The sequence below is a fragment of the Dongia sp. genome, assembly GCF_041910485.1.
Classification (GTDB): domain Bacteria; phylum Pseudomonadota; class Alphaproteobacteria; order Dongiales; family Dongiaceae; genus Dongia.
In genome coordinates this window covers 1-56,720 of sequence record NZ_JAYRQR010000030.1, presented here as the reverse complement: position 1 = coordinate 56,720, position 56,720 = coordinate 1, and the positions used below count along the sequence as shown (strand labels likewise).

53 protein-coding genes and 1 tRNA gene (1 of these 54 running past the window's edge) are annotated in these 56,720 nt (G+C 62.9%); 24 read left to right on the top strand and 30 right to left on the bottom strand.

Features of this window, described 5'->3' with window-relative positions; all coding sequences use genetic code 11:
* Positions 1-229, top strand: the 3' end of a protein-coding gene (locus ACE3PP_RS08940) for a substrate-binding periplasmic protein (RefSeq protein WP_374380755.1). It extends 572 nt beyond the left edge of the window; 229 of the gene's 801 nt are visible here — the last part of the coding sequence; the start codon falls outside the window, past its left edge; the stop codon is at positions 227-229.
* Here ACE3PP_RS08940 and ACE3PP_RS08935 read toward each other — a convergent pair.
* The 10 genes from ACE3PP_RS08935 to ACE3PP_RS08890 all read right to left on the bottom strand — a co-directional run bounded on the left by ACE3PP_RS08935 (position 208) and on the right by ACE3PP_RS08890 (position 9,190).
* Positions 208-582: a hypothetical protein gene (locus ACE3PP_RS08935; RefSeq protein ID WP_374380752.1), complete on the bottom strand. Its 375-nt coding sequence runs from the start codon at positions 580-582 to the stop codon at positions 208-210. The two genes, ACE3PP_RS08940 and ACE3PP_RS08935, sit on opposite strands and share 22 nt — an antisense overlap.
* A gap of 3 nt (positions 583-585) precedes the next feature.
* Entirely contained in the window at positions 586-1,179 is a 594-nt protein-coding gene (locus ACE3PP_RS08930; protein WP_374380749.1) for a GNAT family N-acetyltransferase, read from the bottom strand.
* 392 nt (positions 1,180-1,571) lie between these two features.
* Positions 1,572-2,015 (bottom strand): hypothetical protein, encoded by a 444-nt coding sequence (locus tag ACE3PP_RS08925; RefSeq protein ID WP_374380746.1) that lies wholly within the window; start codon positions 2,013-2,015, stop codon positions 1,572-1,574.
* A gap of 168 nt (positions 2,016-2,183) precedes the next feature.
* Positions 2,184-3,041 (bottom strand): TauD/TfdA dioxygenase family protein, encoded by an 858-nt coding sequence (locus tag ACE3PP_RS08920; RefSeq protein ID WP_374380744.1) that lies wholly within the window; start codon positions 3,039-3,041, stop codon positions 2,184-2,186.
* A gap of 13 nt (positions 3,042-3,054) precedes the next feature.
* Positions 3,055-3,708, bottom strand: a complete 654-nt coding sequence (locus tag ACE3PP_RS08915; protein WP_374380741.1) for an isochorismatase family cysteine hydrolase — start codon at positions 3,706-3,708, stop codon at positions 3,055-3,057.
* A 5-nt stretch (positions 3,709-3,713) separates the two neighbouring features.
* A complete protein-coding gene (locus ACE3PP_RS08910) occupies positions 3,714-4,514 on the bottom strand; it encodes an N-formylglutamate amidohydrolase (protein ID WP_374380738.1) in 801 nt (266 codons plus the stop codon).
* Positions 4,515-4,529: 15 nt separating this feature from the next.
* Positions 4,530-5,417, bottom strand: a complete 888-nt coding sequence (locus tag ACE3PP_RS08905; protein ID WP_374380735.1) for a branched-chain amino acid ABC transporter permease — start codon at positions 5,415-5,417, stop codon at positions 4,530-4,532.
* Between the two features lies 1 nt (position 5,418).
* Positions 5,419-6,132 (bottom strand): ABC transporter ATP-binding protein, encoded by a 714-nt coding sequence (locus tag ACE3PP_RS08900; protein ID WP_374380732.1) that lies wholly within the window; start codon positions 6,130-6,132, stop codon positions 5,419-5,421.
* 32 nt (positions 6,133-6,164) lie between these two features.
* A complete protein-coding gene (locus ACE3PP_RS08895; RefSeq protein ID WP_374380731.1) occupies positions 6,165-7,331 on the bottom strand; it encodes an ABC transporter substrate-binding protein in 1,167 nt (388 codons plus the stop codon).
* Complete coding sequence (locus ACE3PP_RS08890; RefSeq protein WP_374380728.1) at positions 7,328-9,190, bottom strand: ATP-binding cassette domain-containing protein; 1,863 nt, start codon at positions 9,188-9,190, stop codon at positions 7,328-7,330. Before ACE3PP_RS08890 ends, ACE3PP_RS08895 begins: the two co-directional genes overlap by 4 nt.
* A 143-nt stretch (positions 9,191-9,333) precedes the next feature.
* On the opposite strand from ACE3PP_RS08890, the gene ACE3PP_RS08885 reads away from it, so the two are divergent.
* The 4 genes from ACE3PP_RS08885 to ACE3PP_RS08870 are packed head-to-tail and all read left to right on the top strand — an operon-like array spanning position 9,334 to position 15,986.
* Positions 9,334-10,260, top strand: a complete 927-nt coding sequence (locus ACE3PP_RS08885; protein WP_374380725.1) for a MurR/RpiR family transcriptional regulator — start codon at positions 9,334-9,336, stop codon at positions 10,258-10,260.
* Positions 10,257-11,576, top strand: coding sequence for a glutamine synthetase family protein (locus ACE3PP_RS08880; RefSeq protein WP_374380722.1), 1,320 nt, complete (start codon positions 10,257-10,259; stop codon positions 11,574-11,576). Before ACE3PP_RS08885 ends, ACE3PP_RS08880 begins: the two co-directional genes overlap by 4 nt.
* Entirely contained in the window at positions 11,560-12,897 is a 1,338-nt protein-coding gene (locus ACE3PP_RS08875) for an aspartate aminotransferase family protein (protein ID WP_374380719.1), read from the top strand. The genes ACE3PP_RS08880 and ACE3PP_RS08875 overlap by 17 nt, the downstream gene beginning before the upstream one ends.
* Before the next feature lie 44 nt (positions 12,898-12,941).
* Positions 12,942-15,986 carry an aminotransferase class III-fold pyridoxal phosphate-dependent enzyme gene (locus ACE3PP_RS08870; protein ID WP_374380718.1) on the top strand — a complete coding sequence of 1,015 codons (3,045 nt, stop codon included), beginning with the start codon at positions 12,942-12,944 and terminating at the stop codon, positions 15,984-15,986.
* A 14-nt stretch (positions 15,987-16,000) separates the two neighbouring features.
* On the opposite strand, the gene ACE3PP_RS08865 is transcribed toward ACE3PP_RS08870, so the two are convergent.
* Positions 16,001-16,759, bottom strand: a complete 759-nt coding sequence (locus ACE3PP_RS08865; protein ID WP_374380716.1) for a cupin domain-containing protein — start codon at positions 16,757-16,759, stop codon at positions 16,001-16,003.
* A 259-nt stretch (positions 16,760-17,018) separates the two neighbouring features.
* Between ACE3PP_RS08865 and ACE3PP_RS08860 the strand changes: the two genes are divergently transcribed.
* The gene (locus tag ACE3PP_RS08860; RefSeq protein WP_374380714.1) at positions 17,019-18,374 is read left to right on the top strand and encodes a sensor histidine kinase; all 1,356 of its coding nucleotides are present in this window, start codon (positions 17,019-17,021) and stop codon (positions 18,372-18,374) included.
* Positions 18,375-18,380: 6 nt separating this feature from the next.
* On the opposite strand, the gene ACE3PP_RS08855 is transcribed toward ACE3PP_RS08860, so the two are convergent.
* A complete protein-coding gene (locus tag ACE3PP_RS08855; protein ID WP_374380712.1) occupies positions 18,381-19,190 on the bottom strand; it encodes a DUF72 domain-containing protein in 810 nt (269 codons plus the stop codon).
* A gap of 172 nt (positions 19,191-19,362) precedes the next feature.
* Here ACE3PP_RS08855 and ACE3PP_RS08850 point away from each other — a divergent pair, with 172 nt between their 5' ends.
* The 12 genes from ACE3PP_RS08850 to ACE3PP_RS08795 all read left to right on the top strand — a co-directional run bounded on the left by ACE3PP_RS08850 (position 19,363) and on the right by ACE3PP_RS08795 (position 32,483).
* On the top strand, positions 19,363-20,514 hold the full coding sequence (locus ACE3PP_RS08850) for an MHYT domain-containing protein (protein ID WP_374380709.1): 1,152 nt from the start codon (positions 19,363-19,365) through the stop codon (positions 20,512-20,514).
* A 177-nt stretch (positions 20,515-20,691) separates the two neighbouring features.
* Positions 20,692-21,561: a xanthine dehydrogenase family protein subunit M gene (locus tag ACE3PP_RS08845; protein WP_374380706.1), complete on the top strand. Its 870-nt coding sequence runs from the start codon at positions 20,692-20,694 to the stop codon at positions 21,559-21,561.
* 2 nt (positions 21,562-21,563) lie between these two features.
* Positions 21,564-22,076 (top strand): (2Fe-2S)-binding protein, encoded by a 513-nt coding sequence (locus ACE3PP_RS08840; RefSeq protein ID WP_374380703.1) that lies wholly within the window; start codon positions 21,564-21,566, stop codon positions 22,074-22,076.
* Positions 22,073-24,487, top strand: a complete 2,415-nt coding sequence (locus tag ACE3PP_RS08835) for an aerobic carbon-monoxide dehydrogenase large subunit (protein WP_374380701.1) — start codon at positions 22,073-22,075, stop codon at positions 24,485-24,487. Before ACE3PP_RS08840 ends, ACE3PP_RS08835 begins: the two co-directional genes overlap by 4 nt.
* Positions 24,488-24,496: 9 nt before the next feature.
* Complete coding sequence (locus ACE3PP_RS08830) at positions 24,497-25,369, top strand: AAA family ATPase (RefSeq protein WP_374380698.1); 873 nt, start codon at positions 24,497-24,499, stop codon at positions 25,367-25,369.
* Between the two features lies 1 nt (position 25,370).
* A complete protein-coding gene (locus tag ACE3PP_RS08825; protein WP_374380695.1) occupies positions 25,371-26,567 on the top strand; it encodes a VWA domain-containing protein in 1,197 nt (398 codons plus the stop codon).
* Positions 26,567-27,388, top strand: a complete 822-nt coding sequence (locus ACE3PP_RS08820; protein ID WP_374380692.1) for an XdhC family protein — start codon at positions 26,567-26,569, stop codon at positions 27,386-27,388. Before ACE3PP_RS08825 ends, ACE3PP_RS08820 begins: the two co-directional genes overlap by 1 nt.
* 2 nt (positions 27,389-27,390) lie before the next feature.
* Positions 27,391-28,032 (top strand): carbon monoxide dehydrogenase subunit G, encoded by a 642-nt coding sequence (locus tag ACE3PP_RS08815; protein WP_374380690.1) that lies wholly within the window; start codon positions 27,391-27,393, stop codon positions 28,030-28,032.
* Positions 28,033-28,155: 123 nt separating this feature from the next.
* A complete protein-coding gene (locus tag ACE3PP_RS08810) occupies positions 28,156-29,220 on the top strand; it encodes an ABC transporter ATP-binding protein (protein WP_374380687.1) in 1,065 nt (354 codons plus the stop codon).
* A gap of 58 nt (positions 29,221-29,278) precedes the next feature.
* Complete coding sequence (locus tag ACE3PP_RS08805) at positions 29,279-30,592, top strand: ABC transporter substrate-binding protein (RefSeq protein ID WP_374380684.1); 1,314 nt, start codon at positions 29,279-29,281, stop codon at positions 30,590-30,592.
* Between the two features lie 56 nt (positions 30,593-30,648).
* On the top strand, positions 30,649-31,578 hold the full coding sequence (locus tag ACE3PP_RS08800; protein WP_374380681.1) for a carbohydrate ABC transporter permease: 930 nt from the start codon (positions 30,649-30,651) through the stop codon (positions 31,576-31,578).
* Entirely contained in the window at positions 31,578-32,483 is a 906-nt protein-coding gene (locus ACE3PP_RS08795) for a carbohydrate ABC transporter permease (protein ID WP_374380678.1), read from the top strand. The genes ACE3PP_RS08800 and ACE3PP_RS08795 overlap by 1 nt, the downstream gene beginning before the upstream one ends.
* A 12-nt stretch (positions 32,484-32,495) precedes the next feature.
* Here the strand turns inward: ACE3PP_RS08795 and ACE3PP_RS08790 are convergent, their stop codons facing one another.
* Complete coding sequence (locus ACE3PP_RS08790) at positions 32,496-32,909, bottom strand: cytochrome c family protein (RefSeq protein ID WP_374380675.1); 414 nt, start codon at positions 32,907-32,909, stop codon at positions 32,496-32,498.
* A 206-nt stretch (positions 32,910-33,115) separates the two neighbouring features.
* Here ACE3PP_RS08790 and ACE3PP_RS08785 point away from each other — a divergent pair, with 206 nt between their 5' ends.
* Positions 33,116-34,096: a zinc-dependent alcohol dehydrogenase family protein gene (locus ACE3PP_RS08785; protein WP_374380770.1), complete on the top strand. Its 981-nt coding sequence runs from the start codon at positions 33,116-33,118 to the stop codon at positions 34,094-34,096.
* 12 nt (positions 34,097-34,108) lie between these two features.
* Here the strand turns inward: ACE3PP_RS08785 and ACE3PP_RS08780 are convergent, their stop codons facing one another.
* The 12 genes from ACE3PP_RS08780 to ACE3PP_RS08725 form a co-directional block, all read right to left on the bottom strand.
* Positions 34,109-35,710: a 5-guanidino-2-oxopentanoate decarboxylase gene (locus ACE3PP_RS08780; protein WP_374380672.1), complete on the bottom strand. Its 1,602-nt coding sequence runs from the start codon at positions 35,708-35,710 to the stop codon at positions 34,109-34,111.
* 9 nt (positions 35,711-35,719) lie between these two features.
* A complete protein-coding gene (locus ACE3PP_RS08775) occupies positions 35,720-37,852 on the bottom strand; it encodes an acetate--CoA ligase family protein (RefSeq protein ID WP_374380670.1) in 2,133 nt (710 codons plus the stop codon).
* Between the two features lie 11 nt (positions 37,853-37,863).
* The gene (locus ACE3PP_RS08770) at positions 37,864-38,706 is read right to left on the bottom strand and encodes an SDR family oxidoreductase (protein WP_374380667.1); all 843 of its coding nucleotides are present in this window, start codon (positions 38,704-38,706) and stop codon (positions 37,864-37,866) included.
* A complete protein-coding gene (locus ACE3PP_RS08765) occupies positions 38,703-39,350 on the bottom strand; it encodes a TetR family transcriptional regulator C-terminal domain-containing protein (RefSeq protein ID WP_374380664.1) in 648 nt (215 codons plus the stop codon). The genes ACE3PP_RS08770 and ACE3PP_RS08765 overlap by 4 nt, the downstream gene beginning before the upstream one ends.
* Positions 39,351-40,511, bottom strand: a complete 1,161-nt coding sequence (locus tag ACE3PP_RS08760) for an acyl-CoA dehydrogenase family protein (RefSeq protein WP_374380661.1) — start codon at positions 40,509-40,511, stop codon at positions 39,351-39,353.
* A gap of 21 nt (positions 40,512-40,532) precedes the next feature.
* On the bottom strand, positions 40,533-41,321 hold the full coding sequence (locus ACE3PP_RS08755) for an enoyl-CoA hydratase/isomerase family protein (RefSeq protein WP_374380658.1): 789 nt from the start codon (positions 41,319-41,321) through the stop codon (positions 40,533-40,535).
* 165 nt (positions 41,322-41,486) lie between these two features.
* Positions 41,487-41,807: a hypothetical protein gene (locus ACE3PP_RS08750; protein WP_374380655.1), complete on the bottom strand. Its 321-nt coding sequence runs from the start codon at positions 41,805-41,807 to the stop codon at positions 41,487-41,489.
* A 132-nt stretch (positions 41,808-41,939) separates the two neighbouring features.
* Positions 41,940-44,426, bottom strand: coding sequence for a bacteriohemerythrin (locus ACE3PP_RS08745; protein WP_374380652.1), 2,487 nt, complete (start codon positions 44,424-44,426; stop codon positions 41,940-41,942).
* A gap of 492 nt (positions 44,427-44,918) precedes the next feature.
* Entirely contained in the window at positions 44,919-46,175 is a 1,257-nt protein-coding gene (locus ACE3PP_RS08740) for a flavin-containing monooxygenase (protein ID WP_374380649.1), read from the bottom strand.
* Between the two features lie 212 nt (positions 46,176-46,387).
* Positions 46,388-46,479 (bottom strand) — tRNA-Ser (locus ACE3PP_RS08735).
* Positions 46,480-46,610: 131 nt separating this feature from the next.
* Complete coding sequence (locus ACE3PP_RS08730; RefSeq protein WP_374380646.1) at positions 46,611-47,318, bottom strand: glutathione binding-like protein; 708 nt, start codon at positions 47,316-47,318, stop codon at positions 46,611-46,613.
* 13 nt (positions 47,319-47,331) lie between these two features.
* Complete coding sequence (locus ACE3PP_RS08725; protein WP_374380643.1) at positions 47,332-47,961, bottom strand: glutathione binding-like protein; 630 nt, start codon at positions 47,959-47,961, stop codon at positions 47,332-47,334.
* A 285-nt stretch (positions 47,962-48,246) separates the two neighbouring features.
* On the opposite strand from ACE3PP_RS08725, the gene ACE3PP_RS08720 reads away from it, so the two are divergent.
* Positions 48,247-48,642 carry a PaaI family thioesterase gene (locus tag ACE3PP_RS08720; protein WP_374380640.1) on the top strand — a complete coding sequence of 132 codons (396 nt, stop codon included), beginning with the start codon at positions 48,247-48,249 and terminating at the stop codon, positions 48,640-48,642.
* Between the two features lie 9 nt (positions 48,643-48,651).
* On the opposite strand, the gene ACE3PP_RS08715 is transcribed toward ACE3PP_RS08720, so the two are convergent.
* Both ACE3PP_RS08715 and ACE3PP_RS08710 read right to left on the bottom strand, forming a co-directional pair.
* Entirely contained in the window at positions 48,652-49,074 is a 423-nt protein-coding gene (locus tag ACE3PP_RS08715) for an Mpo1-like protein (protein WP_374380637.1), read from the bottom strand.
* 151 nt (positions 49,075-49,225) lie between these two features.
* The gene (locus ACE3PP_RS08710) at positions 49,226-50,005 is read right to left on the bottom strand and encodes an enoyl-CoA hydratase/isomerase family protein (protein ID WP_374380634.1); all 780 of its coding nucleotides are present in this window, start codon (positions 50,003-50,005) and stop codon (positions 49,226-49,228) included.
* A 237-nt stretch (positions 50,006-50,242) separates the two neighbouring features.
* Between ACE3PP_RS08710 and ACE3PP_RS08705 the strand changes: the two genes are divergently transcribed.
* The 3 genes from ACE3PP_RS08705 (at position 50,243) to ACE3PP_RS08695 (ending at position 53,308) form a co-directional block, all read left to right on the top strand.
* Positions 50,243-51,565, top strand: coding sequence for a 2OG-Fe(II) oxygenase (locus ACE3PP_RS08705; protein ID WP_374380631.1), 1,323 nt, complete (start codon positions 50,243-50,245; stop codon positions 51,563-51,565).
* A gap of 87 nt (positions 51,566-51,652) precedes the next feature.
* On the top strand, positions 51,653-52,336 hold the full coding sequence (locus tag ACE3PP_RS08700) for an orotate phosphoribosyltransferase (protein WP_374380628.1): 684 nt from the start codon (positions 51,653-51,655) through the stop codon (positions 52,334-52,336).
* Positions 52,337-52,396: 60 nt separating this feature from the next.
* On the top strand, positions 52,397-53,308 hold the full coding sequence (locus tag ACE3PP_RS08695; protein ID WP_374380625.1) for a LysR substrate-binding domain-containing protein: 912 nt from the start codon (positions 52,397-52,399) through the stop codon (positions 53,306-53,308).
* Here the strand turns inward: ACE3PP_RS08695 and ACE3PP_RS08690 are convergent.
* From ACE3PP_RS08690 to ACE3PP_RS08680, 3 genes are all read right to left on the bottom strand, one after another.
* Positions 53,305-53,775, bottom strand: a complete 471-nt coding sequence (locus ACE3PP_RS08690) for a PAS domain-containing protein (RefSeq protein WP_374380623.1) — start codon at positions 53,773-53,775, stop codon at positions 53,305-53,307. The genes ACE3PP_RS08695 and ACE3PP_RS08690 overlap by 4 nt on opposite strands.
* A 38-nt stretch (positions 53,776-53,813) precedes the next feature.
* The gene (locus ACE3PP_RS08685; protein WP_374380620.1) at positions 53,814-54,275 is read right to left on the bottom strand and encodes a PAS domain-containing protein; all 462 of its coding nucleotides are present in this window, start codon (positions 54,273-54,275) and stop codon (positions 53,814-53,816) included.
* Between the two features lie 94 nt (positions 54,276-54,369).
* Positions 54,370-55,317, bottom strand: coding sequence for an aldo/keto reductase (locus ACE3PP_RS08680; RefSeq protein ID WP_374380618.1), 948 nt, complete (start codon positions 55,315-55,317; stop codon positions 54,370-54,372).
* A 201-nt stretch (positions 55,318-55,518) separates the two neighbouring features.
* Between ACE3PP_RS08680 and ACE3PP_RS08675 the strand changes: the two genes are divergently transcribed.
* A partial coding sequence (locus ACE3PP_RS08675; RefSeq protein ID WP_374380616.1) for a hypothetical protein occupies positions 55,519-56,720 on the top strand: 1,202 nt, incomplete at its 3' end.

The window sequence follows — 56,720 nt, the reverse complement described above, 5'->3', positions numbered from 1 at the left end:
CGCCACCCACGTCACCATCGGCGATGCCTATGTCGCCCAGAACGGGCTGACCGGTCAGATCAAGCGCCTGGAACCGCCGATTTCGACCAAGCCCTATTACCTGGTCTTGAGCCACGCTTGGCGCGACGCGCATGGCGCAGCCGCGGATTGCCTGTGGGCCTCAATCGCGAAGCAGCGCCGACAAGACATGCCGGCGCTGCTTCAACGTTACCGCGACACGACGAACTGAGGGGTCACATCGATCGCGGGCAATAAAGCGTGCCGCAATGAATCAGCCGTTACTTCCGCTTCGAAATCGGGCGCTTGGAATTGTAGACCATCCGCAAGGGCGCGTGAGACGTCGGCCGCCTCCAAGAGAAGATCGCCCAGCGGGAAGCCGTCGATAACAAGTGTGCCGTCCGCCCGATAGCGCGCGACACCGCTTGCAATATAGGAGCACGACAGGCAACGCTGGCCGCGGTTCCAATCTTCGCGCCCCAAGGCAAACTCACGGCACCGGATTGCCAGCTCCGCCTCACTGACGATACCTGTTGTCGTCTCACTCGCCGCATTCTCAACCAAGTGCATGATCGCCTCCGTCATTCTTCATCGCCGCCCAGCCGGCACCGGCTGATGCCGCCAGGCGAGAACTGTCGCGGACACGGGCTGAACTCGTTCGATTTCACCGCCGCAAGTCAGTTGGCCCTGACGAAGGGGGAGAAGCTGCAATCGCTCCGGCCGGGTCTCGCCAGGCATGCTGAAGCCCCAAGGCGAGGCCGGCAGAAATCCGAACCGCCGGTAGAAGCCCGGATCTCCGACCAGCAGGATCATCGAGTGGCCAAGGCGCGCGGCAAGATTAAGGGTCTTGATCATCAGCAGAGACCCAAGCCCCCTGCCGGCACGGTGCGACGCCACCGCAAGCGGACCCAGCAAAAGAGCCGGTCTTTTGCTGGGTCCGACTGCAATCGGCCAGTACCGGATGGCACCGGCCAACTCCCCCTCCTCATACGCCACCCAGCTCAAATCCCTGCTCTGGGCGATGCTGTCGCGAAATGTGTAAGACGCCTTGTGACGCCGCCCCACGCCGAAAACATCGTCATAGAGTCGCTCGACGCGCGTCGAAATGACAGGCGTTTCCAATTCCAGATGCCGCTTCGTGGCTTCGACAGAAAGCGGATTTCGTGTTTGGTTCGTCAGCAAGATACCACCTCGGTGAAACGATCGACGCTGCAACAGTTGGCCGGAACAGCGTAAGTTTTCGAGATGGAAATTGGTCCAGCCGTATAAAGATCCGCCTATACGTGCCACGCCTCAGCGACGACTTTTTTTGCGCTTTTTATGTCTACGACTGCAAACTCAGCTCGATTTTTTATGCGGCGTCGCGGGAAGCTGTCGCCAGCGCAATAGCAAGCTGGCTCCATCAGTGGTTGACATACTCTATACGGCAATAGCGAGCGGCCTCTTCATCGCTGCTTGCTGTTATGCGTGGGCGTGCACGCGAATCTGAAGGTGGGATCGCCGATGGCGTCCGACCGCGCAGCGGCGCCGGCAAGTCCTGTCGGCGCCGCTCAAGGTCTATTTGGCGACGACGCTTACCTGGATGCGATCAGTTGAAGGCCGCGGCGGCCGCCCTTGAGCGGCAGCAGGGCGCGAAAATCAGCGGCAGTGACATCGACTTCGAGCCCGGCGGCGCGATATTCCCAGCCCACGCGCAGGCATTGCTGGAACTCGGCGGCCGAGAGGACCAGTTCGCCATCCGGAAAATCAACGAGATGCAGGCCGCCCTCGGCGTCGAAACGGGCGCCAGAGGCCAGATCATAGCTGCGGAAGAGGACGCGGAAGCCCCGGTCCCAATCCTCGCGGCCGACCATGTAGCGGCGGCAGCTGAGCGAGATTTCGCCGGGACTGAGCTGGGGGGCAGACTTCGGAGCGGGGCGGCGACGGTATCGGGCTAACTGAACCACCCGACCCTCGCCGCCCTTGGCAAGGGGTTCGATGTCGTTTGCGACAGATGAGTCTGCAGTCTCCACGGCCACGGCGTACCTACCTCAATGTCAGAAAGAAGAGAGCACTACTTATCCGCAACCTGGGGAGTCCCGATCAGGATTGCGAGTGCTATTTATCACAGCGGTGTAAACGTGCAGTAAATTTCGTGTGAGCGGTCGGCGGCCGACCGTCTCCGCCAGTGTCAGGCGCGGGCGGTGTCAGGCGCGGGCGGGAACCGCACCGGCGACGGTGGTGCGGTAAAGCAGCCGGCGGTGGCCGTCATAATCGTTGATGGCAAGGTGCAGGGTCGACCTGTTGTCCCACATGACCATCATGCCGTCCTGCCAGCGCAGGCGGCACTGGAACTCGGGTCGCGTGCAGTGGGCGTGCAGGAAATCGAGCAATGGCTTTGATTCCGCGACGCTCATGTCGGCAAAGCGTTGCGTATAGACCGGGTTGACGAAGAGTGCCTTGCGCCCGGTCACGGGATGGCGGCGGACCACCGGGTGCAGCACCTCCCGGTCGGCCGAGGGGTCGTTCCGCACCATCTTGATCGAGCGGCTGACGGCGGCATCGGGTCCCGGCCCCATCGTGCCGTGCGGCCAGCCGGTATGGACGGCGAGGAGGGGATCAAGCAGGCGCTGCAGCCCGGCCGAAAGCGATTCGTAGGCCAGATACTGGTCGGCCCAGATCGTGTCGCCGCCCACCGGCGGCAGCTCCGCCGCCTGCAGCAGGGTGGCGTCCGGCGGTTCCGGCAGGAACGAGAAGTCGCTGTGCCAGGTGCCGCCAAAGGTCGAGATGCGCCGCTCATCGGCCTCCTTGAGGACGGCGATGACGTCGGGATGGCTTTCCATCCCCTTGACGTAGGGGACGCGCAGGACGTCGCCGAAACGGCGTGTCACTGCGACGAGCTTGTCCGGCGACAGGCGCTGCTCCGGGAAGAACAGCACGCCATGCGCGGCGAAGGCGGTCTTGACCGCCGCGATTTCGGCGTCGCTGGCATCGGCAAGGCGGATCCCCGTCACCTCGGCGCCGAGATGCGGTGTCACCGGGCGGATTTCCAGATCGTTGCGCATGGCCTTGCCTCAGTTAGAGGCTGGCGAGCTCCGCCAGCAATTCCTCGGTCGAACGCTGCCGACAATAGCCCTTGATCGCCGCCTCCGAGAAGGTCTGCCGCTCGGGCGTGTAGGTGGCGCAGGCGTCCGGCACCAGGGTCACCAGATAGCCCAGATCCCCGCCGCCCCGCACGGTGTTTTCGACACACTGGTCGGAAAGCACGCCGAAGACGATCAGATACTCGAAGCCCATATTGCGCAGGATGTAATCGAGATTGGTGGTCCCCCAGGGACCCGAAGCGGTCTTGCGCACGATGATATCGTCATCCGCCGGCGCCACCTCGTCGATCACCTGCGCCTCCCAGCTCCCGCGCGGGTTGTTGATGAACGAGGCCTTGTGGTCGATGCCACGGTCGCGGCCATCCTTGGTAAGGCTCTCGATCGTCACATAGATGTTCTCGATCCCGAGCTTCCGGGTGGCGGCATGGAGGCGCTGCTGGTTGGGAATGGCGAGATTGTCCAGCCGATCGTAGAAATAGCGGTACTTGGCGCTTTCCGGCGTATTGGCATGGCGCTTCGAAGCCGCGCAATCGGCATTCTGCATGTCGACGCTGATGAGGGCCGTCTTCGCGGGCACTATGGCGCGCTGGCGGTAGGCGGGGCCGAGGATCTCGGGGCGGTCGGTCATCTGCTTCAATCCTTCACATTCTGGGCCAAGGCACGGATGGCCGGCGCGAGACGGTCAAAAAGGGAGGTCAAATGGGTGCTCCAGCGGGCGATTCCGGCGTCGTCCCGGAGCGTATCCTGGCGGATTTCGACCAGCACATGGGGCAGCCCCCGCTTCTCTCCATGAATCGGGATCGCATAATCGCTCTCATCCTCGACCGCATAGGGCAGATTGTCGCCGACCAGGATGCCGGGAACCAGGAACTGGTCGATGAGCAGCCCGGCCAGCCGCCGGTCGCGGTGATAGGCGAAATCGACATGCCAGGGTCGCACTTCGCCGGGATAATCCGGGGTGAAGCTGTGGATGGCAAAGAGCGCCGTCGGCACGCCCCTTGCCTGCCGCCGGTCGAGATGGGCGGCGATCGCCTGCTGATAGGGATGGAAGAGCACGTCCTGGCGCTGGCGCATCTCCGCCGCGCTGAGGTTCCGGTTGGCGTCGATCGAGATCCCGGCACTGATCGACGGAATCGATCCATCGCTTGCCAAAGGCCGGTTGCAATCGATCACCAGCCGCGAATAGCCGGTGAGGAACAAAGGCGCCTGAAAGGCCGCCGCCAACTGGCGGGCCAGTGCCGCCGCGCCGATATCCCAGCCGATATGAGTTTGGATGACGTCATCCGGCAGTCCCAATTGCCCGAGGCGGCGTGGGATCAAATGGCTGGCATGGTCGCAGACGAAGACGAAGAGCGCGTCGCTGTCGCCGTTGACGACCTCGAAGGCCGGCGGTTCGTCCGCGCTCAACAGGGGTGGCAGAGAAACTGGGTTCATGATGATCGGTGGCTGTTAGGGCCGCACGCTATGCGCGGCACCGAAGAGGCCCTGGGGCCGGTAGAGCAGTACCAGCACAACGAGACTGAGGGCAATGGCGTCGCGGAAGGGCTGCACCGATTCCGGGAGCACGGCCTGGAGGCCGATTTCGATGGCGCCGAGGAAGAAGCCACCGATGACGGCACCCGTGAGATTGCCGATGCCCCCCAGGATCGCGGCAATGAACGCCTTGAGCACGGGCAGAAAGCCCATGAGCGGATCGACCGAACCGCGTTGGGCGACCCAGAGCAGGCCGGAGACGCCGGCCAGCAGACCTGAAATGGCGAAGGCCGCGAGAATGACACGGTTGGCGCGGATGCCCATGAGGCGGGTGGTCGGAAAGTCGACGGCCGCCGCACGAATGGCGATCCCCAGCATGGTGCGCTTCAGGAACAGGATGAGGAGCCCTACCATCGCGAAGGTCGCGAAAATGGACAGGCTCTGGATCACGCCGATATGAAAGGGGCCGATGTTGAACGCGCCCGTGAGCGAAGCCGGGATCGGCACCGGGCGCGGCCGCGTCGAAATGAGGTTCTGGAACAGCATCTGCAGGATGCCGGAAACGGCGAAGCTGGTGATGAGCAGCGTCGTGCCGTTGGCACCGCGCAAGGGGCGGAAGGCGATGCGTTCCATCAACGCGGCCGCCGCCATCGCGACGATGAGCGCCAATGGAATGATGAGGATGGGCGGCACATTGCCGACGATGGCGAAGAAAACGGTGTAGCCGGCAATCGTCAGGATTTCGCCATGTGCGAAATTGATCATGCCGAGCACGCTGAAAACGACGGCAAGACCCAAGGCCAGCAGCGCATAGGTGCCGCCGAGACTCAACGCGTTCACGCATTGCTGAATGAAGATTTCCATCTCAGCCGTGCCCCATATAGGCTTTCTGCACGTCGGACGAGGTCTTGAGCTCCGCCGCCGACCCCGAAAGGACGACCGAGCCACCGCTGACCACATAGCCACGATCGGCAATATCGAGCGCCTGGTGGACGTTCTGCTCCACCAGCAGGATTGTGATGCCAAGCCCACGCAGACGTTTGATAAGATCGAAGATCAGTTCGACGACGATGGGCGCCAGACCCAGCGACGGTTCGTCGAGAAGCAGCAGCTTCGGCTTCGACATCAAGGAGCGGGCGATGGCCAACTGTTGCTGTTCGCCGCCGGAGAGGGTTCCCGCCAATTGTTTGCGGCGGGCGGCAAGGATCGGGAACAGTTCCATCATCTGGTCCCAGAGGGCGGCAACGTCGCCCCCCTTCCCCTTCGTCGCCGCACCGATCCGCAAGTTCTCCTCGACCGTCAGCGGCGCGAAGATGCGGCGCCCCTCCGGTGTCAGCGTCAGCCCCCGGCGCACGATCCGCTCGGTGCTTTCGCCCGTGATATCGGCGCCGTCAAAGCGCACGCGCCCCTGCTGGAGCGGCAGCAGGCCGACAATGGCCTGGAGGCTCGTCGACTTGCCGGCGCCATTGGCACCGAGCACGGTGACGATCTCGCCGCTTTCGACGGTCAGGCCGACATTGCGAACCGCCTTGATCGGTCCGTAGTTGACGGCGAGGCTTTCGACTTCCAGCAGGGGCATGAGCTTTGCGCCGATCCGCTTAGAGCTACGGCTTAAAGCTTCGGCGCAGGGACGAGCGCGGGATCCGGCGCTTCCTGCAGCACCAGTTCGCGGTTGCCCTTCACGACCTTCACCAACGCCACCTGACGCAGCGGCACACCGTCGGTGCCTTTGTAGGTAATGGTCGACGTGGCGCCCTGAACGTTCTCCAGCTCGCGCACGGCTGCCCAGACCTTCTCGCGATCGACCGAATCCGCCTTCAGCACGGCCGCTTCCAGCACTTTGATGAGATCGTAGCCGATGGCGATGTAGATGGTGTCGGGATCGGAGCCCGTCGCCGCCTTGTACTTGTTGTTGAAGGCTTCGAGCGAGCTGCCCGGGGCCGCAAAACCGGCCGTCGAGAAGACGACGCCCTCGGCCACGTCACCGAGTGCAAAGGTGGTCGGCGAATCGATGCCGTCGGAGCCGATGACGGGCGCCGTGATGCCCGCTGCCCGCAGCTGCTTGATGAAGGCCGGGAAGTCCGGTTCATAGGCGCCGGTCATGATCACGTCCGCAGCCGGCGACAAGGATTTGATCTTGGTCACCTGGGCGCTGAAATCCTGCTGGCCCATCGAGTAATTGTCTTCGCCGACAACCTTGCCGCCGAGCTTCTCGAACACGGTCTTGAAATAATTCGGCAGCGTCGTGTAGGCGGTGTCCGGCGACAACAGGATGTACGCGTTCTTGTAGCCGCTATCGATCGCGTATTTTGCCGAGACCGTGGTCTGCACATTGTCACCGGGGAAGTTGGTGAACATGTGATCGCCCACCGCCAGCGGCAGACTGGGCGAAGAGGCGCAGGTCGAGAAGGCGGCGACACCGGCGGCTTGCGCCATCTGTCCCGCGCCGATCGAAGGGTCTGCGTCGCAAGGGGTGACGAGAACGGACGCACCGTCGTCGATCAATTCCTGGGCGGCAACCGAGGTTTGGGCCGGGTCGGAGCGCGAATCCTTCAGCTTCAGCTCGATCTTGTATTTGCCGCCGATACCGCCGGCAGCGTTGATTTCGTCGATCGCCAGCTGCATGCCCTTCTGCGCCGGCACGTCGGCATAGGCGAGACCGCCCGTAAGGCTGATGGCGGCACCGACAACAAGATCGTCAGCAAGGGCCGGAACGGAAGACAGACCGACAAGACCGGCAAGGCCTGCAGCCAGAATATGGACGGGTACTCGCTTCATGACACGCTCCTCTCTGATTCAGATGGGTGGGCGGAATGGGCGCGGCCGATATAGGCCTCGATGACGATCGGATCGTTCTGCACCTCGGCCGGGGTTCCGGCCGCGATCATCTGACCCTTGTTGAGCACGAAGACCCGGTCGCAAAGGTTCATCACGAGTTCGAGGTGATGTTCGACCAGCAACAGGCCGAGACCGTATTTGTCGCGGATCTCGCGCAGCAGATTCATGAGAGCGCGCGTTTCGGCGGAGTTCATGCCGGCGGCAGGCTCATCGAGCATCAGATAGCGCGGCTTCAAGGCGAGGGCCCGGGCGATTTCGACGCGGCGCTGCTCGCCATAGGCAAGCGCGCCCGCCCGACGTTCGGCAAGATGCGCCACGCTCAACTCTTCGAGCGCCGCCATCGCTTCGGCACGGATATCGCCGCCGCGACCGCTCGCCGAGACGGCAACTTCAATATTTTCAAGAACCGTCATCTCCTTGAAGAGGCGGATATTCTGAAACGACCGGCCAAGGCCCAGGCGGGCGATGCGGAAGGCCGGCTGGCCGGCAACGGCAACGCCATCCAACGAGACGGCGCCGCTGCTGGGTGGAACCGCACCGGAGATGGCGTTGAGCATCGTCGTCTTGCCGGAGCCGTTGGGACCGATGAGACCGACGATCTCACCCGGGCGCAACTGCAACGACACATTGTCGAGGGCCTTCAGGCCCGAGAAGTTCTTCGAAACCCTCTCGACCACGAGTGCGCCATCGCGCTTTTCGCTGACGAAGCTCGCGATCCTCGCGGCCGCTGTGGCGAAGCGATGCTTGAACCAATCATCGACCTCGGCAAAGCCCAGCATGCCGCCCGGCCGCTTGTACATGACGAAGAGAATGCCGAGACCCAGGGCAAGCTGCGTGAGGCCGAACACCTGCGGCAGGCCGAGCGACGGCAGGATGGGGCTTTCCTCAAGCCGGCGCGCCAGTTCCATGACCACGGTCACGACCGCCGTCCCGACCACGGCGCCCGTCACTGAACCGATGCCGCCGATGATCAGCATAGCGAGGATCGCGAACGTATCGACGAAGAAGAACTTCTTCGGGCTGAAGGCGCCGAGGAAATGGCCGATCATCGCCCCCGCAACGCCCATCATCATGGCGGAGATGACCCAAGCGATGAGCCTGCGGCGGGGAATGTTGACGCCCATCGCCTGTGCCGCCAGTTCATCTTCGCGGGCGGCGCGAATTTCAAGCCCGGCCGGCATGTCGCGGAAGACACGGGCCACCAGAATGGCAGCGGCCACCCAGAAAACCAGCGAGGGCAACGTCACCAGTCGGTCGACGCCGAAGAAGGTCTGGCTGCCGCGGGTATAATCCGTGGCGCCGTTCAGGATGCTGTGGACGATGACGAGAAAGGCCAGCGTCGCGATCGAGGCGGCCGACCCGGTGAGGCGTGAGATGGGCGTGCCGACGACCAAGGCAAAGAGCCCGACGACGATGACGGTGACGAGGCACGCCCCGTTCAACCCCATATGCGCCTGTGCCAGAAAATCCGGCAGGTTGGGGAGGGTCATCGCCTTTTTTTCCGGCGTCATGGTGAGGATCGCCGACAGATAGGCACCGACCCCCATGAACCCCAGATGGCCGAAGCTCATGATGCCGGAATTCCCGGAATAGAGCCCGTTGGCGATCACGGCGATGAGATTGATGAGGAAGATGATGGCGATGCGCTGTTCAGCCGAGCCGAGCAGATTGCCGGCAATTAGGGCCACCAGCACCACCGGCGCAATGAGCACCAGCGCGCCGGCAAAGGCCGGCCGCGTGCGGTTGAGCGCCGCAAGGTCGAGGATGCGTGTGATCGCCCGTCTCCCGATCCAAACCAAATGAAAAGCTTCCCATGCAGCCAGTGACCGGCCGCTTGGTGATCATAGTAGGTTTTTCATTCTTGCTGTCAATCGCCGTTTCTGTAGTATTCACTACGTCGCATTCCGGGAGGCGGAAGCTGAAGAAAACAACCATTCATCCGGTGACGATCGAACAGCGCATTCGCGCGCTGCTGCCCCAGCTGACGCCGGGGGAGAAGCGCGCGGCGCGCGCCCTGCTGGCCGCCTATCCGATCGCGGCTTTGGGCACGATCGCGGAATTGACCGCCCGCGCCGATGCCTCGGCACCCACCATCCTGCGCCTGACAGGCAAGCTGGGCTTCGACGGCTATTCGCATTTCCAACGCGCCGTGCGCGAGGAAGTGCAGGAGAAGATGCAATCGCCACTGTCGCTGATGGACAGCGCCCCGCGCGTCCCCACGGCGAAGAGCGGTTTCTTCGGTGCCTTCATCGCCGACATCACGGCAGCGCTTCAGCGCACGTCGCGCCTCCTCGACAATGACGTGCTGGAAGGCGCCATCGCCACCCTGGCCGATCCCGGCAAGCGCATCTACACGCTGGGCGGCCGCTCGAGCCACGTGCTGGCCAAGCACCTTGTCTTTCATCTTCATCAGTTGCGACCGAACGTGCAGGAGATCACCGCCGGATCGGTGCCGGTCTATCATCAGGCCGCCGACATGGGCCGATCCAGCGTGGTGGTCGCCTTCGACTTCCGCCGCTACGAGCGCCAGACGATCGATTTCTGCCAGCAGGCCGCACGCGAGGGTGCCCGCATCATTCTGGTGACGGATCCCTGGCTGTCGCCCATCGCCGAACTGGCGCAATGGGTGCTGCCGGTCGAAGTCGACGTCCCCTCGCCCTTCGATTCCTCGCTGGCGGCGATGGCGGTGGTCGAAGCCATGCTCGCCGGGACCCTGGCGCGGCTCGGGCCGGCGGCACGCGAGCGGATGGAACGTCTGGAACAGGGCGCCGGTATTGATAAGGTCATCGGCGGCGCCGAAAATGCCGAAGCGGAAATGGGGACATTTGCCGCTCCAAGAAAACCCAAGCAGCGGAGACAGTCGCGGTGAGCCAGCCATCGGAACTTGCCATTTTCCTCACCAACGATCTCACGGGCATCAGTCGCGGCCGCGCTTTTCCCGAAACCGACCTCAAGGACCGCATGCGCGCCGGTTGCGGCTGGGTGCCGGCCAATCTGGCCCTGACACCGTTCGGCGTCATCGGCGCCAACCCGTTCGGGCCGCTCGGCGATTTGCGCCTGCAGCCGGATGCCGACGCGGAAGGCTTCTTTCTGACCGGGCTCAATGACGGGCCGGACCTCAAAGCCTTCATGTGCGACATCGTCGAAACGGACGGCACGCCCTGGGGCGGTTGCGGGCGCTTCTTTGCCAAGAAGGCGCTGGCCGACCTCGCGCGCGAATTCGGGCTGACGATCAAGGGCTCGTTCGAGCATGAGTTCTTCCTGCTCGGCGACAATGACATCGGCGACGCAGCGTTCACCTTGCAGGACTTCCGCAGCCAGCAGCCGTTCCTCGGCGCACTCATCGCCGCATTGAAGCGAGCCGGTGTCGATCCTGAGATGATCCTGCGCGAATACGGACCCAAGCAGTTCGAGGTGACGATGAAGCCATCGGTCGGCCTTGCCGTTGCCGACCGCGCCGTCATCTTGCGCGAAGTGACCCGCGACATCGCCCGCCAGTTCAACCAGCGCGCCTGCTTCGCCCCCATCATCGATCCAGCTTCCGTCGGCAGCGGCGTCCATGTGCATTTCAGCCTGGAGACGATCGACGGCAAGGCCGTGACGCACGATGCGCACGGGCCCGGCGGCATCAGCACAATGGCCGGCAGCTTTATTGCCGGTGTCCTGAAGCATATGCCGGCCCTCTGTGCATTGACCGCCCCCAGCGTCATCTCCTATCTGCGGCTGACGCCCCACCGCTGGAGCGCAGGGTTCAATTGTTTCGGCTATCGCAACCGAGAGGCGGGCATCCGTATCTGCCCGGTCGACGACACGCCGGGCCGCGACGTCTCCAAGCAGGTGCATCTCGAGTTCCGCGCGAGCGATGCGACCGCGAGCCCCTACATGGTGCTGGGCGCCCTCGTGCGGGCCGGTCTTGAAGGGCTGCGCGCGCAAATGAAAACGCCGCCCCTCATCGAGGGCGATCCGGCCGACCTCACCGCCGCAGAATTGCAAAAGCTCAATGTCCGGCGTCTACCGGAGAGCCTGCCGGCGGCCCTCGCGGAACTCGACGCCGACAGCGTGGTGTCCGGTTGGCTGCCCGCCCCGCTGCGCCAGGGCTACCATGCCCTGAAGACTGCCGAGATGGCGCGGACGGCCGCCCTCGATCCCCAAGCCCAATGTGCGCTCTATGCCGACTATTACTGACCGCAACTTCAACCTCATCGCCCGCGATGCGGCGTCGGTTGCCGGCATCGAGAAACTGCGCTTCGGTCCGTTCGCGATCCAATCAGGTGACGGTAATGGCCTTATCACTGAGGATGGCAGGCGCCTGATCGACTTCTCGGCTTCCTGGGGAGCGGCGAGCCTCGGCCACGGCCATCCGGCGATCGTCGACGCGGTGACGCGCACGCTCCGCAACATGCCGAGCGCCAGCATTCTCTCGACCACGCACGAGCCCGGCGTGGCGCTCGCTGAAAAGCTCCTCGCCATCACGCCGGGTGGCGAGGATCGCCGCGTCTGGTTCGGGCATTCCGGGTCGGATGCCAATGAGACGATCATCCGCGCGGTCGAAGCGGCGACGGGCAAGAAGCGCGTCATCGCCTTCATCGGCGCCTATCACGGTGGGACAGCGCTTTCCATGTCGGTGTCCGGCCACACGGCGCAATCGCATGCAGCGCCCCGACCGGGCCTCTTTCTGCTGCCCTATCCCAATGTCTACCGGCCGCATTTTCCGGGGAATGTCGGCGAAGCCGCCTTGGCGCAGCTCGACTATCTGCTTGCCACCGTCTGCCCGCCGCATGACACGGCGGCGATCATCCTTGAAGCGATCCAGGCCGACGGCGGCTTGCTGGTCCCGCCGCCGGGCTTCCTTGCCGCCATTGCCGAACGGGCAAAGCGGCACGGTATCCTGCTGGTCTGCGACGAGGTGAAGGTGGGTCTGGCGCGCACCGGCATGATGCACGCCTTCGAGGCCGATGGCATTCAGCCGGACCTCATCAGCTTTGGGAAAGGTCTTGGTGGCGGCTTGCCGCTCTCGGCCGTCGTTGGCCCGGCCGCCATTCTCGACCGCACCACGGCCTTCGCCATGCAGACATTGTGCGGCAATCCCGTGAGCTGCAGCGCGGGACTGGCCGTCCTCGAAACGATCGACCGCGAGAACCTCACCGCCAACACCTCGGCCCGGGGTGCGCAGCTGATGGACGGCTTGCGCGCGCTCGCCACGAAACATCCACTCATCGGCGATGTCCGTGGCCGGGGGCTCGCCATCGGCGTCGAACTGGTGACCGACCGCGTCGACAAGGAACCGGCCAGCAAGGCCTGCCAGAAGATCGTCTACCGCTGCTTCGAACTGGGTCTTCTGGTCTTCTATGTCGGGATGCGGTCGAACGTCCTCGAATTGACCCCGCCCCTCACCCTGACCGAGGGCGAAGCGACAGCCGGTCTCGCCATTCTCGATCAGGCCATTGACGATGTCGCCGCCGGCCGCGTACCGGATGCCGCGATTGCCGCCTATGCCGGCTGGTAACAAACACCGTTGAACCAAACGCCACAGCGAAAACGAAAGTAGCCATGTCTGTCTTGACCTCCCTGCCGCCCGCCTTTCCCGTCGACAAGGTGGAGGCGATCGTCGATGAGCTTTACGGTCTCAAAGGCAATTTCTCGGCGCTCGACAGCGAGCGCGACCAGAATTTCCGCCTGACCGAAGCAAACGGCCAGAGCTGGGTGGTGAAGATTGCCAACCAGGCGGAGGATCTGCAGGCCCTCGATTTCCAGGCGGCCCTGCTGCGGCATGTGGCGGAGCTTGATCCCGCATTGCCTCTGCCGCATCTCAGGCCAACGCTCCATGGCGAAATTCTCGGCCGCTGCACCAGTGCCGAAGGGAAGGCGCATTTCGTCCGCGTGGTCGGGTGGTTGCCCGGCAAGCCGTTTGCCAAGGGGCACAAATCGGCAGCGCTCTTCGCGAGCTTCGGCGAGACCCTGGGGCGCCTCACCAAGGCCTTGCAGGGCTTCGGTCATCCGGGTGCGGCGCGCGATTTCGACTGGGACGTGGCACAGGCCGGAAAATCCCGGGCGCGCCTCGCCTATATCGATGAACCTGCCCAGCGCGATACCGTCGAATATTTCCTGGACCGGTTCGATGCCCATGTGGCGCCACGCCTCAAGCGCTGCCGCGCCCAGGTGATCCACGGCGATGCCAACGATTATAACGTGCTGGTCGATGCCGCGACGGGCGAGCAGATTGCCGGCATCATCGACTATGGCGACGCGATCCATTCGCCGCTCATCAACGAACTGGCGGTCGCCGCGGCCTATGCCATCATGGACCGCGACGCGCCGATCGACGATGCGGCGGCAATGGCGGCGGCGTTCCACAAGGCCAACCCGCTCCTCCCCGACGAGGTCGACCTGCTGTTCGACCTCATCGCCGCGCGCCTCGTCATCAGCGTCACAATGTCGGCCTCGCGCAAGGACCGGTCGAAGGACAATGCCTATCTCGCGATCAGCGAGGCGCCGGCCTGGAACCTGTTGAAGCGCTTGCGCGCCATGGACCCGATGATTGCCACGGGGCTTCTGCGCCAGGCTTGCGGTTTCGAGGCGGCGGCGGGCGCCCGGGACGTGATCGCTTGGCTGAAGGACAATCGCCGCACGCTGGCCCCTGTGCTTGATCAGGCACCGGCGACGATGCGCAAGGGCCTGGTTCCCTTCGGCGACCGCAACCACCCGATCGCCATCGCCTCGGCGGCCCGCAAGCCGGCAGAAGCCGAAAAGCTCTGGGCCGAGATCATGGCGCAGGACGGCATCGATCTCGGCATTGGGCCGTGGGGCGAAGATCGCCCGGTCTACACCGCAGCGGCCTTCGATTCGACCTTGAGCACGGGGGAGCGCCGCTCGCGGCATCTGGGGCTCGACCTCTTCCTCGATGCCGGCGCCAATGTGCGGACGCCCTTGCCTGGCAAGGTCGTCGACATCTATGTCTCGGATCTGCCGCTCGATTACGGCCATGCCATCCTGCTGGAACACAATCCGGCGCCCGGCATCACCTTCTTCAGCCTGTGGGGACATTTGAGTGCCGCCAGCGCCAAGGCTGTGAAGGTCGGCGATGAATTGAAGGCCGGCGCCGTGGTCGGCCAGATGGGGCCCAACACCGAAAACGGTGGCTGGCAGCCCCATGTGCATCTGCAGCTCATCGCCTATCGCCCGGCGGCCGCAGCCGACGTGATCGGTGCCGGCGAGCCCGGCTACACCAAGGTCTGGGCCGAGCTGTTCCCCAGCCCCGCAACCTTTGCCAATCTGCCGGCCGAAACCTTCACCAAGACCGGCCGCTCGTCAGACGATCTCCTGAAACTCCGCAAGGAGAAGCTCGTCCGCAATCTCTCCATCTCCTACAAGACGCCGATGAAGATCGTGCGTGGCGAAGGCGTCTATCTCATCGACGATCGTGGGCGCGCCTATCTCGATTGCTACAACAACGTCGCCCAATTGGGTCACGCGAACCCGGAAATCGTCGAAGCGCTGGCGCGTCAAGCGGCGATCCTCAATACCAACACCCGCTATCTTCACGACAACATCATCGCCTATGCCGAAAAGCTGACGGCGACGCTGCCCAAGAACCTCACCGTCGCCGGTTTCGTGTGCAGCGGATCGGAAGCGAATGATCTCGCATTGCGCCTCTCTCGCAACTACACCCAGGCAAAGGGCGTCGTGGCGCTCGATTGGGCCTATCACGGCCATCTCTCGTCGCTCATTGAGATCAGCCCCTATAAGTACAAGCGCAAGGGAGGCAAGGGCCGCCCCGAGACAACCGGCGAGGCGATGCTGCCCGACGGCTACCGCGCCCCTGCCGATTGGCCGCAGGCGGAAATCGCCGCGCGCTATGCCGCAAGTGTTACCACCGCCATCGAGCAACTGGCAGAAGCCGGGCACAAACCGGCAGCCTTCATCGCCGAATCCCTGCCGAGCTCAGCCGGGCAGATCGTGCTGCCGGATGGTTACCTGAAGGCCGCCTATGCCGCCGCGCGCAAGGCCGGTGCCGTCATCATCGCCGACGAAGTACAGATCGGCTTCGGCCGCGTGGGCAGCCATATGTGGGCGTTCGATTCCCACGGCGCCGTACCGGACATCGTTACGATGGGCAAGCCCATCGGCAACGGTCATCCGATGGCGGCGATGGTGACGACCCGCGAGATCGCCGACGCCTTCTTCAATGGCATGGAATATTTCAACACGTTCGGGGGCAATCCGGTCTCCTGCGCCGTGGGCTTGAAAGTGCTGGAGATTCTGGAGCGCGACAAGCTGCTCGCCAACGCAACGCGGCTCGGCACCAGCCTCATCGCCCGCATGTCGAAACTGATGGAAAAACACGACCGTATCGGCGACGTGCGCGGACAAGGTCTGATGCTGGGGATCGAGCTGGTCGAGGATCGCAAGACCAAGGTCCCGGCGACCGACTATGCCGGCCGCATCGTCGAGAAGTGCCGCCAGCTGGGCGTGTTGCTCGGCACCGACGGCCCTTACGACAATGTCATCAAGATGCGGCCCGGCATGATCTTCACGGATGCCAACGCCGATTTCCTGATGCAGGTACTGGAAACCGCGTTCGCCGACGTGGCGTGAGGGGCTTCAGCCCCTCACCCTTTCGGGATCATGATGCAATAGTATTTGTTCACATACTCGGTGCTGTGCCATTCGACGTTGGCGCCCATCGGTACGAAGAAGGTGTCGCCGGCCTTGTATGTTTCATGCCAGCCGTCGGGTGTGGCGAGTGTCACCGACCCTTCGAGAAGGTGCATCAGTTCGTGGCGCGGGAACGGGATCGCCTTGCGCCGGTAGGGCGTCGAATCCCAAACCCCCATCGTCCATTGCCCGGTCGCATCCTCAAACCAATTGCGGCCGGTTTGGGTCGGGCTGGAGCTGAGCAGGAGCTCCGGCGCCGGTGAGGGGCTCGGCTCCTTGGCCGCGCCGAGATCGATCTTCATGATCTTCTGCGTGCTCGCCTGCGCCGGATCGGCACCGGAGGCATCGTCGAAGATCACATAGTACTTCTTCATGTAGCCGGTCTGGCGCCACTGGCAGACGGCGCCCTTCGGAATGAGGAAAGCTTCGCCCGCACCGACCGTCGTTTCGCGGCCGTCCGCCTCAACCATCGTGACGCCGCCTTCAAGCACGATCATGAATTCGTTGACCGGATAGGGGCCCATCTTGGTGGTGAAGGCGGTGCAGTCCCAGACACCCGCCGTGAGACCGATCTTGGGATCGGCAAAATATTCGAGACCGCGCTGGACCGGGCTCCCGGAGACGAGCTCGTCGGCCGGAATCGCCGGCCATTTGGCGAGCCCCTCGCCCTTGCTGCCATTGAGGCTGAACTTGATGACCGGCGCGCCCTGCATGATTCTCTCCCCAAAATCCGAGCGCGCATTTGACTGAACTTTGCGCATGCGTTCAACAGCGGCGGGATAACACAGTGGTGCAGTAGGCTTCAGGAAAATGCTCCCGATCCGAATTATGTTTTTCAATAGGTTAGAAGTTTCTTTGACGCGAATCAAAATTTAAGGTTAATTATTCATTAATCAAAATGGGGCCGAATCGCACGATGGGGATGGTCGGCGAGCGGACTTTCCGGGCAGCGGGGGCAGCAGCGCCGATCCGATGAGTACGGCACGCAGATATTGGCTGGTCGCCATTGTGGTCGCCACATTCCTGCTGGCGCTCATCGTCAGCGTCCAGATCCTGATTTCCAGCGCCATCGACGCCCATCGCAGCCTGAAGAATGTCGCCTGGGCGGCGGCCCAGCTGGAGATCGAATATCTCCAATTCAAGCATGCGTTCAGCGGCTATGCCGGTGTCAGCCAAAGCGTCCCCGCCTCTTTCCTGGAGACGCGCTATTCGGTCTTTCAGAACCGCATCCGCGTGTTGAAGCAGGAGACGGACCCGACCGACCTCGCCGATGCGAGCTATGAGGAACTGGTGGCGGATCTCGATGCCGTCACGGCCCAGGACTCACCGGTCCGCAGCGCCATGAAGAGCGCCGACCAGGACGCGCACAAGGTAGCGCTAAATCAATTGGCGCGCCTCGACTCCCCGATCCGTTCCTGGGTGCAGGATGTCATGCTGCACAGCAATCCCGACCGGCAGAAGGAGGAACTGATCGAAGCCGAGCTGAAGGCGGCTGGCGTCATGACGGTTGCCATCCTTTCCGGCTTCATGCTGATCCTGCTGCTGATGCGCAACATCCGCCAGGCTGAAGCCTCGCGCGAACGCGAGCGCGAGGCGCGCCTGCGCATCGATCAAGCGAGCCGTGTGAAGGATACGTTCCTCGCCGTCGTGACACATGAACTGCGTACGCCGCTCAATGCGGTCATCGGCTTTTCCGAGTTGATGAAAGGCCGCGTCGATCCCGTGCAGGATGCGGAAGTCGTCACCTGGACGGATGAGATTCTGAATGCCGGCCGGCATCTCCTCACCCTGGTCAATCAGACCATCGACATGTCGCGCATTTCAGCCGGCAAGATGGCCCTGTCGCCGGCCCAGTTCGACCTGCGCCTGCTCATCGCCGACAGCGTCACCACGATCCGCCGGCAATTGCATCACGATCAGGGTGAAGCCGCTCCGCCGGTCACGACCAGACTGCCGGCACAGGATGTCATGATCTGGGCGGATGAAGCGTGGTTGCGGCAGGCGCTGTTCAACGCCGTCCTGCACGGACGCAAGAAGGCACCCGGCGTCCGGCCCATCGAGATTTCAGTCACCCACCGGGACGGCCGCGCCCGTATCGACATCCGCAACGGAGAGCCTGTCGCGGCCAACGAAGAGGATGGTGTCGCCAAGGCTTTCGACCCCTTCCTGCAGGGCGAGCTTGGCCTCAGCCGCGCCGCTCACGGTCTGGGCCTGGAAATGCCCATCGCCAAGGCCATCGTCGAGGCCCATGACGGGTCGTTCCATTACGAAGTCTCGTCGGATTCCTTCAGCGTCTCGATCGACTTGCCGCTCAAGATGGCGGCCTGAGCGGAATCAGCCACTCACCCGTTCGATAAGCGCCATCGCCGCGGCTGGATTGGCGACTTTGTGCCCCGATATGACATAGAGAAAGACGTCGCCCGCTTTGCCGCGTCCCGGCTTCTTGCCGGCGCTGTCGAGATCGCCCGGCACCTCGCCCTTGGCGAGCAGCTTCGCGCGGGCGGCCCATTGGTCGAGCGCTTTCCGGCCATAGCCCAGCTTCTCACCTTCCACCGTGCCCATGATGCGGAGATAGGCGAAAGGTGCGGTGAGATCGGCGATTTGCGGAAACTCGCCATCGGCTGCCGTGACGATGGCGACACCATAGTCACGCGCCAGTGCCGCGAATTCCGGTACCTTGAAGCTGTCGTGGCGCACCTCGACCGCATGCCGCAGCTTCAATCCGTCATGGCTTTCGGGGAGCAACTTCAGGAAGGCTTCAAAATCCGCCGGGTCGAATTTCTTCGTTGCCATGAACTGCCAGTTGATCGGTCCCAGCTTTGCCTTCAATTCAGTGATGCCGCTGGTGATGAAGCGTTCGATCGAGGAACCGGCCTCGGCAAGCACCCGACGGTTGGTGGCAAAGCGCGGCCCCTTCATGGCGAAGACGAAATCGTCCGGTGTCTCATCATGCCATTTGGCGAAGCTCTCAGGCTTCTGCGAACCATAATAGGTGCCGTTGATCTCGATCGAGGTGAGCTTGCCGGCCGCATATTCCAATTCGCGTTTCTGCGCGAGCCCCTCGGGATAGAAGGTGCCGCGCCAGGGCTCGAAGGTCCAACCGCCGACGCCGATGCGAATGAAGGGTCCCGATTTACCTGCCACGCGAGCCACCTGAATCTTGTTGAACTGTGGAAAAATAACGTCCGTGCAGCAGCTTATCATCTCAATTGTTTCCGGTGCGAGGCTTGGGCTAAATTTATCTCAAGCGAAGCGAGATGCCGCTCGAACGGCACAATTGGCCTGACATATTGGCCCCCACGGAGGAAGCGAGAAGGTGACCCCCACTCACGAGCCGTGGCTCGTCGCATTGTCTTTGCTGGTGGCGTTCCAGGGCAGCTATGTCGGCCTGCACCTCGCGCGCCAGATCCGGCTGGCTGAGGGTCTCCTGCAGCGCACGCTCATCACCGGGTCGGCCCTTACGCTGGCGCTCGGTATCTGGACCATGCATTTCGTCGGCATGCTGGCGGTGCAATTGCCCGTCGCCATCGATTTCCTGGTGCTGCCGACGCTGATCTCGTTCCTGGTCTGCGTGCTGGTGGTGGGCTTTGCGGTCTTTGCCGTCGGGACGGGCACACCGACAAGACGGCGCAGCATCCTGGCCGCTCTGTTCATGGGTGGCGGCATCGTCACCATGCATTATCTCGGCATGTATGCGCTCCATGCCAATGCGCATATGGATCATGATCCGGCCTTTGTCGTGGCCTCGATCCTTATCGGCGTCGGCGCCTCCTGGACTGCCTTGTGGTTCGGTTTCGGCACGGGGGCGCAGCGCTCGGTCCTCGTATCCGCCGCTTTGATGGCGCTCGCCATTTCCGCCATGCATTACACCGCGATGGCCGGCCTCACCCTGCACCTCCATGCGGCCACGGCGCCGGTCGACATGCCGGCCTTGTCGCCGGGGCTGCTCGCGATCGTCGTCTCGGTCGTCGCCTTTGTCGTTTCCGGGCTCTTCCTCCTCACCCTCATCCCGGTGCAGAATCGCACCGCGCAAGCAGCCGGGGCGGAGGTTCCAGCGGCGCCAGCGTTGGTCGCTTCGGTCCCCATCGCCGATGTCGCACCGATCCCGCCTACTGCGCCGCAACACAAATCGCTGCCGGTGGAAAAGGACGGGCGGCGCCTGCACCTTGACGTGGCGCGTTTGGTCGCCGTCCAGGCGCAGGCGCATTACACCAGCCTCTTCGACGGCGAGGTGAGTTGGTTCTGCCCGCTGCCGATCTCGGAAGTCGAGGCGCAGCTCGACCCCAGCATCTTCGCCCGGGTCCACCGCAGTCATATCGTCAATCTCGATCGGGTTGCTTCGGTCAAGCGGGCAGCCGATTCGGATATCGTCGCGATGGCAGCAAAGATTCCCTATCAAGCCCCCGTCAGCCGGTCGCGCCGGTCATGGCTGAAGCAGCGCCTCGACGAACGCGCAACGGCTGCCTGATTCAGAATCCTTTAAGTCAGATCGTCTGACGCAATTCGTTCAATTCGGCTGCCGTTCGTGCACCGAAGGGTCGTTTTGTGCACGTCGCGTTGAGATTGTCGCACCCCCGTTTCTATCGTTGGAACAACAAGAAGAGTTGGCTCCCAAACCGGCAGCCGTTCCACGGAGGAGACGAAATTGATCCCGGGACCCTTTACCTATCACCGCCCAGCGAGCCTAACCGAGGCACTGGCGGTGCTGAAGACTTATGGGGACGAAGCCCGTCCACTGGCCGGCGGCCATTCCCTGATCCCCATGATGAAGCTGCGCATGGCAAGCCCAGAGCATCTCATCGACCTCGGCTCCATTGCCGAACTCAAGGGCATCAGCCAGGAGGGCACCGATATTGTCATCGGCGCCACCGTCACCCAGGCCGAACTGATCAAATCCGATCTTCTGGCCGCCAAGCTGCCGATCATCCGCGAGACGGCGCAGCAGATTGCCGACCCGCAGATCCGCTATAAGGGGACGCTCGGCGGCAATGTCGCCAATGGCGATCCTGGCAATGACATGCCGGCGGTGATGCAGGCGCTGGGTGCCCAATATGTAGTCCAGGGCAGCGGCGGCAAGCGCAGCATTGCGGCCAAGGATTTCTACCAGGGTTCCTATTTTACTGCACTGCAACCGGACGAGATCCTCATCGCCGTGCGTGTTCCGGTGCCGGCGGCCGGCCACGGCTACGCCTATGAGAAGCTGAAGCGCAAGATCGGCGATTATGCGACGGCCGCCACGGCAGTCATCCTCTCGGTGAGCGGCGGCAAGATCGCCACCGCCTCCATCGCCCTCACCAATGTGGCCCCCACGCCACTCATCGCCGAAGAAGCCGCGAGGCTCGTCATCGGCACCACGCTCGACGCCGCGACCTTGAAGAAGGCCGCCGACGCCGCCAAGGCGGTCGCCGACCCGGCAACCGACGGTCGCGGGACGGCCGACTATCGCCGCGAGATGGCGGGCGTCATCACTGGCCGCGCCCTCGCCAAGGCTTTTGCCCGCGCCAAGGGAGTTTGAACATGAGTGATCAGATCGACCAGATGCCGGTGAGCCTCACGGTCAACGGCAAGAAAGTGCAGCGGTTCGTCGACCCGCGCATGCTCCTTATCCATTTCCTGCGCGAGGAAATGTCCCTGACCGGTGCCCATATCGGCTGCGAGACCAGCCATTGCGGCGCGTGCACTGTGGAAATCGACGGTCTGTCGGTGAAATCCTGCACGATGTTTGCGGTCCAGGCGAACGGTGCCGCGGTCAACACGGTCGAGGGCCTCGCCAACCCAGACGGCACGCTGCATGCGTTGCAGGAAGGGTTCCGGCAGATGCATGGGTTGCAATGTGGCTTCTGTACGCCCGGCATGCTGATGCGTGCCAAGGTCCTCCTCGCTGAAAATCCCGATCCGACCGAAGACGAGATTCGTCATGGTATCGCCGGCAACCTCTGTCGTTGCACCGGCTACCAGAACATCGTCAAAGCGATCCAATACGCCGCCGCCAAGCTGAACGGCCGGCCGCATCAGGAGGCCGCGGAATGAACGACATGACCCAGACCAAGGAACAGCGCGAAGCCCGACTTGAAGGCATTGGCTGCAAAAGGAAGCGCGTCGAGGATATCCGCTTCACGCAGGGCAAGGGCAATTACGTCGACGACATCAAGCTCGCCGGGATGCTGCACGGCGATTTCGTCCGCTCCCAATATGCCCATGCCAAAATCAAGAAGATCGATGCCAGCCGCGCCAAGGCTCTGCCCGGCGTCATCGCGGTGATCACGGCCGAGGAACTGAAGCCGCTCGGCCTTCACTGGATGCCGACGCTGGCGGGCGACGTGCAGGCGGTGCTGGCCGATGGGCGTGTCTCTTTCCAGAACCAGGAGATCGCCTTCGTCGTCGCCGAAAACCGCTACATCACCGACGATGCGATCCAGCTTATCGACGTGGAATATGAGGAACTGCCGGTCATCGTCGATCCGTTCCAGTCGATGGCACCGAACGCCCCGGTGCTGCGCCCGGACCTTGAGGGCAAAACCGTCGGCGCGCATGGTGCCCGCAAGCACCATAACCACATCTTCGAATGGGCGGTGGGCGACAAGGAAGCGACCGACATCGCCTTTTCCAAGGCGGATGTGACGGTCAAGGAGATGATCTCCTATCACCGCACGCATCCCTCGCCGCTCGAAACCTGCCAGTGCCTCGCCTCCTTCGACAAGATCAAGGGCGAGCTCACCGTCTATGGCACGTTCCAGGCGCCGCACGTCATCCGCACGGTGGCCTCGCTCCTGTCCAAGATCCCAGAGCACAAGATCCACGTGATCGCCCCCGACATCGGCGGCGGTTTCGGCAACAAGGTCGGTGCCTATGCCGGCTATATCTGCTCGATCGTCGCTTCGATCGTGACCGGCCTGCCGGTGAAATGGGTCGAGGATCGGATCGAGAATCTCTCCACCACCTCGTTCGCCCGCGACTATCACATGACGACCGAGATTGCTGCCACGAAGGACGGAAAGGTTACGGGCCTGCGCGTTCATGTGCTGGCCGATCACGGTGCCTTCGACGCCTGTGCCGACCCCTCCAAATGGCCGGCCGGGTTCTTCAATATCGTCACCGGTTCCTACGACTTCCCAGTGGCGCATCTGGCGGTCGATGGCGTCTATACCAACAAGGCGCCGGGTGGCGTCGCCTATCGTTGCTCATTCCGCGTCACCGAGGCCGCCTATTGCATCGAGCGCGGCATGGACATCCTGGCGCAGAAGCTCGGCATGGACCCGGCCGATCTGCGCATGAAGAACTTCGTGCGGCGCGATCAATTCCCCTATCAATCTGCCTTGGGCTGGGAATATGACAGCGGCGACTATCACCTCGCCATGCAGAAGGCGATGGATACGATCGGCTATCGCGAGCTCCGCAAAGAACAGAAGGCCAAGCAAGAGGCCTTCAAGCGCGGCGAGACCCGCGAGATCATGGGGATCGGCATCAGCTTCTTCACCGAGATCGTCGGTGCCGGCCCCTCGAAGAATTGCGACATCCTGGGTGTTGCCATGTTCGATTCCGCCGAAATCCGCATCCACCCGACAGGCTCGATCATCGCCCGCATGGGCTCGAAGAGCCAAGGTCAAGGCCATGAAACGACCTGGGCCCAGATCATCGCCACCGAACTCGGCATTCCCGCCGACGACATCATGATCGAGGAAGGGAATACCGACACGGCGCCCTATGGTCTCGGCACCTACGGTTCCCGCTCGACCCCAGTCGCAGGTGCTGCCATCGCCATGGCGGCGCGCAAGATCAAGAACAAGGCGCAGATGATCGCCGCTCACCTGCTCGAGGTGTCGGAATACGATCTCGAATGGGATGTCGACGGCTTCCGCGTGAAGGGCAATCCCGAACGCGCAAAGACCATGAAGGAGATTGCCTGGGCCTCCTACAATGCGCCGCCCCCGGGCCTGGAACCGGGTCTGGAGGCGGTCAATTACTACGACCCGCCCAACATGACCTATCCGTTCGGCGCCTACTTCTGCGTCATGGATATCGATGTCGATACCGGTGTCGCCAAGACCCGCCGCTTCTACGCGCTCGACGATTGCGGTACCCGCATCAACCCGATGATCATTGAGGGCCAGGTGCATGGCGGGCTGACCGAAGCCTTCGCGATCGCGATGGGCCAGGAGATCAAATACGATGCGATGGGCAACGTGACCGGCGCCTCGTTCATGGATTTCTTCCTGCCGACGGCGGTCGAAACCCCGAAATGGGAGACCGACTTCACCGTGACACCCTCGCCGCATCATCCGATCGGCGCCAAGGGTGTGGGCGAAAGCCCCAATGTGGGTGGCGTGCCGGCCTTCTCGAACGCCGTCAACGACGCCTTCCAGTTCCTTGGCAGCACGCATATTCAGATGCCGCACGATGCGTGGCGTATCTGGGAAACGGCGCGCAAGCTGGGTGCCTGAACGACGCCCATGAACGCCAAGAAGGAAATCGCGGAAAGACTGGCCGCCATCGGCTACATAGCCGATGGCGAGCTGGCGACGGCCCTTGTCCTCATGGACATGCTGAAGCGGCCTCTCCTGGTCGAGGGGCCGGCCGGCGTCGGCAAGACCGAGATCGCCAAGGCCCTGGCGACACTGCACGGCACGGAGCTCATTCGCCTGCAATGCTATGAAGGGCTCGACCGGTCGGACGCGCTCTATGAATGGAACTATCAGCGCCAACTGCTCGCCATCAAGGCCCGCGAAGGCCAGGATGCGGACGCGACCGAGGCGCATGTCTTTTCCGAAACCTATCTGATGGAGCGGCCTCTACTCTCCGCCATCCGTCGCCCCACCCCGCCGGTCCTGCTCATCGACGAGATCGACCGGGCGGATGAGGAGTTCGAGGCTTTCCTGCTGGAAATGCTGTCCGATTTCCAGGTCTCGATCCCGGAACTCGGCACGATCAAGGCCGTGAGCATCCCGCGCGTCATCCTCACCTCGAACGACACGCGGGAACTCTCCGATGCATTGCGGCGGCGATGCCTCTATCACGCACTCGACTTCCCTGACGTTGACCGCGAAGCCCGCATCCTGCTGGCACGCGTGCCCGGCATCGACACCAATCTGGCGCTGCAGATCGCGCGCCTGATGCAGGAGATCCGGCGTCAGGAACTGACCAAAGTTCCAGGCATCGCTGAAACGCTCGATTGGGCCGCTGCCCTGGTGGGCCTCGGTGTCGGCCGGCTGGAGCAAGACCGTCAGGCGGTCTATGAAACATTGAGCTGTGTGCTGAAGACCCGTGAGGATCGGGCCCGCGTCTCGCCGGAAGTGACCGAGCGCCTCATCGGCAAGGTGGCGTGAGATGGATCTGCGATCAGCCGAAGATATCGGGCCCGCCATCCGCCAGCGCCATGCCGGTTTCATGCGCACCTTGCGCGACAACGGTTTCAAGATCGGTCTGGCTGAAAGTGCCGATGCCCTGACCTTGCTCTCAGCCGAGGGGTTGGACCGGACCCAGATCGTGAAGACGGCGCTCAAGACGCTGCTTTGCGGCAGGCGCTCCGATTGGGATGGCTTCGACGATCTCTTCGATGCCTATTGGTCCGGCCGGCGCGTGAAGACGCGCGTAGCCATGAGCGGCCAGGCGGCACTGGCCAATCAACGCACGCTGAAATCCCTTTCCAGCGCCAACCACACGACCGGTGGCGGCTTGCCCACCGACGTCGCGCGCGGCGAAGGGGCTGACAGTGACGATGCGGCGCCGCAAGGCAAGCGCGAAGGCGCCAGTCGCCATGACAGCCTGGCGCATACCGATTTCCGCAAGATTGGCGACCCTGATTCACTGGCTGAGGCGCATCGCATCGCCGAGCGCCTGGCGCGGCGCATGCGCGCGCGCCTTACACGGCGCGCCCGGGTCGCCAAACGCGGCCGGCGCTTGGACCTCCGGCGCACGATCCACGCCAGCCTGGGCAGCGGCGGAACGCCTGTGCGCCTTATCCACCGCAAGCCGCTGCAGAAGCCTCTGCGGCTCGTCCTGCTGGTGGATGCATCTGGCTCGATGAGCCTCTATACCGCGGTTTTTCTGCGCTTCGTCCACGGAATCCTGGATCATTTTCGCGAGGCTGAGGCGTTCCTCTTCCACACGCGCCTCATTCATGTTTCCGATGCCTTGCGCGAGAAGGACACCGCCAAAGCGCTCGATCGGCTGGGCCTGATGGCCGAAGGCGTGGGGGGCGGTACGCGGGTCGGCGAATGCCTGGGGACGTTCAATCGCTGGCACGCCGCCCGCGTGCTCCACTCCCGCACCTGCCTCATCATCCTGTCCGACGGCTACGATACTAGCCCACCGGAGGTGCTTGGTGCCGAGATGGCACACCTCAGGCGGCGTTGCCGGCGCATCGTCTGGCTCAATCCGTTGCTCGGCTGGGACGGATACGCGCCCACCGCGCGCGGCATGGCGGCGGCCTTGCCGCATATCGATCTCTTCGCGCCGGCCCATACGCTGGAAAGCCTCGCCGCGCTCGAACCCTATCTGCTGCGCTTGTCGCGGAGGAGCTGATGCCCGTTCACCCGGAAATCGTCAATCTCGTCGCCAGCCTCAAGGCCAAGGGCGAAGCCTTCGTGCTGGCAACCGTCGTCCGCACCGTTTCGGTCACGGCCGCCAAGGCCGGCGCCAAGGCCGTCATCCGCGCCGATGGCGCCATCTCGCAAGGATGGATCGGCGGCGGTTGCGCCCGTGCCGCCGTCCTCAAAGCCGCCCGGGAAGCACTTGCCGACGGCCAGCCGCGCCTCGTCTCGGTGCAGCCCAACGATATCCTGCGCGAACAGGGCCTGCGCGCCGGCGAGGAGCGCAACGGCATCCGCTTTGCCCGCAACGCGTGCCCCAGTCGGGGCACCATGGACATTTTCGTGGAACCGATGCTGCCCAAGCCGCAACTCATCGTGATGGGGGCAAGCCCTGTCGCCGTGGCGCTCGCCGAACTCGCCCCCCGCTTCGGCTTTCACCTTGTCATCGCCGCGCAAGCCGAGGACCAGCACCTCTTTGCCGAGGCCGATCAACGCCTCACGGGCTTTGAGATACCGCCCAGCAACGTGGCAGAGCGCTGGATCGTCGTCTCGACCCAGGGGCGCGGCGACGAGGCGGCGTTGCGGGCCGCTGTCGAGAGTGGCGCCGGGCACGTCTCCTTCGTCGGCAGTCGCCGCAAGCTTGCGGCCATCACCGAGGAATTGGTGGCCGCCGGCGTCCCAATGGAGAAAATGGGGGCCGTAAAGGGGCCTGCCGGGGTCGATATCGGAGCCATTACGGCGGACGAAATCGCCCTTTCCATCCTCGCCGAGATCATTTCTCAACGCCGACATTCGATCACCGAAGGAAACTGACCATGCAGATGACAGACAGCCGCCGCATTCCCGCACCGCAGGAGAAGGTCTGGGCGGCCCTCAACAACCCCTTGATTCTGCAGGCGGCCATCCCCGGCTGCGAGAGCCTGGAGATGACCTCACCGACCGAAATGACCGCCAAGGTGACACTCAAGGTCGGACCGGTGAAGGCCACCTTCGGCGGCAAGGTCACTTTGTCCGAGATCGAGGCACCCACCAGCTATCGCATCACCGGCGAAGGCTCCGGTGGTGTTGCCGGCTTTGCAAAAGGTGGGGCGGTGGTGCGGCTGGAAGCGGATGGCGCGGACGCGACGATCCTGCACTACACGGCCGATGCGCAGATCGGCGGAAAGCTCGCCCAGCTCGGCAGCCGACTCATCGACTCAACCGCGCAGAAGCTTGCCGGCGATTTCTTCACCGCCTTCGCCACACAGCTCGCCGAACCTGTCGAAGAAGCGGCGGTGGGCGAAGAGGAGGAAGAGAAGAAGAGCTGGTTCAAGAATCTATTTGGCAAGTCGGAAACGGCCGGTGCCGTGCTTTTGCTGGCGATCGGGCTTGGAGCCGCAGGCGCCCATATCTGCTGTCTCGATCCGGCCCACGCGGAAATGACCTTCCCTCTCTGCCAAGCAGGGGTGACTAGCTGAGCTGCGCTATTAATAATTATTAACAGAGTCGGATTTTCTACCCTTGCAGCTAGGAATGCGGTTAGATAGATTTAATTGATAGCGCAATCATCATAAAAAAACGTAGCGCATCTGGGAGGTGTAATGGCGGCCGTCGACATCCGCGACGTGCGCAAAGCCTTTGGCGTTGCGCAGATTCTTCATGGCGTTTCCATAGACATCGCGGATGGCGAATTCGTCATCTTGGTCGGCCCATCGGGCTGCGGCAAATCCACCCTCCTGCGCATGATCGCAGGGCTTGAAAGCATTACATCGGGCGAGATTGCCATCGGCGGGCGCGTCGTCAATGAGGTGCCGCCGAAAGAACGGGACATCGCCATGGTGTTCCAGAATTACGCGCTCTATCCCCACATGACCGTCGCCGACAACATGGCCTTCTCGCTGAAGCTGAAAAAGGCACCGGCGAGCGAGACCGCGGCGCGCGTCAAGCAGGCCGCCGATATACTTGGGCTCACGGCCTATCTCGATCGCTTCCCGCGGCAATTGTCGGGTGGCCAGCGGCAGCGCGTCGCCATGGGTCGCGCCATTGTGCGCGATCCGCAAGTCTTCCTGTTCGATGAGCCGCTCTCAAACCTCGACGCCAAGCTGCGCGTCGCCATGCGGGCGGAAATCAAGGAACTGCATCAGCGCCTCAAAACAACCACCGTCTATGTGACGCACGACCAGATCGAAGCGATGACGATGGCTGACAAAATCGTCGTCATGCATGACGGTCATGTCGAACAGATCGGCGCGCCGCTTGATCTTTATGACCGGCCGCAGAATCGCTTTGTGGCGGGCTTCATCGGCTCCCCGTCCATGAACTTCATCGACGGCCGTGTCGACGGCAGCGGATCGCCCATGTTGGCCGGCAATGGTGGATTGCGTGTGCCACTTGAAGCGGAAGCATCAACCCATGCCGGCCGCGCCGTCACGCTCGGTATTCGCCCCGAACATCTGCAGCTGAGCAGCGAGGGCATGCCGGCGGAAGTCGTTGTCGTCGAACCGACCGGTTCGGAAGTTCAAGTCAATGCGCGACTGCCCGGCGGCGAGGAAATCGTCGCTGTGTTTCGCGAGCGTCATCTCTTCAAGCCCGGCGAGAAGATCGGGCTGAAGCCGCTGCCCGGCTTGCAGCATCTCTTCGATGCGGAGACCGGAAAGCGACTGTAGCAGAACTGGGGGAAGCCAAGCGTTCACGCAAAGAAACGAAACCGAACGGAGGAACACCATGAGCTTTACCAGACGCGACCTTCTCAAGACCACGGCCGGCCTCGGCGCGGCCAGCATGGCGCCAAGCCTTCTTGGCCCTCGCCCCGCTTTTGCGCAGGACCTTTCCTATAAGCCGGAAGAAGGCGCCAGCCTGCGCCTGCTGCGCTGGTCGCCGTTCGTCAAAGGCGACGAGGAAACCTGGCTTGCCAACACCAAGAAGTTCACCGAGGCAACCGGCGTCGAAGTGCGCGTCGACAAGGAAAGCTGGGAAGATATCCGTCCCAAAGCAGCCGTCGCCGCCAATGTCGGTTCGGGGCCGGACGTCATGCTGGTCTGGTTCGACGACCCCCATCAATACCCCGACAAGCTCTTGGACGTGAGCGAGCTTGCCACCTATCTCGGCAACAAATATGGCGGCTGGTACGACGGACCCAAGGAATATGCGACCAAGGGCGATTCCGCCATCGGCCTGCCGCTGGCGACGATCGGCAATGCCATCGTCTACCGCGACAGCTGGGTCAAGGCAGCCGGCTGGTCGGAATTCCCGACCAAGACCGACGACTTCCTGGAGCTGTGCAAGGCGATGCAGAAGAGCGGCCATCCGGTCGGCTTCACGCATGGGCATGGCGTCGGTGACGGCAACAACTATGCCCATTGGCTGCTGTGGAGCCACGGCGGGCAGATGGTCGACAAGGATGGCAATTGCACCATCAACAGCCCGGAGACGATGAAGGCCATCGAGTACGCGCAGGCGCTCTACAAGACCTTCATCCCCGGCACCGAAGGTTGGCTCGACGTCAACAACAACCGAGCCTTCCTTGCCGGCGAGTTGTCGGTGATCGCCAATGGCATCTCCGCCTATTACACGCCGAAGAATGACCCGGCGCAGGCCGAACTCGCAGCCGACATCCGCACCTGTCCTCTGCCGATCGGACCGGTCGGCAAGTCGATCGAGCTCTATCAGGTCACCAGTGCGGTCATCTTCAAATATACGAAGTACCCGAATGCCGCGCGTGAGTATCTGCGTTTCATGTTTGAGGAAGCGCAGATGAACGACTGGATCACCAAATCGGCCGGCTATTGCTGCCAGACATTGAAGGCCTATGAGAAGAACCCTGTCTGGACCGCCGACCCCAACAATGCGCCTTACGCCAAGGCATCTGCGACGTTGCGGCCGAACGGCTATGCCGGCCCACTTGGCTATGCATCCGCGGCCGTCATGGCGGATTATGTCCTTGTCGACATGTTCGCCGAGGCTGTCACTGGAGCCGCGTCGCCGAAGGATGCCATTGAGAAGGCCGAGAAGCGTATCAACCGCTATTACCGCGTCTGACTTGTTGCAATGGCCGGCGGTTCAAACCGCCGGCCCTTCTTTTTTCCGGATCACTGATGGCAAGCAGCAGTTCCACCAAGACATCGTTTCTTGCCCGCTTCGAGCAGAGCCGGCTCGGATTGGGATTGGTGTTCATGCTGCCGGCGGCGGTCCTGCTGCTCGTCTTCCTGACCTATCCGCTGGGTCTCGGAATCTGGCTCGGCTTCACCGATGAGAAGATCGGGCGACCGGGTATTTTCATCGGTCTGGAGAATTACGAGTACCTGCTCGACGACAGTGTCTTCTGGCTGTCGGTCTTCAATACGCTGCTCTATACGACACTTGCCTCTGCCTTCAAATTCGCCCTGGGCCTGTGGCTCGCCCTGCTCCTCAATGAGAACCTGCCGTTCAAGGCTTTCTTCCGCGCCATCGTATTGCTTCCCTGGGTCGTGCCGACCGTGCTGTCAGCAATCGCCTTCTGGTGGATCTACGATGCGCAATTCTCGATCGTCTCTTGGGTCCTGATGCAGACGGGCCTTATCGATGCACCGATCAATTTCCTGGGCGACCCCAACAATGCCCGCGCCTCGGTCATTGCCGCCAATGTGTGGCGCGGCATTCCTTTTGTCGCTATTACGCTGCTGGCCGGCCTCCAGACAATTCCGCCCTCGCTCTACGAGGCGGCCACTCTTGATGGTGCCGGCTCTTGGCAGCGATTCCGTTTCGTCACCTTTCCGCTTTTGACGCCCATCATTGCCATTGTCATGACGTTCTCGGTGCTCTTCACCTTCACTGATTTCCAGCTCATCTACGTGCTGACGCGCGGCGGGCCGGTAAATGCGACCCATTTGATGGCGACGTTGAGTTTCCAGCGGGGCATTTCAGGCGGCAACCTGGGCGAAGGTGCCGCCATTGCGGTGGCCATGATTCCATTTCTCCTCGCCGCCATTCTCTTCAGCTATTTCGGCCTGCAGCGGCGCCGGTGGCAGCAAGGCGGAGGCGAATAATGGCCGGCAGCAAGGCTTTTGCGCAGATGGGCGATGCCGGTCGCGGTGACGAGGGCGGCATGAATTACCTTCAGCGCCTCCCTCGACGCATCGTCACGGTCTATCTGCCGCTCGCTATTTTTGTCTTCGTCCTGTTGTTCCCCTTCTATTGGATGGCGATCACGGCGGTGAAGCCCAACCAAGAGCTCACCGACTATAAGAATTTCAGCCCGTTCTGGGTGTCGTCACCGACGCTCGATCACATCAAATATCTGCTGTTCGAGACGTCCTATCCGGGCTGGCTGTGGAACACGATCCTCGTTTCCGTCGTTGCGACCCTGCTGTCTCTTGCGGCATCGGTTTTCGCCGCCTACGCGATCGAGCGGTTGCGCTTCCAGGGCTCGCGCCAGGTTGGCCTCGCCATATTCATGGCCTATCTGGTGCCGCCTTCGATTCTTTTCATTCCACTGGCGGTGATGGTTTTCAAACTGGGTCTCTATGACACCCGCTTTGCCCTGATTCTCACCTACCCCACCTTCCTCATCCCCTTCTGCACCTGGCTTCTGATGGGCTATTTCCGCTCGATTCCTTACGAGCTCGAGGAATGTGCTTTGATAGACGGAGCAACGCGGTGGCAGATCTTGACGCGCATCATCCTGCCGCTCGCCGTGCCAGGGCTGATTTCGGCTGGAATCTTCGCTTTCACCTTGTCATGGAACGAGTTCATCTATGCGCTGACCTTCATCCAGTCTTCCGAAGTGAAGACGGTGCCGGTCGGCGTGCTCACTGAACTGGTGCGGTCGGACGTTTACGAGTGGGGATCGCTCATGGCAGGCGCCCTCATCGGGTCGCTGCCAGTGGTGATCCTCTACTCGTTCTTCGTCGAGTACTATGTCTCGTCGATGACCGGAGCGGTCAAGGAATAGCGAGCGTCGGCCCTACTGGCAGGCCGCGATCGTCTTCAGGCCTTCGATCGCCGCCTTGCGCTTCGCCTCATCCTTCAGCTGGAACATCATGCCGTTCTTCAGCGGCTGACCGTTGAAAGTGTTGAGGAAGCCCTTTGGGTCGGCGATGTAGGCAAAGAGGCTTTCGTCCGTCCAGGTAAGGCCCTTGGCCTGTGCCGCCTTCATGGCCTCGGAATATTTCGCAAAATCGGCCGAATGCATGGCGGGTTGACCGGCAACGCCTTGCAGATTTGGCCCGGTCGCCCGGGACGGCTTGCCGGGCTCGAGAACATGGCACGTCTTGCAGGGGTTGAGCGACGGCGGTATTTCGCAGGCGGCAAAGGCCGGCAAGGCATTGGCACCGGACAGGAGTGCTGCGCTCATCAGCAATTGGGCGAATTTGTTCATGATGTCGTCCCCTCTTGGCTTGAACCGGCTATTGGGTGCTGCCGCATTCATCCCTCTCCAGGGCCTCAATGGCTATGCGGCCAATTGCCACCCGTTGCCGTGCCCTGACTTTCTCGTCGCACCGGCCTAGGATGCGCCGATCAAGAACGCGATGGGAGCGGCACGTGCAGGAACCGGCACCTGGGCAAGGATGGCATGGCGGGGCGATGATGCTGCCGGCAGCCGGCCACCCGCTCGAATGGCGCGAGCGGTCTTGGGCCCGGCCAGAAAACGGCGAGGTCCTCCTGCGCGTCAAGGCCTGCGGTGTTTGCCGGACGGACCTCCATGTCGTCGACGGCGAACTGCCGGATCCGGCCCTGCCCTGCACACCCGGCCATGAGGTTGTCGGCGAAATCGTGGCCATCGGGGCTGGTGTCGAGGATCTCGTCATCGGCGCGCGGGTCGGCGTTCCCTGGCTGGGCTTCACCTGCGGCACATGCGAGCAGTGCCGCGCTGGGCGCGAAAATCTCTGCCCCGGGGCACGCTTCACCGGTTATCAGCGCGATGGCGGCTATGCCGAGTATCTGCTGGCCGATGCGCGGTACTGCCTGCCGTTGCCTGAGAGCTATTCAGATGCCGAAGCGGCGCCGCTGCTTTGTGCCGGGCTCATCGGCTATCGCGCCCTGCGCAAGGCTGGCGACGGCAGGCGACTTGGCCTTTACGGCTTCGGCGCCGCCGCCCACATCCTGGCACAGGTCGCCCGATATGAAGGGTGCGAGATCTACGCCTTCGTCCGACCGGGCGACGATGCGGCACTTGGCTTTGCCCGCTCGCTCGGTGCCGCTTGGGCCGGGCCGTCGGACGAAGTGGCCCCCGTGCCGCTCGATGCCGCCATTATCTTCGCCCCCGTCGGCGCGCTGGTCCCGGCAGCCTTGCGCGCCGTCAGACCCGGCGGGCGCGTGGTCTGCGCCGGCATCCATATGAGCGATATTCCGAGCTTTCCCTATCGCTGGCTGTGGGAGGAGCGCGAGATCGTGTCGGTCGCCAACCTCACGCGGCAGGACGGGCTCGCGTTCCTGCGCCTGGCGCCGCAGATTCCCATTCGCACCACCGTCACCACCTATCCGCTGCGCGAAGCCAATGCCGCACTTAGCGATCTGCGCAGCGGCCATCTGCAAGGTGCCGCCGTCCTCCAGCCCCCGTTCTGAGAGAGAGGCGGATCAGGCCGCCGGCACGATGTCCTTTTCGCCGAGCTCGATGATGGTCGCGGTCTTGCGGGCTGCGGCCGCTTTCAGCTGTGCCGGCAAATCCTCAAGGCGGGCGACCTTCACCGCCTCGCAGCCGAAGCCCTTGGCAAGGATCTGGAAATCGGGCGTGTAGATATCGACCCCGATGGCCGGAATCTGGTTCGAGACCATGTAGGATTTGATCTCGGAATAGCCATTATTGTTCCACAGCAGGATAATGACCGGCACCTGCAGTTCGCGCGCCGTCGCCAGTTCCTGCAACGAGAATTGCAGGCCGCCATCGCCGATGACGCAGACGACCGGTCGCGTGGGCGCCGCGAGCTTGGCACCGATAGCGGCCGACAGGGCATAGCCGAGCGTGCCGTAACCGGTTGCCGAGCAGAACCAGGAACGCGGCGCCGGCGCTTCGTAGGCAATGCAGCCGGCATAGACCGGCTGGGTCGAATCGCCGACGATGACGGCATCGGCCAGCGTGTCGCGAATGCAGTCCAGCGTCTTGACGCAGGCCTGATAGAGCGGGCTCAGGGATTTGCGCAGGCGGCTGCGGGCCGTCTCGGCGCGGGTCGCACCATCCCGCTTTTGCGGCGAGAGATGCGGCAGCAGCGCTGCGACGGCTTCGCCGACATCGGCAACGATCGGCAGATCGACCAGTTCGGTGCGCGCCAGCTGCGTTTGATCGATATCGATACGGATGCTCTTGCCCCTGAACTTGGCACCACCCGTGCTGTTGAAATTGAAATCGGTCGGCCCGAGCTCGGTGCCGAGCGCGAGGATGAGATCAGCCGCTTCGATCAGTTGAATGATCGCATCCATCGATGGGCTGCACGGTACCGACAAAGGATGACCGACGGGCAGCAAGCCGCGACCGTTCACTGTCGAGACCACGGGCGCGTCCAGCTTCTCGGCTAATTCGCGCACCAACGACCCCGAATCCTGCGCGCCGCCACCAACCAGGATGAGCGGCGTCGCCGCTTGCCCGATCATCTCCGCCGCCGCCTCGACAGCGGGTTTCGCGGCACCGGGCCGCATGGGCAAACCGCGCCGCGCAATCGGCGGCAGCTTGTCCGCCGCGGCGGTGATGATGTTGAGCGGCAGCTCGATATGGACAGGCCGCGGTCGGCTGCCGTTGAAGATGGAGAAGGCGCGCGCCATCACCATCGGCAGTTCGTCGGGCGACGTAATCGTGTGGCTGAAGGCCGAAACCTGACGCACCAATTGGCGTTGATCCTGCAGTTCATGCAGCCAGCCATCGCCCGACCCCATCTGCCCGAAAGCGTTGACGGCGGAAATGACGAGCATCGGGATGGAATCGCCATAAGCCTGCGCCATCGCGGTGGCGATATTGGTCATGCCGGGGCCGGTGATGATGAAACAGGCTGCGGGCTTTCCGGTGACACGCGCATAGCCGTCGGCCATGAAGCCCGCGCCCTGCTCGTGGCGCGGCGTGATGTGGCGTAGTTTCGTCGCCGGCATGCCGCGATAGAGCTCCACCGTGTGGACACCTGGAATACCGAAGACCGTATCGATGCCATAGGCTTCGAGAAGCGAAGCCAGATACATGCCGACGGTATACATGGGGAACTCCTATCCATTCTCGCGCGCTTCGACGATGAGCGCGTCTACTGCAACCACGCCGCGACCCTGCGGCAAAACCAGGAGGGGATTGATATCCAATTCAGCCAGTGTCGCGCAATGCGTCTCAGCATAGGCGGCGATGGCTTCGATGGCCGCAACCAGCGCCGGCAGATCGCCTTTGGGCCGTCCGCGGAAGCCATCCAGCAGCGGAAGCATCTTCAGACTGCGGATCGCCCTTTCGATCTCGCCTTTTGCGGCCGGCAGCAGCAGACGTGCTGCATCCTTCAGTATCTCCACGTAAATTCCGCCGCTGCCAATGACCATGACCGGACCGAAATGCGGGTCGACTTTCACGCCGACCAGCATTTCCGCGACGACGTCGCCCACCATCGGCTCAACCAGGAAGCGATCGACCGACAATCCCGGATTTGTCTTGCGGATATTTTCGGTGATCTCGGCGCCGGCGGCCACGACGGCATCAGGTCCGACGAGCCCCAGTCGAACGGCACCGACCTCGGTCTTGTGGGGGAGGTCGGCGCTCACTGCCTTGAGGACGACCGGTCCCTGGAAAGTCCCGGCGATGTCCCTGAGGTCGGCCAGCCTCGCAACCTTGCCGGCTGGAATCGGCAGGCCGAAGGCAACAAGGCGGGCCTTGCTTTCGACCTCGTCCAGGCATGATCGCCCGGCCGGTTGCGCGATGGCCCCGACCGGCACGCGCGGCAGATCGCCCTGCCGGGCGCGTTCACGGGTGGCGGCGAAGTCCGCCATGCGCCCGATGACGTCGCAGGCATCGTGCAAGCCTTGCAGTGGGATCAGGCCGCCTTCCAGCACCATGCGGCGCATCTTGTCCGGCATCGATTCGGGGTTGACCGAGATGACGGCGCCGGGCTTTCCCGTGTCGCCACAAGCCGCCACCATCGCCCGTACCATCGCGGCCAAAGCCGCGTCGACCGGCGCATCGGCAGCGACACGCGGATGATCGATCACGATGGCACCCATGTCATAATCGCCAGCCAACATCGCGGTAAACATGGGTGTCAGTTGCCGTTCCTGGCCCCAATAGCCGGCGGTGAAATCGAGCGGATTGCTGGCAGCTCCGTAATCCGGCAGCAGCGCCGCGACCGTCTCGGCCTGGGCCGGACTTGGGGGTGGCAAGTCGAGCCCGGCGGCACTCGCAAAATCTGCCGACATACCATTGTCGCCGCCGGAGCTGGAGAAGATGGCAAGCCGCCGCCCCTGGGGCAGTGGCGACACGGACAGTCCCTTGAGCAGTTCCAGGAAATGCGGCACCGATTTTGCGTTCATGATGCCGAGACGCGCGAACAAGGTGTCGTAGAGATCGTTCTGCCCCGCCAACGAACTGGTATGGCTCGCCGCTACCTTGGCGCCAAGCTCCGACACGCCGACGCGCAAGGCGACGATCGGCACGCCCTTGCGGAGCGCCTTCAGCGACGCCAGCGAAAAGGACGCGATATCACGGATGCCTTCGAGAAAGATGCCGATCGCCGTCACCTGCGGATCGTCGGCGAGCACATCGATGTAATCCTCGAAGCCCAAGATCGCCTGATTGCCGGCGCTGATGATGTAGCTGAACGGCACGTCACGCTGGTTCATCGACAGATTGATGCAGAGATTGCCGCTCTGGCCGATGATGGCGGCACCCCGCTTGGCCATTCCCACGGGATAGGGTGTCGGCCACATGCTGCCGTGGGTGATGTAATTGATGATGCCGAAACAGTTCGGACCGACCAGCGCGAGGTCGCCGGCCGCATCGAGCAAGGCTTTCTGACGCGCGGCACCGGCGGCGCCGATTTCAGCAAAGCCCGACGCATAGCAAACCGCCCCGCCCACGCCGATCTCAGTCAGTTCATGCAGCGCTTCGATGGTTGCATCGGCCGGGATGCCGATGAAGGCCGCATCCGGCGCCACCGGCAAATCGCGCAAATGACGCTGACAAGGAATGCCCTCGATCTCAGCTTTCTTCGGGTGGACGGTGAAGATCTGCCCCTGATAGCCGGCCTGGCGGCAATGGCGGATGGCATGACCCGCGAGATCGCCGCCCAGAAACACCATGTGTCGCGGCGCGAGCAGGCGCCGCAGATTGTCCCGGCGGGCGGCAACGATTTGATCGGCTGCTGTCATGAGCGCCACCGTCATTTCCGGGTGCGCAGGGCCTGCCAATCCGCATCGGACATATGCTCGCCCACGAAATTGAACTGGCCGGCACCTTGCAGCCATTCGCCACCATCGATGGTCACGACCTCGCCATTGATGTAGCCCACCGCGTCGGACATGAGGAAGGCCGCAAGATTGGTCAACTCCTCATGCCGCCCAGCGCGCCGCATCGGATTCTTCGCCTCGAAGGCGGCGGCCATCTCTGGCTTTGGCACCAGCCGTTCCCAGGCGCCGGCGGTCGGAAAAGGTCCCGGCGCAATAGCGTTGAGGCGAATGCCGCGTCCCCCCCATTCCACCGCCAGCGAACGCGTCATGGCAAGAACACCGGCCTTGGCCATCGCCGACGGCACCACATAGGCCGAGCCGGTCCAGGCATAGGTGGTGATGATTGAGAGAACATTGCCCCGCGCACCCGCAGCCAACCACCTCTTGCCGCAACCCAATGTCATGTAGGCCGACCCATGCAGGACAATCCCAAGCACGGCATCGACAGCACGGGGACTCAGCCCTTCACTCTGGGCAATGAAATTGCCGGCCGCATTGTTGATGAGGCCGGTGAGCGGTGCTTCCGCCCAGATCCAATCCAAGAGGGCCTCGACCTGCGCCGCATCGCGCACATCGCAGGTTTTGAACAGCACCCGGCCACCGGTCTCGCCCATCAACTCGGCGGCAGTATCGGCAAGGACCTGCTCACGCCGCCCACAGATGACGATCTCGGCGCCGAGTTGCAGGAAGTGCCTGGCGATCGACTTGCCGATCCCCGTTCCACCCCCCGTGATCAAGATACGCTGGCCGGCCAGCAGGTCTTTCGAGAACGTCATTTCCTTGTCTCCCCATTCTTGCCGCCGCGACTATTCGGTCTCTCGCCGAAAAGATCGAGCAGCCAATCCCGGATGATGATGGCGGCGTCTTCGGTGCCATAGGCATGCTTGTCCATCAGCCAGCCGATCCAGAAACCGTCGATCATCTGCGTGTAGGTGAGGGCCGCCTTCTCGGCATCGATGGCGAGCCCGCGTTGCGCTGCCGCCTCTGCGATGATGCGCCCGACCCATCGCCGATAGCGCCGCGACAGTTTGTGATAGAGTTCCAGCATCTGCGGGTTCCACGGCGCCACCCCCCAGCAGGCGAGCCAGACCATCGCGTTGGCGCGGCTCTCCTTGGCGCGCTTGAATGCGACCTCCGTCGCCGCCAAAAGCTGGTCCAACGGGTCCGGCCCGGCGGCGCGGACGGCCTCGCGCGTATCGGCATCGGCCTCGACCACCAGGAAGCGGAACGCTTCCAGCAGCAAATCGTCCTTGCCCTTGAAGTAATGGCTGATGAGGCCGCGCGACAGGCCAGCCTCATCGCAGATCGTCTGCACCGTCGAATTGTTATAGCCTAGTGCGGCAATGGAGGCGATCGTGCCGCGGATGAGGTCCTGGCGCCGCGCCTCGATGGTCTTGGTCCGTTTGGGAGCGGGCGCCATCTAGACCGCCCGATGGTCGCGCAGGATATCGCGCGCGATGATGTCGCGATGGATTTCCGAGGTACCTTCCCAGATCCGCTCGATCCGGGCATCCCGCCAGAAGCGCTGGATGGGGAAGTCTTCCATCATGCCCATGCCGCCGAAGATCTGGACGGCATGATCCGCGACACGGCCGATCATTTCCGAACCGTGGAGATTGACGATCGACGCCTCGTGGCGGGTGAGCGTGCCGCGATCCATTTTCCACGCGGCCTCCATCACCAGCAGGAAGCAAGTCTTGATGTCGACGGCCATGTCGGAAATCTTGAATCCAGTGCCCTGGAACTCACCAATCGTCCTGCCGAACGCCTTGCGGCTGGCCGCCCACTCGCATGACATGTCGAAGATGCGCTCGGCCCGACCGCAGCAATTGGCGGCCAGCATGACGCGCCCGGCATAGAGCCAATCATTGGCGAAGTCGAACCCCTTGCCTTCCTCCCCCAGAATCTGGGCATGCGGCACCCGCACATCGTCGAGATAGATCATGTTGGGATTGTAGCCCCGCGTGCAGATCGACTTCATCGGCTTGATGGTGACGCCCGGCAGGTCATGGTCGATGAGGAAGGCCGTGAACCGCTTGCGCTGACCCTTGGGCGTTTCGTCGATCCCGGTAACGGCGAACAGCACCATGAAATCGGCTGTGTCGGCGTGCGAAATGAACTGCTTCACGCCGTTGATGACCCAATCGTCCCCGTCCCTCCTGGCGCTCGTCACGATCGCCTTGGCATCCGAGCCACCACCCGGCTCGGTCAAAGCGAAGCAATCGGTCCGCTCACCGCGGATGACGGGCATCAGATAGCGTTCGATCTGATCGCCCTGACAGGCCAGCAGAATCTTGGTCGGGCGCTTGAGCAGCAAGGAGAGCGCCGTCGACGGCTTGCCGAGTTCCCGCTCGACCAAGGCCATCGTTTCGTAATCGAGCCCGCCGCCCCCCAGTTCCGCCGGCATGTTCATCGCCAGGAACCCGGCATCGCGGGCCTTGGCAACGATATCGGCTGCAAGATCGGACGGCACGGCGCGCAGTTCCTCCACCACATTCTCGTGGGGCAGGAGTTCCCGTTCGACGAAGACCTTGAGCGAGTCGATGAGCGATTGCTGTTCGAATGAGAGTGAGAAATCCATGATGGCGCCCCTTTTACCTGGCTACCGCCCGACGAAGACCGGCGGACGACGTTCATTGGCGGCCGCCAACCCCTCGGCATGATCTTCCGTCTCGGCGCAGATCTTTCCGGCCCGGTCTTCTGCGATGAGCTGCTCAGCGAAACTGCGGCGATAGGCGTTGTCGATCAGTGACTTCGCGAGCCCGATGGCGATCGTTGGACCAGCCGCGAGCTTTGCGGCCAGAGCCAATGCGCGTTCCTCGAGCGCTTCCGGCACCGCGATTTCAGTGACCATGCCGACCGACCGGGCCTTCTCCGCATCCCAGGCATCACCGGTAAAGGCGAAGAGCTTCGCCGCCTCGATACCGATGAGGCGCGGCAGCAGCCATGAGCCACCGGCGTCCGGCGGATAGCCGACCCGCGTATAGGCGCAGATGAAGCGCGCCTTGGCCGAGGCGATGCGGAAATCGCAGGCCAGCGCGAAATCGAGACCGCCACCGGCCGCCGGCCCGTCCATCATCGCAATGGTCGGTTTCGGAAAGCCCGCAATCTCCTGCACCAGGCCGGTCGCTTCGCTGACCCAATCATGGCCGGGATGCTGGTTGATGCCCTTCTGCAGGTCGGCCCATTCCTTGACGTCGGCACCGGCAGAAAAGGCGCCGCCGCGACCGGTCAAGACCAGTACCCGCACCGATGGCGCGGCAGCGGCGGCGGCAAAGGCCGCGCGCAATTGCAGCAGCACGCCGGTGCTGATGGCATTTCGCACCTCCGGCCGGTTGATGGCCACGATTCGCACAGGACCGCGATCTTCAATCTCCACCAGAGTGCTCATGCCCCGCTCCCCCGCCCTCGATTCATCACCGGCAGGGGAAGCTTTCACAAATTGGACGATCGTTCAAACGATAAATTGGACAAACGTCCAAACCAATGCCCCGTTGTTTGCGGCGCACAAAGAGCATGCGGACGAGCGGAGCCCGCAGGAATGCCAGAAAAGGCCTTATGACTGGCCAGCGACCCGGTAAATGGCGCTGCCGATGATGGTTTCGCCAGGCTGCGTGGGTGGCAGGTTATAGTTGGCCGCCAACGCGTCATGAACGCCGACGAATTCCACGATTCGGCCGCAATCGAGTACCCACCATTGCGGGATGGCCTCACCGTCGAGCTCGGCGATCGGCGGTCCGGCTTCGACCGGCACTACCGGATGCCACTTGCCGTCGATTGAGACGGCATTCTTATAAGGCAAGACAATGCAACGAGCCCGGCGCCAGGCACGCAGCAGTTTTTCTACGAACGAAGGGGGTGTATCGGACTTGGTCATCGGCAAGGAACATGAGAGGCGGCTATGCCTGCGCTCATACCAGAGTCCCGCGCCCAATACCTTGCGACGTTTTGACAAGACACCTATGCGGACACGCTGGGATCTACCGCCGCCAGCACGTCGACAATCGTCCTACTGGGCAGCTCTCGCGTGCCGCGACCCCTTTAGGTACTGCGCGAGTTGCGTATCGTCCGTCGAGATATGGGTCATCCACCAGCTACTGAGAAGATTGAGAAGATCGGTGCCCGCTTCGCGATGCCCTTCCTGGTAGCGATCGTGCAACTGATTCAAGCGGCGCATGAGCCATTCATGCGCCTTGCCATGCTCCTCAGTCTCCGGGTAGCCGCGCGATCGCATCAGCGCCTCCTCGTTCGTAAAGTGGGTTCGCGTATATTCCACCATCCGCCGGAAGCTCGCTTCGACTGCTGCTGGTTTTTCGTCTGTTGCGATCGCGCGGTGCAGATCATTGATTGTTGCCATGATCTGCCCATGCTCTTCGTCGATCGCCTTTTCGCCGATATGGAGTCCATCATTCCATTCGACCAGGTCGCCACCGCCGCCACCGTCCGCTTTCCGGACCTTGTCGAGAAAATTGGCCACGTTCAGCTTCAGGGTTTCGGTCTGCCTGGACAGTTGATTGGTCGACGCAGAAATGTCGTTGGCGAGCTCGGCCGACTTAGCCGCCGACGAAAGCACTTGGTGTATGCTGCTTGTCACCATCGCGCTGCCGGCTGATGCTTGCTCGACGTTGCGCGCGATTTCCGCTGTGGCAGCCCCCTGTTCTTCGACTGCGGCCGATATGGACGAAGATACTTCGTTGATCTGTTTCACCGCATCGGTGATCTGGTGAATGGAAGCCGCGGTCGCTCCGGTCGACGCTTGGACCTCGCCAATCTGACGACCGATATCTTCGGTGGCCTTGGCGGTCTGGTTGGCCAGTGACTTTACCTCGTTGGCGACGACCGCAAATCCGCGCCCTGCCTCGCCGGCGCGCGCTGCCTCGATCGTCGCATTGAGGGCAAGGAGATTGGTCTGTTCAGCAATATCGGTGATAAGGCGTACGACATCCCCAATCTTCCCAACCGTTGCCACCAAGCTTGTCATTTTCTCGCCGGTGCTGTCGGCAACTTCCGTAGCTTGGTTGGTCAGCGTCGAGGATTGACTGACCTGGCGGCTGATTTCCTGAATCGATGCCGCCAGCTCCTCGGTCGAACTGGCAACGGATTGAATGTTCGTGGTCGATTCCTCAGCAGCGGATGCAACCGACGCGGAGAAGTTCTTGGTTTCGGCCGCCCCCTTGTCGACGCTAGATGCTGTGGCACTCATCACTTGCTCGGCATGGCTTAGGCCGTCGAGTACGCTCCGGATCGTCAATTCGAACTGACTGATATAGGAATTGACCTTGGCCTGCTTGTTGTCGCGTTCCCTTTGCGACGCGAGCTGTTCCTTGCCGAGCCGATCGGCGCGTATCATGCTGTCGCGAAACACTTCCACTGACCTGGCCATATCACCTACTTCGTCGCCGCGATCAACGCCGCTCACGGTTGCTGACTGATCACCCTCGGCCAGGCGCATCATCACATTCGTCATCGCACCGATCGGCCTGGTAATTCCTCGCGCGATTGCTGCACCCAGAAGAATGGTAACGACGAAAAGGAGAAGTGCCGCCACAAGAACTGTCAAAAGAACGCTGCGCGCATCATTTCCGAGCGCGTTGGCGTGCTCGACAAGCTTGGCGGCAATGTCCGCTTCAACTTTCTCGACAAGGCCAATCCTCTTCGTCGCAGCGGCGAACCAATCGGGTGCTTTGACACCTTGGGTATCTCCACTCGCCACGCTATCGAACGCGATCTGCCGCAACCGATCGACCTCGACCGTCACGGGATCCTTCGATAGTTGCGCCAACGCTGCGACCAGATCGGCTTCCGCCATCGAGTTGAACCGATCGAAGAAGGCGCCCTGCTCGGCGATGAGTCCGACAAACTTTCTGTAGAGTTCGCCGTCGAACTTTCCGGCACCAAAGCCGGCGCCACCCATCGCGCGCTCGACTCCCATACGTTCCTTGCCTTGGAGGAACGCGGCATAGGCAAGAATGGCTCGGGTCACTTCTGCATTTTGGCTGAAGGGTGCCATCTTTTCGACGCTGGCCAACAGCTGCCGAATGATGGGCGTGTAGTAGGCCGCCATATCCGGCACGCCCATCTTCAGTCCGTCGACGGCCGAGCGCATCTCAGGAAGCTTGGCAAGGGCCGCGGTCGCCTTTTCGACGGAACCGGTGATGACGACGAGCGACGGATCGGCGCCGGGGCCAAGACGGGATACCAGTTGCTGCAACTGGGCATCCGTTGCCTGCCGCTGGGTCTTCAACTCGTCCCCGTATTGCTTGCCCTTGCTGCCCAGGAAGATCGCGGAGGCGCCCCGCTCGCGCTGCAATTCATGAACCAGAGCACTGATTTCGGGCGCCAGTTGTGCCATCGATTCGAGCTGCTGCATTTCCGACCAAAGGCGGTACTTGTCTGCAACAGCAAACAGCGAGACGGCGAGAAGGCCGACCATTGGAATGAACAGGCCGATGAAGATGCGCTTGCCGATACGAAGATCGTTGAAGGCTTTGAGCATGTACACCCTCCGATTGCGCGAGACCTACCTTGACGCCAATTGGCATTCTGAAATTGCGATCTGATGTCGGGCGAAATCTTGGGGTCGCCCCTCACGGATATATAAAAACGACGCGCACCGGAATTCCGGGCCAGCCATAGGGGCAACACTTGCCGCTGCCGACAGGCCGAGGGGACGTCGCGAAGCGACATGCCCGGCATCAGCAGCGAGCCAGCGCCCCTGCGTTTCTCTATGGCGGAGATGCGCCGCCCCATTTCCGGTAACTGCAATCTTCGGGCGCACAAGCGATGAGTGCAATAAGAAACAAATCTTCGCCCGCCGAAGGGATCAACTCCTAGTCAGCGGCAAAGTCAGCACCAAGAAAGCCGATGAAAATCCGACTTCTGTGCGCGCGTTGAAGGCTTCCACCTCAACGAGCGAGATAGAGGTGGTTTTTGCTGCCTGGGTAAAGCGACAGCGCTATTGCTGCTTAGCAGTCAGGACACGAGGAGATCAGCCGGCACTGGCGTGATAGGCCATGTATTTGTGCCGGGTGGCAATGCGATCTGCCAGATATTTGGCATCGTGCCACACGCCCCAAATGAAGCTTGAGCCGCGCCGCGATTGCCAAGGCAGGCCCAGGAAGTAAATGCCAGGCACGGGGGATACGCCGCGAAGATGCTTCGGGCGACCCTTCTCATCGAAGCCATCCACCTTAAGCCAGCTGTAGTCGGCCGAGAAGCCTGTGGCCCAGATGATCGAGGCGACGCCTGCCTCTTTCAGATTCAACTGCAGGATTGGATGGCTGACGCATTCCGGATCCGCACCGATCTTCCGCGCCTCCGGTTCCTCGGGCAGGTCGAGGCCGTTCTGGGCAATGAAGGCGTCGGCCTCATCCAGAACCGACAGATAGTTCGCATCGCCGTTCGCCAAATTCTTGGCAAGGTCGTTGGCGAAGGTCATCGCGCCGTGCTGGTACGATTGAGTACGGCCGACGAGCGTGATTCCAAGAGCAGTCAGACGGCGGAAGTCGATGGTATAGCCACCGTGCGCACCGCTCACGGCGATGGTGACATGTTCCATGCCCGGCCCACGCGTATCGAGGTCCCATTTGCCGAGAACGCCAAGCCACCAGCAGAAGTCGCGCCCGCGGTATGACCGCGGCGGACGATCGTGGGGACCGACCGACAGATAGACCTTCTTGCCGGCACGCGCGAGTTCATCGGCAATCTGCACACCGGACGAGCCGGCGCCGACGACGAGCACAGCGCCTTGCGGAAGTTGCCCCGGATTGCGGTAGGCGCTGGAGTGGATTTGCAACAATCCGGCATCCGCAGGCACGGCATCCGGCATGATCGGCACCTGGAACGGCCCGGTCGCGGCAACCACATTGTTGGCTTCGAAAGTACCGTTCGTGGTCTCGATGCGGAAGCCGGGCTGACCGGCAATCCTCTCGACGCTCTTCACCTCGACACCGCAGCGGATCGGCGCTTTGATCATCTCGGCATAGGCGACGAAATAGTCGGCAACTTCCTCCTTGGGGGGAAATCCGTCAGGCCCAGTCTTTGGAAACTCCATGCCGGGAAAGCGGTCATGCCAAGCCGGGCCGTTGGCGACAAGCGAGTCCCATCGCTCCGACCGCCAGCGCTCGGCGATCCGGTGCCGCTCAAGAATGAGATGCGAGAGGCCGCTCTTGCCGAGATGCTCGCTCATCGCCAACCCCGCCTGCCCGCCGCCCACGATCAGCGTATTCACCTTCTCGACTTGCATTCCCATTTCCTCTTCTCTCGGGCAACCGGCGATATCGACCTCACCTTGGCGCCACGGACGATGGCAGCGATAAGAACACGGGCAGTGTCATCAATAAATTATGGTTTTTTGTCGTTTAGCATAGAAAAAACAGAAGCAAGCCAACAAGCATGGTCGCCTGCGAGGTGCAGAACCTGCAGCTTTAGCTCAGCTTGTTAATTTCAAAAGGAAAATGGCGGAGGGGATGGGATTCGAACCCACGATACGGTTTAACCCGTATAACGGTTTAGCAAACCGTCGCCTTCAGCCACTCGGCCACCCCTCCGCACCGGCAACCTATCGAGTGGCGCGTTTTCACGACGTATGCGGGGCCTTTACTAATGGGGTGCCGCTGGAATGTCAAACGATCGCCCACGGCCGCGCGACCGCAGACAGGACTCATATGAAATCAACAGGTTAGGTACGGCGATCGAGCTGTTTCGAGCCGAACAGGATCTCGCGTTCCTGGGCCGTGAAAGGCTTGCTGCGGCTGCGGTCATGAAGAACCTCGAGCCCCCGCTGCACGGCCGGGCGCTCGCCGATGGCGTCGAACCAGCGTTTGAGGTTGGGATGGGCGTTCAAATCCTGCCCTTGCCGGTCCCAATAGCGCAGCCACGGCCAGGTGGCGATATCGGCAATCGTGTAGCTATCGCCGGCAAGATAGGTCGCTTCGCCGAGTCGCGCGTCGAGGACACGGTAGAGCCGGGTCGTCTCGTTCGTATAGCGGTCGATCGCATAAGGATAGGGCTCGGGCGCGTAGGCGCGGAAATGATGCGTCTGCCCCAGCATCGGCCCGACGCCGGCCATCTGGAACATCAGCCATTGCAGCGTCGCCATGCGACCGCGCAGATCGGCGGGCATCAACTGTCCGGTTTTCTCGGCGAGATAGATGAGCATCGCGCCGGATTCCATCAGCGCGATCGGCTTGCCGTCGGGCCCGTCCGGATCGACCATCGCCGGAATCTTGTTGTTGGGACTGATCTTCAGGAAGGCCGGCTGGAACTGGTCACCGGCACCTATATCGACGGCATGGGCGTTGTAGGGCAGCCCCATTTCCTCGAGCGCGATATGGATCTTGTGCCCGTTGGGTGTCGGCCAGGTGTAAAGCTCGATCGGCGCGCTCATCTCGTCCCGTCCCTCACGCCGCCTTGGCCAGCGCGTTGAGGCCGCGCTGAACGGCCGGCCGCTCCGCGATCTTCGCGATCCATTTCACCACATGCGGAAAGTCGCGCATGTCCTGACCGTATTTCTCGCTGCCCTTCACCCAGGGCCAAGCGGCGATATCGGCGATGGAGAATTCGGAATCGCCCAGATAGGCGCTGTCCTTGAGGCGCTGCTCCATCACCCGCAACAGGCGCGTCACTTCATTGGTGTATCGATCGACGGCATAGGGGATACGCTCCGGCGCCACCGAGCGGAAGTGCCAAGCCTGACCGTACATCGGCCCGATGCTGGCCATCTGGAACATCAGCCATTGCAGCACGTCGTAACGGCGGTGCTTGTCGGCGGGCAGGAACTTGCCGCTCTTCTCGGCAAGATAGATGAGGATCGCCCCGGATTCGAAGACGGCGAGCGGCTTTCCATCGGGCGTATCGTGATCGACGATCGCCGGTATCTTGCTGTTGGGATTGACCGCCAGATATTCGGGCCGGAACTGGTCGCCGCGGCTGATGTCGACCTTGTGCAGCCGGTAAGGAAGGCCCGTTTCCTCCAGCATGATATGGATCTTGTGGCCGTTGGGCGTTGCCCAGGAATAGAGGTCGATCATCCCGTTAAAACCATCTCATCGCCATCCCGTGCATTGCCGCCCGCGCTTTTGTTGACCGCGCTTGTTGACCGGCACCCGTCCCAGCGGGCCAAGATCGCCTTTCCCAAGGCGATCTCGTGATGCTGTGGCACTGTCGCGGGAAAAGGTGACCGGTGCAAGGGTGCTTTACCGTACCGCCGCAAACGGGCAGTCTGCGCCCCAGGCATTCTCGCGCCGACGGCAGCAATCCTTTGGGCCGCTCGCCCGGTCGGGGCCCTTCTAGCAACGAAGTATGACGGTTTGGTGATGGAAAGACCCTATAGCGGATATGCCGAATTGATCGGCTACGAACTGGTTGCCAAGGACAAGGACTTTGCGCGGCTGCAATTGGTCATCGAACCCAAGCATCTCAACCGCATGGGCGTTCCGCATGGCGGGTCGATGGCGACCTTGCTCGACACCGCGACCGGTTTTGCGGTCGCCTTCGCCAGCGGGCCGGACCGGGTGTTGAAAGCCGTTACGGTGTCGATGAACGTGCAGTTCGTGGGCCAGGGCCGACCGGGTGAAACGGTGACGGTCGAAGGGCGGCGGACCGGCGGTGGCAAGACCGTGGCCTTCGCCCAGGCCGAGGTACGCGGCGATGACGGCCGCCTCCTCGCGAGAGGCGATGCCGTCTACCGTTTCCTCGAAAAGTGGCGTTGAGGCGGAAGGTTATTCCGCCGGCTGGCGGTTCGGCCGCGGCGCACCGAGGTCAAGGCGCTTATACTCCGCCGTGATGCCGCCGGTCAGCGCCAAGCCGCACATCTTGAGATCGGCGAGGGCCCCGTAGAAGGCGTTGACGCGGATCAGCGGCTGGTTGTGCTCGACCCACCAATGCGAGGTCACCGCCATGACGACGGCAAAGGCGATGCCGCCGGCACAGAACAGCGGCTCCTGATGGTAGAAGGCGAGGATCGTCGCGATGACGCCGACGATGGTTGCCGAATAGTGCATGCCGCGGGTCAGCGGGTGGCGATGCACATCGAGATAGAGCCGCCAGAATTCGGCAAAGCTCATTTGTACGCCGTCGCGGAAAGTCTTGTCCGTGGTAACGCCGCGAATTCGGCTGCGCCGGCCCGCCTCGGTTAATGACATCAGCTTCTCCCGTCCTTGCCGGGGGTCATGGATCTGACCCCTTCACCGCATCCCTTAACGATGATCTTAACGCCGAATTCTGACGTCTGTCTAACAAAGATGCGGATATTTCCCCGCCTCACCGAGGCGTGAACGGAGCGGTCGGAGAGCGTCAGGTGCCGGTGAATTGCGGGCGCCGCTTTTCCAGGAAAGCCGCGATTCCCTCGCGATAATCGGCCCCTTCGACGGCGGCATAACTCTCGGCGATCTCGCCCGCCTCCAGGGGGCGCTTCTCCAGGCAGCGCAACGTGAATTTCTTGTGATTTCTGTGGCTCTGCGGCGAACCGCTCGCAATCTTGGTCGCCAGATCGGTGACGGCGGCGTCGAGATCGGCGGGGGCCACCGTCCGCGTCACCAGATTGCGGCGCGCAGCCCAGTCGGCATCGAAGATATCGCCGCTCAGAAACATTTCCAGCATGGTCGCCCGCCCCAGGAGGTCGACCAGCGCCGATAGCTCAGGGTATGGCATGGTGATGCCGACACGTTGAATCGGGATGCCGAACTTGGCGTCGCTCGCCGCGATGCGCAGGTCGCACATGGCCGCGATCTCCAGCCCGCCGCCCAGGCAATTGCCTTCGATGCGCGCCACGGTCGGCAGCGGAAATGCCCGCAAGGCCCACAACGCGTCCAGCATGATCTCGCCATAGGCTTGGGCAGCGTCCGGCGTGCCGCGCTGGGCGGCAAATTCCGCCATGTCCGCGCCGGCCGCGAAATGCCCGCCGGCACCGGTCACGATCAGGCAGCGCAGATCCGCATCCCGGGCCGCTTGATCGAGCGCATCGGTGAGGCCTCGCCACATCTCGATATTGAGGGCGTTACGTTTTTCCGGTCGGTTGAGCGACAGGGTGGCGATGGTTTCGCGTCGCTCCAGACGGACGAGATCGGTCGGCATTGATGTTTGTTCCCCGCTCCACGGGCGCACTCAAATCCGGCGCCGCCGGCCGCAGACTAAACGACGCCCAAAGCCCCGTCAGCCGCCTTCGCGGCAGGGTGTCAGCCGCCTTCGCGGGATGGTTAATGACCATCCCGTGACAGCTTGCCGAACGGCGGCGTTTCCATCATGGTGGCCGCCCATCGGCCACCGACCAATTGCGGGGCCAAAGCCATATTCAACTGACGATGCTGCATCATGAGTACCGGAAAGCCCACTTTGACCCTCGGCCAGCCCAGCGCGGCGCGACCCGTCGACCGTCGTTTGCTGGTCGGTGATCCGGCGCCCTGGTTCCATTGTGCCAGCAACGTCAACGCCGCCTTCGACTTCTCGACCGCCGCCGGCCGCTATGTGGTGTTGAGCTTCTTCGGCTCGACCTCGAACCCCGTCGGCAAGGCCCTCATCGAAAGTTTCCGCGCGGCGGACGATGTCTTCGCCGATCCGGATTTCTATTGTTTCGGAGTCTCGTTCGATCCGGCCGATCGCGAACAACCGGACCTTGCTGCGGTGCGCCCCGGCTTCGACATCTTCTGGGATTTCGAGCGCAAGGTGGCCGGCCGCTATCAGCTGGCGACGCCCGATCAGCCGGCGGCGGCGTTCCAGCCCATCACCTATCTGCTCGACCCCAATTTGCGCGTCCTCGGCATCTTCGCCACCAATGACGGGAGGCTGCAGGCCGATTCCGTGCTGCAGGTGCTGAAGCGCCTGCCCAAGCTCGGCAATCCGCGCCCCAGCCAGATGCAGGCCCCGGCACTCATCGTTCCCAACGTGCTCGAGCGCGAGCTTTGCCAGCGCCTGATTGAGGGGTATCGCGGCGGCAACCCCGCCGAATCCGGCTTCATGGTCGAACGCGACGGGAAGACCGTGCAGATCCACGATCATCGCCACAAGCGCCGCAGCGATTGGAGCATCAACGATCGCAGCCTCATCGAGGCGATCCAGGAGCGCGTCCGCCGCCGCCTGGTGCCCGAGATTAAGAAGGCCTTCGCCTTCGACGTCACCCGCATGGAACGGCACATCGTCGCCTGCTACGACCAGACCGGCGGCTATTTCCGCGCCCATCGCGACAACACCACCAAGGGCACCGCGCATCGGCGCTTCGCCTGCACCATCAACCTCAATGCCGAGGAATATGTCGGCGGAGACCTGATGTTTCCGGAATTCGGCCGCGCCACCTATCGGGCGCCCACGGGTGGGGCGGTGGTCTTCTCCTGCTCGCTCCTGCACGAGGTGCTGCCGATCATCCGCGGCCAGCGTTTCGCCTATCTGCCCTTCTTCTATGACGAGGCGGCGGCGGCGATCCGGCAGGCCAACAACCCGCATCTGGGCGACGGCGTCCAGGTCTATCAGATGCAGACCTCCCGCCCGGCCCTTGCCCCCCAGGACCGCAAGCCGGACCGCAAGCCCGACCGCAAATCGGAGCGGGGCAAGAATCGGTCGCCGAAACAGGGCCGAAATGGCCCCGGAAAGGGCCCCGGCGGCACCCCGAATCGCCCCTCTGCCGGCAAGCGGCCGCGCTAAGGCGGGGGATACAGGGGGGCGGGGGTTGCAGGGGGGCGGCGCTCTCTCTAAAAGTGCGCCGATCCAACCTCAAACCGGGGCGACCTCATGGCACCTAGCACCACCACCCATTCCGGACCGATCGTCGCCCGCATCCTCCTGGAAATCGCCGCCGTCCATTTCCGCCCCGACGAGCCCTTCACGCTCACTTCGGGCCGCAAGAGCCCGGTCTATATCGATTGCCGCAAGATCATCGCCTTCCCCCGCGCCCGGGCGAAGGTGATCGAGCTTGCCGCCGACCTGGTCGGGCGCGAGATCGGCTATGAGAGCCTCGACGTGGTGGCCGGCGGCGAAACGGCCGGCATCCCCTATGCCGCGTGGCTCGCCGACAAGCTGGGCCTGCCGATGGCCTATATCCGCAAGAAACCCAAAGGGTTCGGCCGCGGCGCGCAGATCGAGGGCGACATGAAGCCGGGTGCCCGCACCCTGCTGGTCGAGGACCTCGCCACCGATGGAGGTTCGAAGGTCAATTTCATCAACGCCATCCGCCAAGCGGAGTGCGAGGTCGCCCACGCCCTCGTCGTCTTCCATTACGGCATCTTCCCGCAATCGCTGACGACCCTCGGCGATCTCGGCGTGAAGCTGCATGGTCTTGCCACCTGGTGGGACGTCCTCGAAGCGGCGCGCGACACCGGCCGCCTCGATGCCGGTGAGACCGCGAAGATCCGCGCTTTCCTCGACGATCCGGAAGGCTGGTCGACCGCGCGCGGCGGTTCGGTGAAGGAGGAATAGCCTCCTTGCTTGATCGATACAGTCTGTTATTCTGCCAAGAATAATCGACAGGATCGATCAATGCGGCCCCTCCCGACGCTGCGCCAGCTGCGTTATCTCGTAGCCCTTGCCGAGCACAAGCATTTCGGCCGCGCCGCCGAATCCTGCTTCGCCACCCAATCCACCTTGTCGGCGGGCCTTCAGGAACTTGAAAACCTGCTCGACGTGAAGCTGGTCGAGCGCTCCAAGCGCAAGGTGATGCTGACCCCGCTTGGCGAGGCGATCGTCGCCCGGGCGCGGACCGTGCTGCGCGAGGCCGAGGATATCGCCGACCTCGCCCACGCCTCAAAGGACCCGCTGACCGGCGCCTTGCGCCTTGGCGTCATTCCGACGATCGGCCCCTACCTGTTGCCGCGCGTCCTGCCGCCCTTGCGCCAGACCTATCCCAATCTGCGCCTCTACCTGCGCGAGGATCTGACCGCGCGCCTCCTTGAGGCGCTGGGCGACGGCGATATCGACGTGGCCTTGATCGCGCTTCCCTTCCAGACCGACGAGTTGGAAGTCCGCTCGCTCGGCCACGATCCCTTCCTGCTGGCGGTCCGCGCCGACGATGCCCTGGCCAAGGCAGCGGTGCTCGACCTCGACGCCATTCCGGAAGAGCGGCTGCTGCTGCTCGATGAGGGCCATTGCCTGCGCGAACACGCGCTCGCCGCCTGCCGCCTGGAACCCAGCCGCCACCGCGACGATTTCCGTGCGACCAGCTTGCCCACCCTGGTGCAGATGGTGGCCAACCGGCTCGGCGTCACGTTGCTGCCGAAAATGGCCGTCGATGCGGGTCTTCTGGGTGGTACGGGCCTGGTCGCCAAACCGCTTTCCGCTTCCGCGCCGGCACGCGAGATCGCCCTGGTCTGGCGCCCGACCACACCACGTACGGTGGAGTTCAACCTCCTTGCCGATATGCTGGCCAGCTTCGCGGTGATGCCGGGAAATTAAGACAGCGTGTCGTGCAGGTCGCGGTTGATCGAAAAGACCATGATCTTGTTGACCGTCTCGCCATCGTCGGAAAAGGGCACGAAGATATTCTCTTCGTTGACATAGCGGTCGACGACCTGGAAGTCGTCGACTTCATAGAACGGCGCGCAGGTATCGCACACCGTCTGGTATTTCAGCATCACGGTTTCGACCGAGCGCCCGAAATAGGCCTCGGCGATCGAGCAGCCGGTTGGGTCGCGCCCGCGCAGCGCCACCTCCATCGTGCCGACCAACCGATAAACGAAGCGCCGCGCATCCGGGACCACATCGACCAGCGTGATGTAGGGCAGATAGCGACTTATTTCCGCCGGGTCGACATCCGAACGTTTGGGCATCGCCCGCCCGGCCCGCTTTTCGTGCCAATAGTCGAGAATGAAACGGATATCGGGATGGCACGTGGCCACCCAGTCGGGCTGGTGGTCGCTCATGTCCGGCATGGCGCGATCGCGATCCCCGTTGTTTTTGACTACCCACCGCCCGATTGAAACAGGTCCCGAGCAACGGAGAATATCATTACCATATCGACGGCTTCGCCGTCTTTGGAGAGTGGCAAAAACAGATCCTCGGCTCCGACAAACCGATCCACGGCTTGGAACGGTTCCGCGATATAATGCGGTGCCCGCGTCGCGCAGACGATGTCGTATTGCTCCAAGGCGGCATCGGCCGAGGTCGCGAAATAGGCATCCGCCACCGCCTTGCCGGTCGGGTCGTAGCCGCGCGTCTCCACCTCCTGGGTGCCGACCAGCCGATAGACATAGCGCCTGGCATCGTCGACCACGTCGACCAGCGTGAGATGGGGCAGGAAACGCCGCAGCTCGGCCGGATCGATATCGGCGCGCGCCGGCATCCTCCGGCCCGCACATTTCCCCTGCCAGTAATGCAGTACTTCAAGAATGTCCGGGTGGCATGTTGCCTGCCAATCCGTCATCGAACTTCCTATCTGCCCCAACACCAGGAGAATGTTGGCATCTCACTTGCCGGTCAACGCATCTTTGTGGGGCACGTCAATGTTTGGGCTTGCCTCAAGCGCTGGCGTCATTGAGCTGCGCGACGGATGGGGCATCGAGGGAGAGCTGTGCCGCCGCAACGAGCTCGGCAAGCTGGGTGGGCGACGTGGCGCTGGCGATCGGCGCCGTCACCACCGGCTGCGCCAGCAACCAAGCAATGGCGACCCGGGCCGGCGTCGCCTTGTGGCGGGCCGCCACATCGTCGAGAGCCGCCAGGATGCGCTGGCCACGTTCGCCGAGATATTTCTCGACATCGCTGCCGCGCGCACTTTTTGAGAGATCATCCTTGCTGCGATACTTGCCAGTGAGGAAGCCGCCGGCCAGCGAGAAATACGTGATGACGCCGATCCCGTTGGCGGCACAGATGCCGGCGAGTTCCGCTTCGAACCCGGCGCGTTCGCACAGATTGTATTCGGGCTGGAAGCTTTCATAACGCGGCAGCCCGTCGCGCTTGTGCGCGGCCAGCGCCGCGTTGAGGCGTTCCGCCGTGAAATTGGAGGCGCCGATGCTGCGCACCTTGCCGGCCTTGATAAGGTCGGCATAGGCGGAGAGCGCCTCTTCGACCGGCACGCTGAGATCATCCCAATGCGATTGATAGAGGTCGATATAGTCAGTCTGCAGGCGTTTGAGCGACCGGTCGACCGCGCGCAGGATATAGGCCTTGGAGAGACCTTTTTCGGTTCCGCCCATGTCGGAGCCGACCTTGGTGGCGATGATGACCTTGTCGCGGTTGCCGCGGGCCTTGAGCCAGGTGCCGATGATCGTTTCGGACTCACCGCCCTTGTTGCCCTCGTGCCATTTCGAATAGACGTCGGCGGTATCGATGAAGTTGAAGCCCGCATCGACGAACCCGTCGAGCAGCCGGTGCGAGGCGGTCTCGTCGACCGTCCAGCCGAAAACATTGCCGCCGAAACACAGGTTCGACACCTGGAGCCCCGACCTGCCCAACGCCACCCGCTTCATCGTTCCGCCCCTGCCTTTGATTGAGATTCTTGGTGGCCGCAGCCGACCCTGCCGCGCCTGCCGGGTCAAGCCCTTTCTGGGACAAACCGCGACGAATAGCCTCTGCCACGACCCGGCGGCGGGGTTACCGGCATCTGGCGCGGTCCCATCGCATCGACTACTATTCCGGCTTTCCGCCTTGACCCACTGGACGAGCCTATCATGCTGGCATTGCTCGAAACTTTGTTCCCGAAGAAAAAGAAGAAGAAGGTCGCCAAGACCGATCGCGCGCCCGGCTCGCCCAAGGACGGACAAGGCACCCGCCTTGCCAGCAGTTGGGGGACGGTCCGTGCCCGCCTGGAGGGGATCGGCGCCAAGCATGTCTTTCTTCACGGCGATGCCGCCAGCCTTGCCGCCGCCAAGTCCGAACTGCCGGGCCTTGCCATCAATTGGATCAGCCATGCCGCCCCCGACCAGGAGGCCGGCGCCAAGCATCCCGAGGACCTGGCCTGGAGCGGTGCCGATGCGGTGATCTGTGCTGGCAGCGATCTGCCGGCCCGCTACCGCCAGTCGCTGCGCCTGATGGCAGCCACCGATACGACCAAGCCCGTGTTCTGGGTGGGTGACGGTTTCGAATATTGCGGCGGCACGTTGAGCGCGCCGGCCGAGGCCGACGAGGTCGAGGGGCTGCTCTACAACCACTTTCTGGAATTCTTCGGGGTCAAGGATACGATGCAGTTCCGCATCGAGATCTATCATGGGCCCGAAGTGGTCCGGTACTATCGGATCCTTGAGCCCAACCAATCGCATGTGATCCGTCTCAGCGATCACATCAAGACACGCAAGCATGCAGTGAGCCTGGCTGCCTTCGTCGAGCATCCGGTCCTGACCCGCGACCGGCATTACCGCCTGCGTCTGTGCGCCGACGTCTTCTGGAAAGATTCGCTCACGACGCTGCACAGCGCCCACGAATTCAACCGCAGCCCCGACCGCTTGGTGGAGTTCCGCGCCCCGGCCTGGCTGGTACGCGATGGCGCATTGGCCCTGACCCTGCCCAATTTCGATCGCCGCGCGAAGGCCGAGCATCCGGTCGAATTGTCGGCCGGTGGGGTCAGCAGCAACAGCCCGCGCGATACCTCGCTCTATATCGATCAGTCCGTCATCCGCCGCGGCAATGTCGGCGAAGACCAGATGCTGGGCTGGCGCTATCGCGGCTTCGGCGGATCGAACTGGTTCGTGCTGGAAAATGAAGGCGCCGTCGCCCAGGGGCATCGCGCCAACATCGCCGGCAACCATCATGCCAGCTGTCCCATCATCGACCGCGACGATCTCCAGGCCGATGCCAGCGAGATCGAACGCTTCCGCCGCGTCGAGGAAGCCGGGTTCGTGCTGGAACCGCATCCGGTGCCGATCCTGCCGGCCGG

Excerpts from the sequence above, each read along its gene's own strand:
- ACE3PP_RS08725 (WP_374380643.1), bottom strand. The coding sequence starts at position 47,961 with ATGATCGACCTCTATTCCTGGGCAACGCCCAACGGCCACAAGATCCAT.
- ACE3PP_RS08920 (WP_374380744.1), bottom strand. The coding sequence starts at position 3,041 with ATGCGCAACGATCTGGAAATCCGCCCGGTGACACCGCATCTCGGCGCC.
- ACE3PP_RS08775 (WP_374380670.1), bottom strand. The coding sequence starts at position 37,852 with ATGACAGCAGCCGATCAAATCGTTGCCGCCCGCCGGGACAATCTGCGG.
- ACE3PP_RS08740 (WP_374380649.1), bottom strand. The coding sequence starts at position 46,175 with ATGCAAGTCGAGAAGGTGAATACGCTGATCGTGGGCGGCGGGCAGGCG.
- ACE3PP_RS08910 (WP_374380738.1), bottom strand. The coding sequence starts at position 4,514 with ATGAACCCAGTTTCTCTGCCACCCCTGTTGAGCGCGGACGAACCGCCG.
- ACE3PP_RS08690 (WP_374380623.1), bottom strand. The coding sequence starts at position 53,775 with ATGAGCGACCACCAGCCCGACTGGGTGGCCACGTGCCATCCCGATATC.
- ACE3PP_RS08875 (WP_374380719.1), top strand. The coding sequence starts at position 11,560 with ATGCCGACTATTACTGACCGCAACTTCAACCTCATCGCCCGCGATGCG.
- ACE3PP_RS08800 (WP_374380681.1), top strand. The coding sequence starts at position 30,649 with ATGGCAAGCAGCAGTTCCACCAAGACATCGTTTCTTGCCCGCTTCGAG.
- ACE3PP_RS08915 (WP_374380741.1), bottom strand. The coding sequence starts at position 3,708 with ATGACCGACCGCCCCGAGATCCTCGGCCCCGCCTACCGCCAGCGCGCC.
- ACE3PP_RS08825 (WP_374380695.1), top strand. The coding sequence starts at position 25,371 with ATGGATCTGCGATCAGCCGAAGATATCGGGCCCGCCATCCGCCAGCGC.
- ACE3PP_RS08770 (WP_374380667.1), bottom strand. The coding sequence starts at position 38,706 with ATGACGTTCTCGAAAGACCTGCTGGCCGGCCAGCGTATCTTGATCACG.
- ACE3PP_RS08705 (WP_374380631.1), top strand. The coding sequence starts at position 50,243 with ATGAGTACCGGAAAGCCCACTTTGACCCTCGGCCAGCCCAGCGCGGCG.
- ACE3PP_RS08790 (WP_374380675.1), bottom strand. The coding sequence starts at position 32,909 with ATGAACAAATTCGCCCAATTGCTGATGAGCGCAGCACTCCTGTCCGGT.
- ACE3PP_RS08680 (WP_374380618.1), bottom strand. The coding sequence starts at position 55,317 with ATGAAGCGGGTGGCGTTGGGCAGGTCGGGGCTCCAGGTGTCGAACCTG.
- ACE3PP_RS08755 (WP_374380658.1), bottom strand. The coding sequence starts at position 41,321 with ATGAGCACTCTGGTGGAGATTGAAGATCGCGGTCCTGTGCGAATCGTG.
- ACE3PP_RS08745 (WP_374380652.1), bottom strand. The coding sequence starts at position 44,426 with ATGCTCAAAGCCTTCAACGATCTTCGTATCGGCAAGCGCATCTTCATC.
- ACE3PP_RS08780 (WP_374380672.1), bottom strand. The coding sequence starts at position 35,710 with ATGTATACCGTCGGCATGTATCTGGCTTCGCTTCTCGAAGCCTATGGC.
- ACE3PP_RS08905 (WP_374380735.1), bottom strand. The coding sequence starts at position 5,417 with ATGGAAATCTTCATTCAGCAATGCGTGAACGCGTTGAGTCTCGGCGGC.
- ACE3PP_RS08685 (WP_374380620.1), bottom strand. The coding sequence starts at position 54,275 with ATGACGGATTGGCAGGCAACATGCCACCCGGACATTCTTGAAGTACTG.
- ACE3PP_RS08700 (WP_374380628.1), top strand. The coding sequence starts at position 51,653 with ATGGCACCTAGCACCACCACCCATTCCGGACCGATCGTCGCCCGCATC.
- ACE3PP_RS08935 (WP_374380752.1), bottom strand. The coding sequence starts at position 582 with ATGACGGAGGCGATCATGCACTTGGTTGAGAATGCGGCGAGTGAGACG.
- ACE3PP_RS08765 (WP_374380664.1), bottom strand. The coding sequence starts at position 39,350 with ATGGCGCCCGCTCCCAAACGGACCAAGACCATCGAGGCGCGGCGCCAG.
- ACE3PP_RS08750 (WP_374380655.1), bottom strand. The coding sequence starts at position 41,807 with ATGACCAAGTCCGATACACCCCCTTCGTTCGTAGAAAAACTGCTGCGT.
- ACE3PP_RS08865 (WP_374380716.1), bottom strand. The coding sequence starts at position 16,759 with ATGCAGGGCGCGCCGGTCATCAAGTTCAGCCTCAATGGCAGCAAGGGC.
- ACE3PP_RS08900 (WP_374380732.1), bottom strand. The coding sequence starts at position 6,132 with ATGCCCCTGCTGGAAGTCGAAAGCCTCGCCGTCAACTACGGACCGATC.
- ACE3PP_RS08810 (WP_374380687.1), top strand. The coding sequence starts at position 28,156 with ATGGCGGCCGTCGACATCCGCGACGTGCGCAAAGCCTTTGGCGTTGCG.
- ACE3PP_RS08840 (WP_374380703.1), top strand. The coding sequence starts at position 21,564 with ATGAGTGATCAGATCGACCAGATGCCGGTGAGCCTCACGGTCAACGGC.
- ACE3PP_RS08830 (WP_374380698.1), top strand. The coding sequence starts at position 24,497 with ATGAACGCCAAGAAGGAAATCGCGGAAAGACTGGCCGCCATCGGCTAC.
- ACE3PP_RS08695 (WP_374380625.1), top strand. The coding sequence starts at position 52,397 with ATGCGGCCCCTCCCGACGCTGCGCCAGCTGCGTTATCTCGTAGCCCTT.
- ACE3PP_RS08795 (WP_374380678.1), top strand. The coding sequence starts at position 31,578 with ATGGCCGGCAGCAAGGCTTTTGCGCAGATGGGCGATGCCGGTCGCGGT.
- ACE3PP_RS08860 (WP_374380714.1), top strand. The coding sequence starts at position 17,019 with ATGAGTACGGCACGCAGATATTGGCTGGTCGCCATTGTGGTCGCCACA.
- ACE3PP_RS08835 (WP_374380701.1), top strand. The coding sequence starts at position 22,073 with ATGAACGACATGACCCAGACCAAGGAACAGCGCGAAGCCCGACTTGAA.
- ACE3PP_RS08820 (WP_374380692.1), top strand. The coding sequence starts at position 26,567 with ATGCCCGTTCACCCGGAAATCGTCAATCTCGTCGCCAGCCTCAAGGCC.
- ACE3PP_RS08805 (WP_374380684.1), top strand. The coding sequence starts at position 29,279 with ATGAGCTTTACCAGACGCGACCTTCTCAAGACCACGGCCGGCCTCGGC.
- ACE3PP_RS08715 (WP_374380637.1), bottom strand. The coding sequence starts at position 49,074 with ATGTCATTAACCGAGGCGGGCCGGCGCAGCCGAATTCGCGGCGTTACC.
- ACE3PP_RS08720 (WP_374380640.1), top strand. The coding sequence starts at position 48,247 with ATGGAAAGACCCTATAGCGGATATGCCGAATTGATCGGCTACGAACTG.
- ACE3PP_RS08815 (WP_374380690.1), top strand. The coding sequence starts at position 27,391 with ATGCAGATGACAGACAGCCGCCGCATTCCCGCACCGCAGGAGAAGGTC.
- ACE3PP_RS08870 (WP_374380718.1), top strand. The coding sequence starts at position 12,942 with ATGTCTGTCTTGACCTCCCTGCCGCCCGCCTTTCCCGTCGACAAGGTG.
- ACE3PP_RS08760 (WP_374380661.1), bottom strand. The coding sequence starts at position 40,511 with ATGGATTTCTCACTCTCATTCGAACAGCAATCGCTCATCGACTCGCTC.
- ACE3PP_RS08710 (WP_374380634.1), bottom strand. The coding sequence starts at position 50,005 with ATGCCGACCGATCTCGTCCGTCTGGAGCGACGCGAAACCATCGCCACC.
- ACE3PP_RS08785 (WP_374380770.1), top strand. The coding sequence starts at position 33,116 with ATGATGCTGCCGGCAGCCGGCCACCCGCTCGAATGGCGCGAGCGGTCT.
- ACE3PP_RS08895 (WP_374380731.1), bottom strand. The coding sequence starts at position 7,331 with ATGAAGCGAGTACCCGTCCATATTCTGGCTGCAGGCCTTGCCGGTCTT.
- ACE3PP_RS08730 (WP_374380646.1), bottom strand. The coding sequence starts at position 47,318 with ATGAGCGCGCCGATCGAGCTTTACACCTGGCCGACACCCAACGGGCAC.